This is a genomic window from Agriterribacter humi (assembly GCF_009192765.1).
In the GTDB taxonomy this organism is placed as follows: domain Bacteria; phylum Bacteroidota; class Bacteroidia; order Chitinophagales; family Chitinophagaceae; genus Agriterribacter; species Agriterribacter humi.
Genome location: NZ_VOHQ01000003.1, coordinates 461374 through 519044, shown reverse-complemented (window position 1 = coordinate 519044; position 57671 = coordinate 461374). Strand labels below are relative to the sequence as shown.

Here is a 57671-nt window from a genome sequence, read left to right as displayed (position 1 = left end):
AAGGACCCGCGCCTGAAAGTAAGGTGAACAACCATAGTACCGAGAGTATAACCACTCCCCTCACCCATTTTGTTTTTGCATTGCGTTGCAATGGTTTCAGCAGTACAATCAGCAATCCATAGATCATTGCCAGGTGCATGCCCGATATAGCAATAACATGTATTACCCCGGTGTTGGCATATGACTGTACCAGGTCGCGGTCCAGGTCATCGCGATAACCAATTAGCAATGCCTCTGCAACCCCGGCTTCACGCTTACCCGGAATATACTTTTTCAATATTTCTAATAGTCTCTTACGCGACTGCTGCATCTGGTTTGTATATACAGACAGGGTTTGCGCCTTGCTTACCGTAAATTCATTTTCTGTAAGATATACCTGGTGTGTAATACCGTGAAAAAGACAGTACCGGCTATAATCGAAGGCGCCGGGATTGCCGGTGTTTTTTATAGCCTGCAATCTTTTTTCAAAAACAATGGTTGACCCGTGATCCAATCGCGATAAAAGACTGCTGTCTTTTTTAAAATAAATAATGATGCTGCCTTTGGTTTGAACCACGCTATCATTGCGTATAAGCGCATACACCGTAGCATCGGCTTTGTAGGATTTATTCTTTTCAATTAAAGGTTCAGATAAAACAGCAACCACAGCCGTGCTGTCGCTATACAAATGGCCAAACCAGTTTTGTTGATGCGTAATATTTTTAAAATGCGTGATGACTGCCCCAAACAGCACAACCACAATCATAAGCGCAATACCGTAAACCCATTTGTGCAGGTATAAAAAATAGCCACGAAACAATTGTGCAAGCAGAAAAAAAAGAACAGCAATACCTGCGATAATACTCATGTTCTTTATAGAAAGGGGGAGATACCATTGCAGCATTATCCCAAACATCAGCGGGATGAGCAGGCGTATAAACGGTGCATGTTTCCATACAGGAACCACAGGTAGCAACATGATTAAAAGTTAAGAAAGAAGCGGGGAATAACAAAATTCCCGGAGCAGTATATTTTTCACTTACAATATACCATCTGTAAAAGGCAGTCCATATAATCTGTGGCCATATGCCACAGCAGGCCAATAGCGACTAACCGGGCAGGTCTAAAAAATAACAATAGAATATAAATAACAATAGCCGGATAACTATGCAGCAAATGAAAACCTATACTGCACCTCCAGGCCGCATATACAGGGGTAGCCAATACATGATCCGCATCTACCATCATCGTCAGTAACAAAATACCATAAGCCTTTACCCAATGCTGCCTGTACAGTAACAGGGCAATAAAAACAGGAACAATAAAATGAAATGAATAGTGAATGATCTGCTGCATCAAAAACCCTTTCTTTTAAAAGGTAATAAACTAATCTGTTGCAATATATGTTTTCCGCTTTTAGGAGGTCAGGAAAATCAGTAGTATATAAACAGCTTGTTAAATTGTAGAAAAAATTACTCCATATCCTTCCTTTTCAGATTCCTACAACCCAATGTTCCAAAGGGAATTGCATTACGGCACGATATTTTATTACTGTTAATGAAACTGATTTACTAATAATAAAATTACAGATTATGCAAAAGAAAGGATTAGGCCTGCTTATTGCAGCAGCGGCAGCTTATGGTTATTACCGGTTTTCTAAAATGACCCCGGAACAAAAAAAAGCATGGAAAGAAAAAGGCATGAAATTCATAGATGAAAATTTTAGTCTGGGAAACCTGTTCGGGAAGAAAGCCCCTGCACCTGAAAACAATTTTCAGTCATAAGCACTTTCAATATTGACTAAACATAAAGGATACCCGCTTCATATCCTTTATGTTTATCAGTACGCTTCGTATTCTACTCCCTATTATGCGCTTATTCCCTGAATTCCAGGATATCTCCCGGCTGGCATTCGAGTACTTCGCATATTTTTTCCAGCGTTGAAAAACGCATGGCTTTGGCTTTTCCTGTTTTCAATATGGAAAGATTGGAAAGCGTTATATCTACTTTCTCCGCCAGTTCCGACAACGACATTTTGCGTTTGGCCAACATCACATCCAGGTTAACGATTATTGCCATAGCTTAAACGGTTAATGCATTTTCTTCCTGCAAAACAATTCCTTTCCGGTATACAGTAGCAATGATCCAGATGATCAGTCCTGTTATAATACCACTTCCTGTATTGGTAATTAACCCCAAATGAGGTGTTGTAACCGACTGGCGTAAAAAACTGTTAAACAAAAAATAGTCTGTTAATTTTAGGAGGTCAGCAACGATGAATAATGCGGCCAATATCTTCAGCCGTTTTGTAATGCTATACTTAAACGGGTCATCAAGATTGGTTTCGCTGAAAATCTTTTTAAAATTCCACAAAACAGCGATCCCCATTCCCATGAAGATCAGTTTTATGAATATGGTATAATAACCAATTGCGGAGTTGGGTTCAATCTCAACACTGTACCTGTTGGCCATGGTGCGGTACCGCACCAAACTATCAGCAGCATACAGGTATGGCTGTTCTGCCTGCCCTTCTCCAAAAGCCGTCATTTCATATACATAATTTTTTCCGCTTAGTTTTCTATCCTTATCATTTCCCACAATATTGAATATGGAAACACATAACAAAAAGCCGGTAAAAACAATCAGCACCCACATCAAAATATTAGTAGCTATTCTCAGGAATGATAAAACAAACTTCGGTTTCATTGCTTTAAATTTTATACTGCAAGAGTAATACTTATTTTATTAATAAACAAACTATTTTTATTGTTTATCAATAAATAATATTCGTATAATGATAAATAAAATAAGCATCCCGCAATAACTGCTCCATGGAAACTGAGATACTGTTTATATGCGTTGCCGGATTACAATTCATCACTCATTACATTTGCGCTGCATGGATGTATCTTACCTGGCAATTTTTATTTTAGTAACAGCAGGCATGCTTTTTAGTGTGCTGAAAAAAAAATTAACAGTTGCAGCGGCGCTCACAGGAGGTTTGCTGGCGGTTATTGTTTTTATAGGAGGAGGCTTTACAGGCATAGGGTTGTTAGCAGCCTTTTTTACTTTGGGTGTTAGCGCTACCGGATGGAAGTTCAATACAAAACTGAAGGAAGGAATTGCAGAAGATACACAGGGAAAAAGAAATGCAGCGCAGGTTTTCGCTAATGCAGGCGTAGCTGCTATCCTGGCTTTACTGGCAAAATACAATCCGGGGGCGGCCGAAGTGTTACTTCTGATGCTCGCTGCAAGTTTTTCTGCCGCCACTGCCGATACGCTGTCATCGGAATTAGGAAATGTTTACGGCAGAAGATACTATCACATTCTTTCTTTTAAAAAAATGCAACGTGGGGCAAATGGCGCGGTGAGCCTGCAGGGAACTGTTGCCGGAATTATAGGAAGTGCTGTTATTGCGGTGATATATATTTTAGGAACCGGCTGGAACGGGCAGCATTTCCTGGTTATAATTTTGGCCGGCACAGCGGGTAACATAGCAGATTCTATATTAGGGCTTACTTTAGAAAACAAAGGACTGCTTACCAATAATGCAGTTAACTTTTTAAATACGGCTGCCGGAGCGGCAGTGGCGGGGGTATTGTATGTGCTGTAAGCGCTTTCCTTCAGGCAAACTTTTATTATCCGGAGGGCTTTTTACACCCGGGCAATTGAGTGGAGGCGAGACTCAGGCGAATTCGGATAAGCTTGCTCGTTGCGGTTGAAATTATGGGCTTCCATCGCCGGGGCTTCATAGCAGCCACATAGCATTTTCATGAAAACCCCGGCGAGATACAAAATTTTGGCAACTGCTATAGCAGTTTTCTTCAGCAGGAAGCCACTATACCGCACTTCGTCAACTGGTTGCTGTTATTTTTTAATTACCAAATAATTGGCTGCCACTTATTGTGGGAAGAAACAGATATTTGCTAAATGAAAAAAAGTATTCAAATTCTGCTTCTGTTAGCTATTGCCATTTTCTTTAAAAACTCCATTTCCGCTCAAACTTTAGCTCAACTGGAAAAGAAAAGGGTGGGACTTCCGAACGGCTGGTCATTGACGCCCGTTGGAAAAAATATTCCGGTTGGCGACCTTCCCCTTAACCTTGTAGTAAGTAACAATAAAAAATGGCTGGCAATTACCAACAATGGGCAAAGTACACAGACCATTGACCTTATTGATATCAAATCGGGCAAAAGGGTGGATAGCATCATTATTGCCAAATCCTGGTATGGCCTTGCCTTCAGTAAAAATGATCGGTTTATATATGCATCCGGGGGACACGATAACCGCGTTAATAAATATTCGATCGTCAACAACAAATTGCGTCTGGTGGACTCATTAATATTAGGTGACAAATGGCCGGAAAGGATCGGCACAGCCGGGCTCGACATAGATGAAACCATTCACAATAAATTATTTGTGGTGACTAAAGAAGACAACAGTCTATACGTTTTTGACCTGGCCACAAAAAAAATAGTGAATAAGATTGCTTTAGGTTTTGAAGCCTATACCTGTAAACTATCTTCCAGCAAGAAGAAACTTTATATCAGTTCATGGGGCGGAGGCAAAGTGTTGGTTTATGATATTGCGCAGCAAAAAATAGCCGCAGAGATTGCTGTTGGCAGCCACCCCAATGAAATGATCCTCAGCAAAAACGGATTATATCTGTATGTAGCCAATGCGAATGATAATTCCGTTTCTGTGATGAATACCAAAACCAACCAGGTAATTGAAACATTAAACGCCGCTTTATTTCCCGGTGCACCCAGTGGCTCTACCAGCAATGGCCTGGCTTTGAACGGCGATGAAAAAACACTGTATATTGCCAATGCCGATAATAACTGCCTTGCTGTTTTTGACGTTTCCGTTCCAACCAAAAGTAAATCCAAAGGATTTATACCTGTTGGCTGGTATCCCACCAATGTGAAAGTTGTGGGCAGGAAGATCTATGTCACCAATGGTAAAGGCCTGTCTTCTTTTGCCAATCCGGATGGACCTAATCCTGCTGTTAATAAGCAGGTGGTGCTAAGACACGAAGGAGACAGTACAAAACCGGCAAAAGTTCAATACATCGCCGGACTGTTTCATGGCACATTAAGTATTATTGATGAATCTGCATCGGATCAGCTCAGCGTTTATTCACAGGCAGTTTATAAAAACACGCCCTATTCAAAAGAGAAAGAATTAAATGCGGAGGGCGAACCCGGCAATCCTGTTCCCATGAAAGTTGGAGACACTTCACCCATCAAACATGTCTTTTATATCATTAAAGAAAACAGGACTTACGACCAGGTATTAGGTGATGTGAAAGAAGGTAACGGCGATACCAGCTTAGTGTTATTCGGAGAAAGAATCACGCCTAACCAGCATAAACTGGTAAAGGATTATGTATTGCTGGATAACTTTTACGTAGATGCGGAAGTAAGCGCTGACGGACACAACTGGAGCATGGGCGCTTATGCCAATGACTATCTTGAAAAAACCTGGCCCTCCAGCTATGGTGGCCGCGGCGGCACCTACGGTGGCGAAGGTGAACGAAAGATCGCCAATAACAGGGATGGGTTTATATGGGACCACAGTGCAAGGCACAATGTAAGCTTCAGGTCTTATGGCGAATTTGTTTCCAAAGGTGTTCCTACCCTGGATGTATTAAAAGGCCATATAGCCGATTATACCGGTTACGATTTGAGTGTAAGAGATACTACCCGCTTTTATCAATGGAAAAAAGACTTTGATTCATTGGTGGCCGTAAATGCTTTACCGCAATTAACTACCCTGCGTTTTGGCAATGACCATACCGAAGGAATGAGGGCAGGAAAAGCAACACCCTTTGCACATGCAGCCGACAATGATTTAGCGGTTGGAATGTTTATTGATTACCTGAGCAAAAGCCCTGTGTGGAAAGAAAGCGTTGTATTTATTTTAGAAGATGATGCGCAAAATGGCCCCGACCATGTAGATGCTCACCGCAGCCCAGCCTATGTAGTCGGACCCTTTGTAAAACGAAATCATGTGGATCATACCATGTACTCAACATCCGGCATGTTAAGAACGATTGAATTAATACTCGGTATGCCGCCAATGACCCAGTATGATGCCGCTGCCACTCCGATGTGGAGATGTTTTACCAATATGCCCGATTACACGCCTTTTGATCATCTTCCTTCTAATATAGATTTGAATGACAAAAATCCTGCGCATACACCCTTAGCTATCTTCTCAGAAAAATTTGACTGGTCGAAAGAAGATGCTGTACCTGATCTTACTTTTAATGAAATACTATGGCAGGGGATAAAAGGCAAACCCGCACCCTCGCCGGTAAGAGCTGCATTTTTAAAACGTAATCACAAAGAAGACAGAGGAGAAAAGGGTGAAGACGATTAATGAAAACAGTTCTCATGCAATTTACCATCCCGGACAAGCAGACCGGGGTGGTTTTATTTTCTCCATGCTGTCCGCCTTTACATAAAGGATAGAAAATAATAAGTGCAAGTAATGATGAAAAGTTTAATCATTTTTTTTGCTTTATGGCTGACCGCACACTTCGGTGCCGGAGCCCAAACAGCAATGGAGCAAAAAGAAGACACGATCACACGGCTGCTTGATGAAGTAGTATTAACAGCGCAACGAAATAAACAGCAAAATTTATTAGTGCCCTATTCTGTTAGTAGCCTTTCGAAAAAAAAATTACAGGAATTTACTCCGCGTACTTCACCTGAGGCATTAATGGGAATGAACGGCGTATTTGTGCAAAAAACAAATCATGGCGGCGGGTCTCCTTTTGTAAGAGGGCTGACCGGTAACCAGACGCTGCTCCTTGTAGATGGCATCCGGTTGAACAATTCTACTTTTCGTTATGGCCCCAATCAGTATCTTAATACGATTGATGTTTATACCATTAATCGTATCGAAGTCGCAAAAGGAACAGGCTCTGTTCAATACGGAACCGATGCAATAGGCGGTGTTGTACAGATGTTTACAAAAGACCCTGTCTTTACAGATAGCAAACCGGTTTTCCAGGGCAAGGCTATTGCCAAATATATGACGGATGATATGGAGAAAACCATCCGGGCTGAGGCCAACTATTCAGGTAAAAAATTTGCTTTCGTGGGTGGTATTTCTCATCGCAGGTTTGGTGATTTGGTGGGTGGCGATACAACAGGAAAACAAATACCCTCGGGGTATAATGAATGGGCGTTTGATGCCAAAGCAAAAATGCTGCTTAGTGAAAACACCCAGCTTACACTGGCTAACCAGTTTTTGCAACAACAAAATGTTCCGGTCTATCATAAGTTAAAACTGGAAAATTTTGCAGTGAATGAAATGGATCCGCAGCAGAGATTATTGAATTATGCAAGAATAAACACAAAGAATAAATCGGCGCTGTTTAGTGAAACAGAAATAACGCTTTCCTGGCAGCAAACGCTTGAAGGAAGGAACAGCCGGAAAAACGGCAGTACTGTTTTACGAAAAGAAAAAGATATTACCAACACGATTGGATTTACAGCCGATGTGTTTTCAAAACCAGGTAAATATTGGACAGCAAATTCCGGTATTGAATTGTATTATGATAAAGTGGGAAGCACAAGAAAAGATATCAACACACCGGATGCAACAATGACTTTTTTGCGTGGTTTATATCCTGATGATTCGCGGTATGGAAATTATTCTATTTACTCCATGCATCATATAACGTTTAAAAGATGGATCGTTGATGCAGGAATACGGTTTAATACTTTTTCAATCCGCATCAGCGATACTACACTGGGCAATGTAACAATTTCGCCTTCAGCATGGGTGGGCAATGCCGCTGTTTTATACCGCCTGGGTCAAAATCAGCATATTTATACATCTTTCAGCAGTGGTTACCGGGCGCCGAATGTTGATGATATGGGTACCCTGGGCATTGTTGATTTTCGTTACGAAATCCCAACGACTCATCTTAGCCCGGAAAAATCACAACATACAGAGCTGGGTTATAAGTTTAAGACAAAATATTTTAGCGGAACATTTGCGGCTTATTATATGCATCTTGATAATTTGATAACAAGAGAGAAAGCAGAAGGGCAGTTAATAGATGGTTACCAGGTATATCAAAAAGAAAATACAGAAGCAGCTTATATTAAGGGATTGGAAACGGAGATGAATTGGAATGTAACAAGAAAGTTGAACTTAACCGGAAGTGTTGCGTATACATACGGCCAAAGTTTAAGTAAAAAAGAGCCCTTGCGCCGTATTCCGCCCTTTAACGGAAGATTGATGAGTATGTACAAAAAGAATAAATGGTTTGCCGCGGCGGAATTTCAGTTTGCTTCTCATCAAAGAAGGTTAGCACAGGGCGATAAGGAAGATAATCGCATCCCGGTTGGTGGCACACCAGGATGGGAATCGCTTAATTTTTTTGGCGGCTATAATTTATCCATGATTCGGATAAATGCAGAGATACAAAATATTTTTAATGAAGATTATCGTACGCATGGCTCCGGCATAAATGCCGCAGGAAGAAATGCATGGATATCGGTAAATGTAATTTTTTAAAAAAATGCAACATCAAATTGAACAGGCAGTAATGATTATGCGGAACTGGTAAGTAAATTAAAAAGAGCATGAAAGATATTCCCAGGGAAAGAAAAGATATTAGGTATTGCAAAACGTTTAAAAGAAAGATTTTCTTCGAAACTCCGGCCCCCAAGGGGCTGGAACAGACAACAGCTCCTAATAATTATTGCCGGAACAGCGGGTAATGTAGCAGATTCTATACTGGGTGATTACTTTAGAAAACCAAGGGCTCCTGAATAATAATGCGTTGAACTTTTTAAATACGCGGCTGGAGCGGTGGTGACGGGGGTATTGTATAAGTTGTAGATGCTTTCGGTCAAAGCAAACCTTAATTAAAATCTTTTAAGAAACTACACAAGATTATATCTGCGGAAATTCATTTGGCACACAAGCATCTGCAAAGAACTTACCAAATTCTTCTAATCTTCTTGTATTATGAATTAGAGATCCAGTCTGATTTCCTAAGAGGTCTATAACTGCCTCTTGATCTCCTATTTCATATGTACCTGCTAAATTTAAACTATGCAGATGATTCATGTATAGTAAAAAATGCATAGGAAAATACAATTTATCGGAAGGGAATTCTTCGTAGATTTTGCGATGATTGTTCCACCTATTTGTCTTAGCATCTATATCAATTTGTTGAGTCATTTTATAATCTTGTTTCTTAAGGAAAAATAATATTAAAGCCTCATCATGACTTAGTTGTTTAATGATATTGGGAAAGGCTGGATGGGCTAAATCTTGCTTTGTCCTATCAATAGAATTAGAGAGCAAGTTTACAAACAATTCGCTTAATAAGGAGTTTTCACTGCATAAGCTTAACCCTTCGAGTACTGGAATAACAATTTGTGGGTGTCCTTCGACCAAGTTTATATCCTCTACTTTCGAAGCAACCTTAATAAGGTAGCGTTCCCACCGGTCATGTTGAGCAGCCAAGTATTCGAAAGGAGCAAGTAAAAACCTGGAAGTTTTCGTCACACTTTCAATTGCCTTTCCAATTTGTATCATTGCCGGACGAAAAGCATCATCATATACCTTTTCAACTGGAATTATATCTTTTGGATTCATTATTAAAGGTTTCAAGATATTATTTATAGCAAATAAAATTTCCTTCTCTTTACCCCCTAATCAAACCCCGGCACCTTCATGCATTCTCCACCTTTCAACGCCGACTGGTGGGCAACTATACCCGGCGCTGTATAGGCCAGCGCTTCGTGTATGTTCACTTCGGGACTGCGGTTGCTGATTAATGCATCAATAAATTCATGGGTAATAAAAGTGTGCGAACCATCGTGCCCGCTGTTGTGGCGCAGGGGTTGGGGCAGCATATCCGTTTGCCACCATTGGGGTTGCTTGTATGCTTTTACCGTTGCTTCTTTATGCTGAAATCCGGCATCATCACGCCCCATCGTTTCTGCCGCCTGAACCATTGTGTGCTCCTGCCCTTCCTGCAGCGCAGAGAAAAAGCTCATCTTATCGCCGCGCCACTCACCGCGTTCCACACCCCTTAAAGCACCCCGCCAGTTTACTTCCACCCGGAACGGATTGCCCTTGCTGGTTTTAAAGAATGCCGTTTCATTCCAGAATGGATTGTTGTAAGGATTGTCTTTGAGCAAAGGGCTGCCATCACCCCAACCCATCCCACTCACTTCAGTAAGACGCTCGCCGGTTACCGCAATTAAAAAAGCGGTACAATGGGTAGGATAATGCATTGGGGGAAATCCATGCCGCCAGGTTTGTGCACCATCTTCCCAAAACAGCACTTCCAGTCCCGGGTGATTGTATTCCGCCGCGGCACTGAAAATATTACCAAACTTTCCTTCGCGGTACATTTTTTTTACGGAGATGGTATTCTGACGATAAACAGTGGTTTCCGCCATCATATAGGTAAGTCCTGTGCGTTTTACTGCATCGCGCAGCGCGGCGCATTCTTCCAGCGTCATAGCCGCGGGCACGGCGCACAATACATGTTTACCGGCATCTAATGCTGCCAGCACATGACGGGCATGGTCGGGTGCACCTGTGGCGATGAATACCGCATCAATTTTTTTATCCTGCAAAAGTTTCTCCAGCGATTCATAGGTCTTTTTGCAATGGTATGTTTTTACCAGCACATCCCTGCGGTCGGCACGCAAATCACTCACTGCTTCAACAATACAGTTGGGATGTTCATGAAAATAAAAGCTGGCGCCGAACCTGCCGCCTATAATGCCTATCCGGATCTTTCGGTCACTAAAGGGTTCTCCTGCAAATGCAAAACGGGGATTTAAAGCCATTCCTGCTCCTGAAAGTGCGGCCAGACGGAGGAAATGGCGGCGGGGCAATATCGAATTGTTTTTATGGGTTGATTTGGGCATAAGGGTGATTTTACGATCGTATATTTTATTTCAGAAACCCATCCACATTTTCTTTCGTCACCAACTGAAATGGAATGAATATTTCTTTCTTTTCTACCGGTTCTTTTTTGATGAGTTGTATAGCCATATCAATGGCGCCTGCGCCCTGTCCTTTCGCATCCTGGTAAACAGTAGCATCTAATCTGCCGTCTTTCACCGCCTGCAACGCATCGGCAATGGCATCAATGCTCACCACTACCACTTTATCCTTTAGTTTGGCCTGCTCCAATGCCTGCAATGCGCCCATGCCCATTTCGTCGTTGTGTGCAAATACAGCATTAATTTTATCGCCATAGCTTTGTATCCAGTTTTCCATTAAACTCATTCCCTTGGCCCTGTCCCAATCTGCTGTTTGTTGCGCGAGAATTTTTATACCGGGATATTTACTGAGAATGGTTTTTGCACCGGCAGACCTTTTGATCTGTGCCGCCTGTCCCATATAGCCTTCTATGATCACCACATTTCCTTTCCCGTTCAGCAGCTTAGCGATTTGCTCCATGGCTATTTCACCGGCTTCTTCATCGCGGGAGCCTGCAAATCCATCGGGTGCAGCGGCTGTTTCTGAATTTACATTAATGATGGGTATGCCGGCTGCTTTGGCTTTTTCAATAGCGGGCGAACTGGCTTCTACTTCGCAGGGATTGAGAATAATGGCGTCTACCTTTTGCGAGATAAATGTTTCTATCTGCTGCACCTGTTTGTCGGCCGTACGTTGCGCGTCATTTACAATCAGCTCAACATTTTTTTCTTTGGCGCGTGCTTCCATAGCATCTTTTACATTCACTACAAATTCAGACTGCAGGCTGAGCATGGAAGCGCCTATAACAAAACTTTTTTCGCCATTCTTGCTACCACCCCGGTTACACCCTGCCAATGCCATTCCCGCAAGGGCCATAACAAATAATACTGTACCTGGTTTATGCATTGTATAATTTTTTGGATGGGTAAGATATGCATTTTTTACGGCCTCCAAAACCGTAAAAATGGAAATAATAAATGAAATGCATTCCTGATGAAGAACAGGAGTTGAGGACTTTATTATTTTCCTACACCTGTCAGGAATAATATTTGCGAATAAATACACCTGCTATTGATGAGATCAAACTATGATGCATGCCGAAGGAATCATATACTTCTTTTGCCCATTGCTTTACAATTTCCTTACAATCTTCTGAATTGTACGCATTGAGCAGGTCCGAAGTGGTTATGCGCCCTCTTTGCTGCAGGGGCGGCGGCATTAAAAATGCGGTTTTATTTTTCTTATACTGATTAATAATATTACTCAACAAAGGCGTTTTAGCATAATCCCATGCTATATTTTTTTCAAAAATGAGGAACAGTCTTGCCAGGTGGATATGATTGTTCCATGGTCCGTGTAATTCACAATGCTGCAAAGCCATAGCATCAACACTCAGGAAACGGGTCAGGTAACATGACGGGTCATTAAAATCAAGTATTGCAGCTATATGATGAAGATTGCTATGGCATTCAAAAACACCGCGGGCCACAGGAGCGCCACAAAACTGGCAGGGGCCTTCTCCCTGCAAAACAATACCGTTTTTCTTCGCGTAATCTTCCAGGTTTTGCATAGCCTGATGTGCATTCAGTTTACCGATCCTGTTTTTAAACGCTGTGCAGCCTTTCTACTGCGTATTCTTCCTGTCGAGCAGCACAGCACCAATAATAATAATGCCCTTAATGATCTGCTGATAGTAGGATGTTACATTCAATAAATCCAGCCCGTTATTGATTACACCTATGATCAATACGCCGATCACCGTTCCGGCAATACTTCCCCTTCCACCCAATAAACTGGTGCCGCCAATTACTACCGCTGCTATGGCATCTAACTCATACGCGATGCCCGCATTGGGCTGACCCGTGGTTATGCGCGAAGCAAGTACAATACCAGCCAGCCCTGCCAGCCCGCTGCACATAATATATGCAAACAGTTTTACCCCGCTTACCCGTATGCCGGAAGCTCTTGCGGCATTTTCATTACCACCAACTGCATAAATATAACGGCCGATGCGGGTATAATTTAAAATTACAGCCGAAACAATGATCACCAGTACAAACAGTAATATCGGCACAGGAATATGCAGCAGGTCGCCGCCACCAATATAATTAAAAGCGGGTGAAAGATTCGTAACCGGCCTGCCATCGCTCCATACCAATGCCAGTCCCCTTGCTATCGTCATCATACCCAGTGTAACAATAAACGGGGCCACCTTTCCCAGCGTAATGGTTAACCCGTTGATGGCGCCGATAATAACCCCGGTGAGTATGCCCAGCATAACCGGAACAACGAGGGCATAGGTGCCGGGATGGGCAAAACTGGCGGCAACTACTCCTGTTGCCGCCAGCACCGAACCCAGGGAAAGATCAATACCCCCGGCAATAATAACGAACGTAACACCAATGGCCAGTATACCGTTAATGGATACCTGCCGTAATACGATGATTATATTTTGCGCCGTAAAAAAATAGGGCGTGGCAATAGACAGCATGATGCATATCACAATAAAGGCTATGAAAATGCCGTACTTAGAAAGGTAGCCGGATGATGATTTTATTTTCGCCAGGTTCATTTTTGAATGGTTAAAAGAAATTGGGTCTATGGATATAATCTCCAATTCATTTTAGTGTCGCTTTTTTTAAACTTTTACTTTTCTGCCGGCCTCACATCATGGCATATTGCATAATTTTTTCCTGCGTGGCTTCGGCGCCGGTAAATTCTGCTTTTATGCAGCCGTTATGCACCACGATTATTCTGTCGCTCATGCCCAGTATTTCCGGCAGTTCGGATGAGATCATGATGATCGCTTTTCCTTTCGCTGCCAGTCCATTCATTAGCCGGTATATCTCTGCCTTAGCGCCAATGTCAATACCTCTTGTGGGTTCATCGAGAATAATAATATCCGGGTCATTGAGCAATACTTTTGCCAGCACAATTTTTTGCTGGTTACCACCACTTAAAAAATTAACCACCTTGTTGGCCGATGGTGTTTTGATAGCAAACCGCTGAATTTGCAACTCTGCAATGCTACGCTCCTTTTGCATTTCAATAAACGGACCCTTGCAGCAACTTTTTAATGCAGCCAGTGTAATATTATGTTTCACCGTACCAGACAGTACAAGCCCGGTGCTTTTCCTGTCTTCTGTAATCAATCCTATTCCATAACGTATAGCGTCCTTTGGTGAACGAATGGTCACCGGTTTGCCCTTTACAGCAATCGTTCCCTTATATATTCTATCCAGGCCAAATATCGCGTTTACAATTTCTGTTCGTCCTGCCCCCATCAGCCCCGCTATTCCAAGGATCTCACTACTGCGTACAGAAAAACCAATATCACTGAATTTCGCGCCGGTTAAACCCTTAACCGACAAAGCTACCTCACCCGGAACAATATTTCTCTTTTCAAAAATGGTATTCAATTCCCTTCCTACTATCAGCGAGATCAAACCTTCTTTGCTTATTGAATCCACCGGGTGCGTGGCAATATATTTACCATCACGCATAACCGATATGGTATCCGCGATCCGCAATATCTCATCCATTTTATGCGATATGTAGATAATAGCGATACCCTGCTGTTTCAAATCACGGATCATATCAAACAGCACGGCGGTTTCCCTGTCGGATATTGCTGAAGTGGGCTCATCCATAATAATAAGCTCAGCCTTATTGGACAACGCTTTGGCAATCTCAACCATCTGCATTTCCGCGATGCTGAGGTTTTTCATGCGGCGGGTAACATTTATTTGCAGCCCTAATTGATCAACAAGCAATTGTGCATCCTTATTTCTCTTTTTACGGTTGATCCACCCGGGAATAGCCGTGGTAGGCTCTTTTCCCATAAAAATATTTTCCGCCACGCTCAGCTCCGGGAAAGGCAGCAGTTCCTGGTGAATCATGGAAAAACCTGCCTTAAGGGCGTCATGCACCGAGTTAAAAGCTATGGGTTGTCCCTTATAGATAATTTGTCCTGAATCGGGCGTATATATCCCGATCAGGATTTTCATTAAAGTAGATTTTCCTGCACCGTTTTCCCCCATTACTGCATGCACTTTTCCTTTTTCAACATGCAGTTGCACATTATCCAGCGCCTTAACACCGGGAAAAGATTTTGATATATTTTCTGCACGCAGCAGGTATGCGGGATTCATTATTGTAAACTGCTTAATTTATTTCTTCACAATATAATATCCTTCATCTGAAATGATCTGCTTATTATCTTTCAAATGAAAAAGATTCATGATGATCCGGATATCCGGCTTATTAAAAAGACAGAGATGATGCCAGCCATATATTTCACCGGGAGCAGGGTTTTCCAATTCATAGCGTCCCTTAAAATAATACAGGAAAACAATATTGGAAGTAAACTGTCCATGCCAGTCGTTGTGCAGCGAATCCTTTGCGGAAGAACGATGGATATTTATAGTAATTCCCGGTACAGGCGACAGGAAATTAGTCCAGCCATACGATACGGTGAAAGTAACGTCATCAGGTTGTTCGTTTGCCGGAGTAATATGGGCATACTTACCGAAAAAGCGGGATAACCGCGCCAGGGCAAATATTCTTATAACAATAACAAATAAGTACAATGCAAAAAGAAAGCATAAAAGGGAATACAAAAAAACAGGGATGGTATACATTAGATAAAAATAATTTTAGAATTTTACTTTCGCGCTGGGCAAAAATCTTTGCAAATCCTCCATCATTTCCTTTGACCCAATAAACAAAGGACTGCGCTGGTGAATATGTTCAGGTTGTATATCCAGTATGCGTTGCTTACCATCCGTTGCGTTACCACCAGCCACTTCCGTTATAAAAGCCATAGGATTGCATTCGTAGCACAGCCTGAGTTTTCCATTGGGCTTACCCGTTACCTGCGGATAAAAAAATATTCCGCCCTTTAATAAGTTACGGTGAATATCGGCCACCATACAACCATAATATCGGTTGGAATAGGGACCGTTCTTATTTGCCGTAGTGGATATACAAAAATCCACATAGTTTTTCAGCTTCTGATCCACCTGGTTATAATAACGGTTATCGAACGAATAAAAAAGACCATGCGGAGGCATTTTCAAATTGGGGTGACTAAGGTAAAATTCGCCGATAGCGGTATCTAACGTAAATCCATTCACCCCTCTGCGGGTGGCATATACCAGTATAGTGGATGAACCGTAAATTACATAGCCGGCCGCGACCTGCTTGATACCGGGCTGCAGGAAATCTTCCAGCTTCGCCGGTTTGCCTAAATCGGAAACACGACGGTAAACACTGAATATACTCCCTATGGAAATATTAATATCTATATTACCCGAACCATCTATCGGATCCATGAGCAGCACATATTTCGACTGGTTGCTTTTGGCATCATCAAACACAACCATCTCCTCATTCTCTTCAGAAACAATACCGGCGCAATTGATGCCCGATCGCAATACATTGATAAAAACATTATTGGCATACACATCCAATTTCTGCACCACTTCTCCCTGGATATTGATACTTCCTTCTGCACCTAATATATCTGCCAGCGCCGCTTTATTTACTTCAAGGTTTACCCGCTTGGCGGCCAGTCCAATGCCGCGCAGCAAACCCGATAATTCTCCCGTTGCATGAGGGAATAAGCGAAGCTGCTGAATAGTGAATTCATCAAGTGTGATCAGGTTATGGTATCTGGGCATGATTTTTAAATTAATATTAATAATACAACAGCTACCTCTGCATTTTTATTTCAATGCAGGAGGAGTTGTGATCAATTCAATAAATCTTTTCTTAACGCCTTCTGCCTGCTCAGCATTTACTTTTAAATAGCGATGCTTCCCGGTTGGGTTGGGAGTAAACGCAGTGAACTCATCAGCCAGAACTTTAATAGTACCAGGTTCGCTAACACTAAAATAATCCTTTGCACCTTCCGCGGCGTACAATACGGCAGTAAGATCCCAGGTTTGGCGGTCGTAAGGCATTTTTGCATAACTTTCATAAGCGATCACCATGGGATGATGGGCTGCCCATTTAAAATCATTGAGTATACTTGTTGCCGGGTACCTGATTTGTTCGCCCACTTCAAAAGGACTGACCACTATTTCGGTTGGCCATTCCTGAAAAAGCTCCCGGGCGGCAGGAACATCTTTAATCACGTTGTATTCCTTCATTTTCTTTCCTTCAAAATTGCCCGCCATTACCGATAAAAATTTCACTTTTTTTGCCACAAGCGCTTTTCCGTTCAAACCCGTATAACTATCCGGGGGCGAATTGAGCAGCTTGGCGAGGTTAGTTGAAAAACCGACAGAAACAATAACCACGGAATGATCAGCAGCCTCCGATAATACCCGGCGGTAAAGATTTACTGATTCGGGATAAGCAGCAGTATCTTTTGTTGTTCTTTTGAAAGCTGGCTGATAAACGGCTACCGCCTGGGTATAATTAACTGCATCATGTTCTGAGTTTGCGCCATTTACTACTTTTCCAACCGGTATCTTCGGGTAGCCATACCAGGTATTCATGATATCAAGATATATAGCAGATGTGGTATTGTTTTTATTGGAACTCACTGCAAGCAACTTAACCATTTTTTTATCGGCATATTTATACAGCATATCCAGCGCCAGGGCATCATCAATATCATTGCCCATATCTGTTTCAAAGATGACAGGTAAAGGCTTATTGATAGCAGTTGCTTTTTTCAGGTTACTGCAACCTATGAAAATAATATATGTGATCAGTAAAAAAGATAGGCTGAACCTTTTATCAGTCATTTTAATCTTTTAATATGTGTGATGAAGAATAATGGTTATATAAAATATGCTTGCCTTATCACCCCGGTTGAAGTTTATCCGTGTTACGGTTAACTGTGTTCATCTATTTTTCCCGACTGTATCTGTAAAATAACTTGGCCAGGCAATATCATAACACATATGGTCACTGCTTTGTGTATCAGTTATGAATCAGGTTTTTAATGTGCTCAAGATATTTTTCTGCCAATACCTGCCTGTCAAAATTTTTTTTCGCATACTGATAACCATTCTCTCCCTGTTGATTCAACAGTTCAGGATGCGCCAGGTAATTCCTGATGACCCTGTTAAATTCAGCGCTATTTTCAGGTTCCACATAAGTGCCTGCCTGCGCCTTTTCAACCAATTCCCTTGACACGCCATCAATTGCCATAAGGATAGGAATTTTACATGAAAAATAATCAAAGGTCTTATTAGAATATACAGTTTTAAAAGTATCTACTCTTTTCAGAACAGAAGCTCCCATTTCAGAGGCCAAAATATATTTAAATACATCCTGCTTAGGTACTGCATCTATAAATCGCACATTAGCTATATTTTGATCGTACGCCATTTTTTTAAGCCGTTCTTTTTCCATTCCCTGTCCTATTAACAGAAATAATACATTTGTATCCTTAAGCAGTTTCGCGGTTTCCAAAATTTGTTCCAGGTGATTGGCCACGCCATGGGCGCCTACATAAGTAATTACAAAGTGGTTACTTAACCCATTTTGGAAACGAAAATTACTACGATCAAAATCTTTCATTACCTCTTCGCTAAGACTAAAATCCGCAGCGTTAGGTATCATCAGCAGCTTGCTTTCTGCAATATTTTTTTTATCTCTTAAAGTAGTATAAAACGCGGGTGTCAACACATTAATCAACGCAGCCTTTTTATAGATAAACTTTTCAAACGCATAAGCAATTTTAATAACAAATTTATTGGTCAGTATTCCTGTATCAATAGCAGATTCCGGCCACAGATCCCGGATCTCAAAAATCATTGGAATACGTTTGATTTTAGAAATAAGATAGCCACTGGCACCTACAAATAATGGAGGAGAGGTAACTACAATCACATCATATTTACCCTTTGCTTTAAAAAGGCCCGCCCATAATGAAGAGAACATAAAAGAGAAATAGCCCCACAACCTCCCGGCAAAGCCCTTGTTATATGATTCTGAAACATGGGTACGATGTACGGTTACTTTGCCCTGCTGTTTTACGACAAAGTGTTTTCCTTTATACTCAGGTCTTTTCTCACTCCCATTGGCATGCACCATACCGGCAACAACTGTAACCTCATGCCCGGCATCGCTCCAGTTTTTTGTCATTTCATTCCATCTTGAGCCTCCGGAATCACCTTCTTCAAGAAAATATTGATGCAATAAAAGTATTTTCATGACTTATTATATTTCATTCGCTTATCCCTAACATTTCAATGTTATAAATTTAAAGGTGCGAACTTTTATTGTGTTTATCCCGTAAAAATTAAAAACAATACGATTATATTTATTAATCTAATGATTAGTATCCAGTATTACTGAATATAACACTTTACAGATCATCCGGTTTAATCATGCGGAATTTTCAATGGCAGATCCATCCATGCCAGGCCAATGTTCCTGAACATGTGGCTCTTGCTTTGCCCTTCGGCAGCATCATATAGCAGTGCCAGGCGATTGCCCACCTTAATAACAGCAGGCATGCCTATGGCGCCTTTGGCCCAAACTGAGTTCGTACTATCTAATACTACAGCTTTATGTTTTGTATTCCATTTATTGACATCCTTCGACCAGTATACCCATATGGCATCTGTATATTCAAGTTCTTTTTCATCAATACCTATATGATTGGTAAACAAGAACCATGTTTTAGCGAACCGGTCATAAAACAGGGAAGAATTTTCAACCTGCTCTGTTAAAGGAAATACAGGCACGCTATCTATCCGCCAGGAGCCGTTCAGATCTTTGGTTCTTGCTATACCCAACGTTCTTTTAGTACCTGCACTGTCCTGTGCGGCTCCACTAAAGAACATAAGATATTCTTTTTTATCCTTTACTATAAAACCCGGACTGGAAGTAACCGAATAATAACTGTTTTCCTTTGGAGGCAAAGGGGTAACATCATATTGTTTAATCCATGGGCCGCGTAAAGATTTAGACTGCGCTTTCATGGTGAGGTAGGGAAAAGCAGGAATGCGATAAGGAGGCGGAGTTGTATTAGGTGTTCCCAGGTAAAACATATGCCATACATCTTTTTCTTTTATTGCCCATGGTGTGGATGCACTTTTATAATCAGTTTTTGTTGAATCGCCCAGGGTAAGAATGGTTCCCTTCTTCGTCCAGGTGCGCAGATCTCTACTTTCCGCCAGGCAGGAGATCCATCCGTCTTTACCTGCTCCATCATAAAACAGGTAATAAGTATCTCCTTCTTTGTTAACTACGGCTTCCCTTGCGCCATAGGTATCGCAACTGTCTTTTCCATCGCCATAACGCATCACAATACCTTCGTCCCTGCATTCCATGCGTAAGGAAGCAGCGGGCCTGCCATCGCTGTATTTAATTTTTTGCGCTGCTGCGTTCGCCGATAAAATAGTTAACAGCATACAGCAGCTTCCGTAATAAATAATTGTATTTCTTTTCATATGCAACATGGTTATTGGGCATTCATTTTTGCAGGGCAATATATTTAACATGCAGCATATCTCCATCCTTTGCCGTATGGTCACTGTCTGGTACAATCTTTAACCCGGTAAGCACTCCTTTGTAGTTTGGCGACTGATGTAAGGAAATGTGCCAGGTATGCATTTTACCATCACCCGAAACCATAAATTCTATACTGTTCTTCTCTTCAAATTTCCCGTTAAAACTGCGCCAGTATACTTTTGCTTTTTTAACATCAGCATGGTAAGCCGCTTCAAACACCAACACAGGCGCATCGGCCGCTTTCCAGAAAGTATACGGACCAATCATCGTGGCCTGCTTATTCAGCTTAACAAATAATCCATCCTCAATTGGCCATCCCGCATCGGTAGTATTTTCATATGTCCAGTGCCGGCGATCATTGTTAAAATGCCAGGCGGGTAGTTGCAAAGGATTATTTTTATATACATAGCTCCTGATCTCTTTTAGCGATCCAACAATAAGCGTGTAGTTATAGGTATAGGTAATATTATGATCCAGCACTTCTGTATTTACGGGTGAGATATAGCCCGTGCCCGCATCTTTGCTACTGCCTTTAAAACTGGAATCGCCGTAATAACCGCCGGAAAAATTTTGTACTGCTGCGTTCCAGATACCAAGCCCATAATCATTTTCATCAACATTAGCCGCCCAGTTTTCTGTTGCCTGCCAGTGCGCCCATTGTATGGAAGGAGCGCCGGGAAAATTATGATTGGCAATAACGCTTAGGGTATCATGCGTAAAAGGTTTATCGCCTTTGTAACTAACCAGCCTGTGCCACGGTGCATTGGTATATACGGCAGGCAGCTCCTGTCCTCTTGCTTTATACTGTGTAGTATCTGAACGGTTATTCACTATCCTGCTTTTCACTTCAACAGCATTAGCTTTTAATTGTATCCACGATTCAAAAACACATTCACCCGGTACACTATCCAGCGGCCAATGCATAGGGATGCATTTTACATACAAGGTTTTGCCAGTATTTTTATACTCCAGCACTTTTGAACGGTTGCCGGCTACATCACCCGATTGTATAGGGTTCCAGCCAATAAAAGTCCATGACGCATGAGCTTTTTTATTGCCAGGCTCATAAGGAACGGGACCACTGTAAAAAGACATCTGCACCTGCCGGCCCCAATCAAAATTATTGATCAGGTTGATCTGTTTCTTCGTATCAGCGATATAGGTGATAGCGCCGCCAAGGCTCAGATCAATACCCACTTTGATATAGGCATTCTGAATATAGCTCATTTTACTAATACTGTCTGCATCATTCGCCTGCGCTGTTGCATCAACTGTTATCCAACCATGCAGCAGCGCATAAAATGCTATTGTAATTTTTTTCATTGTTCAGTTTATTCAGATCACGTGTTTATTGTTTATCCCAATTCTCCCGCACCATTCATTTGTTATTTTAAGTTGAATTTTATCTGAAGTTAAAAATAAAAGCCTGGTGAGATCAATTTGAATGATCTTTCACCGCACTTAGGTTAACGCGAAACAGCGCCATCGGGGAAACAATAGTTAAGAGGGTTAGCTTTACTTTTTAAAACCCAGCTTCTGCGCGCTTTTTTGCGCTTTCAATGCAAGCTCAGTAGCAAGGAAGCAATGTTCCTGTGGAATAGCAATTTCAGTGCGGTTGACGATATCATTTACAAACAATTCACCGAAAGGAAGCGGATCTTTGTTACAGTTAATATAGCGGGTTTCTTTTTGGTTTACAATAAAAAGATGATTGCCGCCTTCACGCCCGCCAATATCAATATTCTTACGAATTTCAATGTATCCTTCTGTACCAAGAATGGTGAGCCTTGCATCTCCCCATGTGTTTAATCCATCGGGTGTAAACCAATCCACGCGGATATATCCTGTTCCATTGTTCCCTCTTAACATCACATCACCAAAGTCTTCAAATTCCGGGTATTGGGGATAATGCACATTGCCAACCTGCGCAGAAACGATGTCCGCTTTGGTGGAACCTGTGAAAAATAAAAACTGGTCAAACTGGTGTGAGCCGATATCGGTAATGATGCCGCCAAAATATTTTTTATCAAAAAACCATTCCGGTCTTGATGCGGGATTCATACGATGTGGGCCCATACCAATCGTTTGAATAACGTTCCCTATAATGCCGGCCTTTACCAGCTCACCCGCTTTTACCGTTGCCCGGTTCTCTAATCGCTCGCTATACATGATCGTATACATTCGTTTGGTTTCCTTTTGTACACGACGCACCGCTTCAAGCTGCTCCAGCGTGGTAATGCCGGGCTTATCAACAAGATAGTCTTTCCCATGCTGCATCACTTCAACGCCTAACGGGGCACGTTCCACCGGGATGCCGGAGCTCAGGATGAGTTGTATAGCATTGTCTTCGAGTATTTCTTTTTTACTACGGACAGGCTTTGCCTGTGGATATTTTTTCGCAAAAGCAGATGCCAGGTCAGGTTCTTTGGCATAAAAAGAAACCAGTTCCCCGCCCCCTCTTGTTACGGCATCAACCATACCGTATATATGAGAGTGGTTGATATTGATCACCGAAAATTTAATTTTGGGCTCGTTATGCATCAAAGCAATTGATTTTTTGGACAATGATGAGAACAGGGCTATGCCTGCGGCAGCTTTAGAGCCATTCGTTATAAACCGGCGTCGGTTAAGAATAGATTGTTTCATGGACTTCTTTTTTATGACAAGCGTTGAAGATTAAATTTAGCTTATTCCCAATGTTCTTTCAAAATACTATTGTAATCTCTTTCATTGTTCAATTTATTCAGATCACCTCTTTATTGTTCATACCAATTCTCCTGCGCAGTTCATTGTTACCTTAAGTTGATTATACCTGTAAGTTAAAAAAAAGCCCGGTGAGATCAGTTTGAATGATCTTTCACCGGACTTACAGTTAACGGCCCCAAAACGAACTTTAGTGTTTAATATTTTTGCCTTTTGAAACCGGCTATGTTGATTAAAAATTTGGTGTCAATGCTGACTCATCAGCAGGCAACCCATAATAAGGATCCAGGATAGTGAATGCATTATTAGGCGGAACAGCACCATCGGGGTAATAATAATCCAGTGGGTTTGCTTTTACCCTGTTGCCGTAAGGAACAATTACAGACTGTATCCTGTCTGTTCTAACCAGGTCGAACCAACGTTTATTTTCAAACGCCAACTCTACTCTCCTTTCCTGGTAAATCGCATCGCGCATATCAGTTTGTGAAGTGGCAGTGGTACTTCCCAGTCCTGCGCGATCACGCACCTCGTTCAAATAAGGCGCTGCATCGAGCGGTTTGTTCTGCTCATTGAGCGCCTCAGCCAAAAACAATAATACTTCCGCATACCTGTAAACCGGCCAGTTAGTGCCTGTATTGCCATGCAAGGCATGGGGTTTAGCAAATTTTTTAATGTAAGGATATACTTTATTGGTTCTTAAACTCTGACTCAATGTAACATAAGCGATGGAAGCGTCCTTTCTTTCATCGCCAGGTTCATAAGCCGCAATAATATCAGGAGTAGGGATATTATTTCCTTCTCCCGAAAGAGATTGAGGATTAGAAGTTCCGGTAATGGGCGCCAATTCTGTTGAAGTCATTGGCCGGGGCAAAAAGTTATAGATGAAACTGCCATTATACCCTGCGGACCCTTCCATAAACTGAATTTCAAAAACAGATTCCTTGTTGTTTTTATTACCCGTAGAAGTAGAAAAAACATCTTCGTAGCCTGAAGTGATTAGCGAATATTCCGCACTGGTTACTACATCCCTGGCAACTGTTTCTGCATCACTCCATCTTTTTTGCCACAGGTACAAATCGGCAAGCAATGTTTTTGCCGTACCCGATGTAACCCTGCCCGGTTCCTGAACTGATTTTGGCGGCAGCAGTTGCGCCGCTTCTTTTGCATCGCTTTCAACCTGGGCATATAATTCATCAGCAGTAGCCAATGGTAAAGCTGCTTCCTGGCGATTGGTAACCGGTGTTAAATGCAATGGCGCCTTTCCAAAATACCGCACCAGTTCAAAGTAGGCAAAAGCTCTTAAAAAAAGTGCCTGTCCTTTTAAGTTATTCTTTGAAGTAGCATCAAACTCTATATCATCAATAGTTGCCAGAATTTGATTTGTACGGGCTATGATCTGGTAATCCTGGCGATACTGATTAAGTACATGCCCGTTGGTTGTTACACCATTGCTCATTGGCAAAGCAAAATCTGCAACGTTTTCCGTTGCATCTACTGCTCCAAACAGGATATTGCGCGGATAGTAGGTATTGTCGGAGTGCATTTCACCCAAAACCCAGGACCTGTCATTAAATATAGTCCTCAATGGTGCATAAGCGCCATTAACCGCCTGTTGAAAATCGGCTTCTTTAGTAAAAAAAGTAGCCGAGCTCAATGCTGTTTCCGGTGGTACATCTAAAAACTTTTTACAACCAGTTGTAGCAATAACTAACAGTGCGATTATTGTGATTTTTGTTTTCATTCTTACAAAATAAAATGTTAGAAAATAATTTGGCAGCAACTAAAAATTCAGGTTAATCCCTAAAGTAAATGTACGCGGAACCGGGTAGTTAGAAAGATCCACCCCCTGACTCAGGTTTCCACCATCACCGGCGCCATTGCCCTGTGCACTGGTTTCAGGATTTGGACCGCCCCAGTAATTGGTAAAAGTATATAACTGCTGAATTGCCGCATACAACCTTGCAGACCTGATGGTTTTGCTCCTCTTAAAATCAAGGTTATAACCAAGTGTAACGTTCCTGATGGTAAAATAGGATGCATTGGCAATAAAGCGGCTGTTCATCCAGTCTCTTTCTACTCCGGTAACAGTACCTCCGCCAACGGTAGTACCATAAAAACCTTTACCGGGATTGTCAACCGATCTGAAACGATACTTTACTTCCTCCACCATGTTGAACACACCATCTAAGTTGGCTGTACTATACAAATGACGTACAAGGAGTTGATTTCCTTTTGAGCCTGATCCCACAATTGAAAGATCAAAGTTGCCGTATTGCAAAGTATTGGTTATACCGTAAATGAAATTGGGGAAAGGATTACCAATAATAGTCCGGTCATCTTCGTTGCCGCCATAAGTAATCACACCATCTCCGTTTACATCTTTAATTTTAATGCTGCCCACGGTGGAACGTCCGGGAATTTGAGGAGATTTATCCAGATCATCCTGGTTCATATACACGCCCTGGGCTATAAGTCCGTAAAATTGCCCGAATGGTTTACCTACCTGGGTAATGTGGAAGCTACCATATACCCTGTCTATGCCATCAGCCAACGCAATCACCTTGTTGCGGTTAAATGAAATATTAGCGTTGGTAGTCCATTTCAGTTTGCCAACGGTATTCCTGGTGGTTACCGCAAATTCGTGACCCCAGAATTTAATTTCACCAATGTTGTCGTTGAAATTACTAAATCCCGCTTCCTGGGGCACCTGCACACTATACAATAAGTTGGTTGTATTTTTCGTGTAAAAATCATAAATGAACTGCACCCTGTCGTTAAATAAAGACAAGTCCAATCCAAGATCAAATTGTTTGGTTGTTTCCCAGCCCAGATTGTTGTTTGCCAAAGAAGTTACCACTGCACCTGTTGCTACATTATTGCCAAAAACGGCATTTACGGTATTGTTAACAAGGGCATACTGTGTGTAATTACCTATATTGTTGTTTCCAATTACACCATAACTGGCCCTGATTTTGGCAAAAGATACATGCCGCAGGTTTTGCATGAAGTTTTCATCAGAAATAATCCAGCCTACGGAAGCGGAAGGGAAAGTACCCCAACGATTGGCGGATCCAAAGCGGGAAGATCCATCACTACGAACAGCGGCGGTTAACAGGTATTTACCTTTAAAATCATAAGTAAGTCGTGCTAAATAAGAGGTTAGTGCCCATTCCTGCACGCCATTATTAGTGCCACCCCTGTTTATATTAAGTGCACCCTGGATGGTGGGCAGCCTGTCATCGGTATAGGTATCTGCCTGGATACGGGTATTTTCCTGGCGGAAGTGCTGGTTGGTATAGCCTGCCAGTAATTCAAAATTATGGTCATTGAAACTCCTTGTGTATGTAGCCAGGTTTTCGTTCAGCCAGGTAGTATTTTCAACATTCTGCCTGATGGAAACGGCCGTAGTGGGTACAGGCACGTTCATGGCGCTGGTTGCTGTAGATGGATTGAAGAAAAAGAACTTGGAAGCCAGGTATTCAACATTGAAGGTTGATTTCAGGGTCAATCCTTTAATGGGCTGATACTGCGCATATACATTTCCCAGCAGGTTAATGTCTTTTGTTTCATTCGTTAATTGCTCCGCTGCTCTTACCCAGTTGGGATAATCGAAGATATTGCCTGTATTTCCGGGAAACTTATTATATAGCGTAAGTTCGCCATTCGCATCGTAAATAGGCATTACGGGCCAGGTATGCAGAGCGTTAAATAAAATACCTGTACCACGGTCTCCATCGGTTCTGGGCGTGTTATCATAAACGTAGGAAGGTGCAATATTAAAGCCGAGTTTTACTTTATCGGACAGCGCATAATCCGTGTTCATGCGGAGTGAATATCTTTTATAGGAGTTATTGAGCACAACGCCTTCCTGGTTATATACTCCCGCTACCAATGCCGTACTGGTTTTTTCAGTATTGGATGTTACAGTAAGATTATAGCTCTGCAAAGGCGCCTTTCTCAGCAAAGCGCCATACCAGTCGTTATTTTTGCCTTCGTATTGTGAAGGATTTTGAAACTCCACGGGTACAGCCTGCCCTGCATCTTCATAATATTCTTTTTTAAATTGCGCAAATTCAACTGCATCCATCATCTTTATCCTTCCTCTTTCAGGGACTTGTTGCAAACCCACAAACGTATTGAAACTCACATTTGTTCTTCCTTTCTGTGCTTTTTTAGTGGTGATCAAAACGACACCGTTAGCTGCTCTTGAGCCATATAAGGAGGTGGAAGCAGCATCTTTCAATACAGAAATAGTTTCTATCTCGTCCGGGTTAATCGCGCCAATGTTGCCTGTAATCGGAAATCCGTCAATTACATATAAAGGATCGCTTCCTGCAGAAACCGATAATTGTCCGCGAATTCTAACCGACATTCCCTGCCCGGGCTTGCCTGTTGTTTGATTAATTTGCACGCCTGCCAGCTTACCTTGCAGTTTTTGTGTCATTTGCGAAACAGGTATGTCTTTAAATTCCTCTGCGCGTATATTCTGCACGGCTCCTGTTACCTGTCTCCTGATCTGGTTACCATAACCAACCACTACAACCTCTTCCAGGCCTTTCGTAGAAGCAGCCAAACTTATATTAATAGTGCTCCTGCTATTAATATCCACTTCCTTGCCCTCGTAACCTACAAAAGAAAAAACAAGTGTTTTCCCTGCTCCGGCATTTATGGAAAACCTCCCATCGTTATTTGTTTGTGTGCTGATATTGGTTCCCTTAACGGAAACCGTTACGCCCGGCAAACCTGCAGAAGAGCCTGCATCTGTTACCGTTCCGGTAATGGTTTGCTGTTGGGAAAATACCTGTAATGAAAACAATGTAACAACCAGCAGGGTTGTAAAACATTTGATGTAAGTAATGGTTTTTTTTTGCATAACACTTTTTTGAATTGAGGTGAATTACAATTTTTTTTGTAGGGGGGATCTAAATTATACGGGATAGATTGGGCAATACTTCCCTGCAGCAAAATCTCCACAGATTTTACGGGTCAATATTTTTACATTGAGTAAAAAAGGATTAATATTTCAGAACAAACTGCTCCGGGGTATTCAATGTAAACAGACAGGTATCCTGTTTTAAGAAGTGTTCAAACCATTTTCCAATGGTATTTGTTTTTGCATAGCAATCAATTTTGGGGGTTATCAAACTGAATGGGTAAACCCACTCATTATAATCTAGTCGAAAATATTAACATTCTTTTATACAACTGTCCCGTACCTCCACGTACTGTCTTGTAGCATACTGAAGGATGCAAGGAATCATTGAGTGCATATCATATTTTCCACAGCATGACCCTCTTCTTTATTTTGGTTAATGATTATAATAGCGATCAGAGTAGCCAGGACTTTCATATCATTGCTTCGTTATTACAAATTCGTACGTTCCGGAGCCCAGCGCTAATTTCGTATACCCGTTCTCGTTATCAATAACAGTAATATGCGTACCGGAATTAAGCGCCTTTCCTTTATATGAAATAGCGTTGATAGTTGCCGGTACATATACCTGCGCAGTTGTATTTACCGGAATACTTACCCGTTGTATAAGTTGTTTACTTTCATTTTTCCATGATGCGCTGATCTTTCCATAAATGGAATGGTAATTTGCACTTACATAATGAATGCCCGAATCCGCAATCTCAGGCCTGATAATAAAAGTCTTAAATCCTGCATCAAGCGGTTGTATTCCTGCCATGTTTTGAAACATCCATTCGCAAACCGCGCCAAATGCGTAATGATTGAAAGAATTCATGCCCGCATTGTTTTCAAAACCTTTGTCTTTTGTAAAACTGTTCCAGCGTTCCCAAATGGTGGTGGCTCCATTCACTACTTCAAAACCAAGGGAAGGATAGGCGGTATCCTGAATTAAAGCATATGCCATATCACTGTTGCCCGTAGCTGAAAGTGCAGGCAGCAATGGTTTAAACCCGAGGAAACCTGTCGAAAGCTGGTTGTTGTTACCCCGTACCAGTGCTGACAGGTATTGACCGGCTTTCATTAAGTTTCCAGGTGAAAGCATTTTTAAATAAACAGCATTCGCATATGCTGTTTGCGTATGTCCTGAAAAACCCAACTGCCCGTCTACATAACCTTTCCCATCTCCATAGGCAGCAGCATTGGTTTTTAATTTCCCATCAGCATCCATATAGTGTGAAGCAAACGCTTTTTTAATTTTTTGAGATACATCTTTAAAATGATCAGCGTCTTTTTTATTACCAGTCGCATCTGCCATTTCGGCCATCAGCAAAGCGCAGTAATTATAATACATGGTAGCGAGCATATCGGGCGGTGTTTTTTTGCCTACCGACAGCCAGTCGCCAAAACCACCTTTGGGATTAAAATCTTCGAAACTTCCTTCAGTAAAATAATGGCTGCCTTTACTCCCTGTTTCAAGAAATGCCATATACTTTATCATATAGGGCCACGACTGTTCAATGATCCTGGTATCGCCATACATTTTATAAATATTGTAAGGGCATACGATACCTGCTTCGGCCCATCCGGGCGAAAAAGTATCTGTTGCCCGTATGGCGGCTTTGCCATTGGCGTCCACAGGCAGCGGTGCATACACAGGATAGGCGCCCGATGGCCACTGGGCATCGTTCAGGTCAGTGATCCATTTGGTATGAAACGCAGCGATATCACTGTTGAATGCAGCGGAACGGATATAGACCTGGGCGTCTCCTGTCCAGCCTAAGCGCTCATCACGTTGGGGACAATCGGTAGGGATATCAAAATAGTTAGATCGCTGTGTCCACACAATGTTTTTATACAACTGGTTCAGCATAGCATTATCTGTTTCAAAATTTCCCACTACAGGCGTTGCGGAACTCATTACAATCCCGGTAATATCTTTTACAGTAAGTTTTGCTCTTACACCTGCCATTTCCACATATTGAAATCCGTGATAGGTAAAGCGTGGCATCCAGGTTTCTCCGTTTGCATCTCCTTTTAGAATATAGGTATCGGTAGCACGTGCCTTCCTCAGGTTTTCCGTCATCACATTTCCATCCAAATGCAGCATTTCGCCATACTTAATAATAATGGTATCACCTTTGTTGCCTTTAACCGTAAGCCTCACCACGCCCGAAAAATTTTGTCCCATGTCCACTACATATTTTCCGGAGTTTTCTTTTACACTTACAGGAGTAATTTCTTTAATAATTTTAACCGGGTTACCGGGATATAACTGCAATGGCAAAGCAGCTTTCGCCGGGTAGGTTTTCACCTGCTTCCACCCCGCGTCATTGAAGCCTGTTCTTTTCCAACCTTCAGGTTCCAGATTAGCGTTATAGGTTTCCCCATTTAATATATCTGCTTCAAGGATAGCACCGGCAGATGCTTTCCATGAATCATCGGTACTGATCACTTCTTTTTTACCATTCGTATACTCAATTTCTACCTGCGCCTTAAGCAGGGGCACTTTCCCGTAAAAGCTATGCGTAACGGGACTGCCTACCAGTAAGGCATACCCCAGATATCCCGCATACCATCCCGTGGAGAGCACAGCGCCAAAAGCATTGTTACCATTTTTCAGTTCCCTAGTTACATCGTAAGCGCTGTAGTAAACTCTTTTATTATAATCTGTCCAGCCGGGAGCAAAATAATCATCGCCAATTCGCTTGCCATTAATATAAAACTCATATAGGCCCAAAGCGGTAACATACAAATTTGCTTTTTTTATTGTACTGCTTACTGCAGCTTCTTTACGCAAATAAGGAGAAGGTGGAAGATGATATTTTTTATTTACTGATAAATCGTTTAGATCATAACCGATCCAATCTGCCTTCCAGTCGCTTTGCTGCAGGAGGCCTGTGCTAAAGTATGCGGGATCACTCCATGGACCCGGTTTACCATTTTTATCCCAGCTGCGTACTTTCCAGTAATAGTCTTTGTTATATTCAAGTCGTTTTCCTGCGTATGCAACCTGGTTGGTAGCATCGGAAGCGATCTTCCCTGAGTTCCATACATTAGCCTTCTCATTGTTTAATAAAGCAACAGAACCAGCTACCAGAATTTGCCGGGCTGTTTGCTTCTGGTTAAGAACAGCAGAGTGCAATTCCCAGCTAAACCTGGGTCGCTCTGCATCAACAAATGCATTGGTTTTATACTCTACCCGCAGGTACAGGGGTTTCAGATCAGATTGCGCCTGAACAGTAAACACAAAGAGGCAACAAAAGAAAGATAGCTTTACAACCGCTTGAAAAGCTCTTGATAATGATGTTATCATCGTTAGGCTTTAGTATGATGAATTTATTTAGAACGTAATTTTAAAATCAATTATCAGCCTGCGCAACTATGTGCAATGCCCTTTTACTGCATCACTTTTATGCCTTTAGGCGCATCTACTGTAGTAACTACTTTTCCATTTGCCTGTTTCACATGTTTTACTTTCAGCAAACCATAGGGTGTGGGAAAACTTCCTTCCGCAAACCGGAGATCGCCCAGGTGTGGTTTTATTTCTATTACCTTACAACCTGGCGCCATTACCTTAATGCCCAGCACGTGTTCGGTTAGCCACGGTGTTGGGCCACTTGCCCAGCCATGACTTAAGCTATGCCTGAAGCCGATATAACAATAGGCGCCGTAGTCGCCATGAATATCTTTTTGTCCGGGTTTTGGCAATTCATCAATACGGGATGCATTGGGCAACCAATCTAAGTTAAAGTCCTCCCAGAACGAGGTTGCGCCAAGATTCAGCATAGCGCCCCAATATTCCCTGATGGCGTCTAAAGCGCCCTGGTAATCTCCCGCTTTTGCTTTAGCCTGCAACATATAGTATCCATAAAAAGTAGAAAAATTGTGCGCGCCGTTTACCGCCAGCACGTCCTTATTGGCTTTTGCAGCCGGCATCAAATCCGTAAGCGCCATAAGCGCTGCCCCTTGTTTGGAACGATTATGATCGGGAACATATTTTTTTAAACGGGCAACAGCAGCTTCGCAATTTTTTTCCGTTACCGGTTCGTTTAAGATTTTGCACAGTTCTGCCCCGGCTGTTAATGACCATACCATCATGGCCTGTAAACCTGCATCCACGCCTTTTTTATTTTCGCTCGAAGGCCAGTCTAAAAACCGGGTACCATCCAATTGTTCTTTGCCATCTTTATCAATTTTTGTAATGATGTAAGCCAGCAGCTTTACCAGGTAATCTTTTTGCTGCTGCAGGTATTTTAAATCGCCGTTATGATAATACCAGTCGCGGTGAATAATGATCCACCACATAGAATAGGTGCTGATACTATTCATCCAACCGGGCAGCGGGGTTATATCGCGCGAAAGATCAAGACTCTTGGGCACTACTTCGTTATTGCCAAAAACTGCGCTGATGGTAGAGGTTTCGGGATGCATATCGCCAACCCAAACCAGCCTGTCGCGTTTGATGCCATCCCACAAATAATCCTGCATATTCAGGTGCACGGTATAAGCGCCTGTCATCCATATTTTATTCAGCAAAGTATCGCTGCTGTTGAATGATCCGAGGTAAGGAATATCCCTGAATACAAAAATGGCACGCACTTCTTTTAACTGCAATTCTACATTTTCATCGAGCAGGTCAATGCGTACAAAACGAAATCCTGTATTGCCCACTTCCAGTTTACCCAACCAGGGAACTTCCACGATCATATCGCGCATAGCATGATCATTTGTGGCATTTTGTTTGGGCTCAATATCGCTCATTGCTTCGCTGGCCGATTCTCCAAAACGAACCCTCAGTTTAACGGGTTTATTACCCGGATACATGCCGGTTACTATTTGCAACCCGCCGTGCAATTCTCTTCCAAAGTCAAACAATAAGGCGGGTTTTATTTTTGCATCACTTTTAAGCACACACATGTCTTTATTGGCAAGATCGGCCTGGCCATTCCCGGGTTTCAACAGTCGCTGTTCATTTTTAATATTTGCGGATGCATTTTCTGTTTGCCATAAAATTTTAACCGGCGACAGATACCGGGTTACAGTTTCGGTGGATTGTGCCTGCCGGGTTTGGTTAAATACAGGAGGCAACTGTGCATATGTTGTTCCGCAAGCTATAGCGCAAAGGAGCAATGCGGATAAAAATCTTTTTTTCATTTGTAAGTGTTTCATCAGTTTTCTGATGTGCGGGAATAACAATAGCAGTCGTTCCCTTCAGCGCTGAAGGTAATTGCGATACAGCATAATTTCATCCTGTACCTTCCTGAAAAAGATTATATATTCAGAAGTTTGCGGGTAGACGTATTCAAATCATTTTGCTGAATCAGAGCGCATTCCGCTTCAAGGTTTCAAGGCGTTTTCTAAAATACGCCATTTGCTTTTTATATTTTCCATTTCCTGCGAGGTTGGTGGTTTCGTACGGGTCGCGGGAAAGATCATACAGTTCTTCGTAATGATGCTCTGTATAAATAATGTATTTCATGGATTTGCTGATCACCGCTTCGGATTGCGGCAAGGCTGGTGTTCCGGCGAATGTATGCTTGTAGAAAAAATCTTTTCTTTCAGGAATCTTATTATCTGTTAATGCAAAAAGATCCTGTCCCTGCATTCGTCCGGGTGTAGCTACCCCGGCCAGTGATAACAGGGTAGGTGCAATATCAATATTCAGTGCCATTTGCCTGGCTATTTTCCCATTTTGAGCCGGCGCACGCCGCGGATCAAATATAATAAGCGGTACACGAACAGATTCTTCATACGGATACCATTTTCCCTCTAAACCATGTTCTCCTAATGAAAAACCGTTGTCACTCATATATACAATAACAGTATTACCGGCTATTCCCAATTGCTGCAATTTTTCCATCATCTTACCCATCGCCTCATCTACACCGGTGATCATGCGGTAGTAGTTTTTTACCGTTTGCTGATACAGCTCAGGCGTGGAGAAAAGTGGTTTCCACCTTATCCTTGCAATATTTTTATCCGTTCTGAAAAAATCCGGAAAATTGTTCCAATATGCCGGATCGGCCGTGAGTGGTTCAGGAATATTATCATTTACATACAACGTTTTAAATTTTTCCTGCACGGGATATGTGGGAGGACTTCCATCTAATTCGTGCGGCGCTTTAAAACTTACCGACAAACAGAATGGGGTTTGCGTGCCATGCTGTCCGAGAAATTGTAAGATGGCATTGCTTATGCTATCTGTATTGTGTACCTTTTCGCTTTTAGTATTGGAAAGATGATACTGGTGATCCATCTCTTTTGAACAAGCCCAGTAATCAAAAAGAGCAGGAGAAGGATCTTTCGTTCCTATACCGAATTTGCCAATAAAGCCTGTTGTATAACCAGCTTTTCGTAGCAATAAAGGATAGGTTTGCTGTAAAGCCTCATCGGTGAAAGGAGTGGCGAAATCCTCTATCTTATGCCGGAGCATGTATTGCCCGCTAAGGATACTGGCTCGGCTTACACAACAAATGGAAGTTGTTACATACGCATTGCTGAACAGAATTCCTTTGCGGGCTATCTTATCTATATTGGGTGTATGGATAATTGTATTGCCTGTAGCGCCTAAGGCATCAAGGCGCTGATCATCAGTAAGAATAAAAATAATATTGGGACGGGAAGTTGATGCAACATCTGTATTTCTTTGTGCTTTACCTGCAAGGCAGATAAACAGAAACAATAACAGGTATAACTATGAACATTGGTCATAAAACGATATGCAAGAAAAAAGATAACGATATGCACATATACTTACCACGATATCTTATTATGATCGGAAGACAGTTGAAACTTTAGCCCAGCTGCCTTCCGGTAAATATTCGGCTCCAAACAGATATATCAATATATCAGGAAGCAACCGTAGCTTCATATTGCTTCTTTAAAAACTTCACACCATCAATGGCTATGCCCTCCCTCGAAGGTTCCATCTCTCTCCAGATGCATGCAGCCCTGGCGATGATTTCAATGGCGGGAGTAAAGGATTCAATTACTACATCACCATCATAACCCACCTGCTTTAAGGCGTCGAATATTCCTGTCCAGTTAATGTGATCATTGCCGGGTGTGCCCCTGTCGCTGCCGCAGGCGTGAAAATGCCCCAGCTTATTACCCGCTTTCAATATCGCCTTTGCCGAATCTTTTTCTTCAATGTTCATATGAAAGGAATCCAAATGCACAAACAGTGAACCTTCATTAACATCATTCACCATTTTCAATGCCTGGTCGCAGGTATTGATGAAATCCGTTTCAAAGCGGTTAAGCGGCTCAATAGCCAGCTTTACATTGAGCTTGCCTGCATGTGCCGCCAGCCCACGCAAATGTTTTACAACGGTATCCCATTGCTTTTTATAGTCATCAGGCGCCACTAGCTCTGCCCTGCCTACTGCAGAATATAAAGGACCAATTAACGTAGGATGACCCAATGCCGGAGACAGGTCAATTACCGCTTTCAAATAGTCCAGCGACCCTTTCTGTTCTTCGGCAGTACCCCGCAGATCACGTCCTCCGCCCATAGCGGCGCAAATGGAACCGCAAACCAGCCCGTTATCATCCAATGCCTTTTTCACAGTAACCGGATCAATATGTGATGCATCTTCCAGGGCAATTTCAACGGAATCAAATCCCCATTTTTTAAACTGGGGAAATAATGAAATGCTTTCTGTGGTAAAAGGAGAGGTAAATAAAAACGTGTTGATACCAAATCTCATGAATCAAATATTTAATTAGTGAATGTTAGTTGTAAATATAAGAAGGACAGACTGCTTTGCAAGTACACATTTCAATTTTTTTCATACAATAAAAAATGAAAGTATTTACGCCTCGTATTAATTCTTACAGGAGAGTGAAATCTGCTTTTTCTTCTTTTTTTTCTTTTTTGCTCGTCCAAAAAAGAAAAAAAAAAGGCGCCCGAAAACGATTACACCCCGTTTTCGGTATGGTTCCCTGATTAAAGCTTTTGTACTACTGTGGTTTCTGCAGCAGGACGTTATTGCTGGCCTTAATTCGGATAACCTGATAAAACTACAGCCTTGAAATGCATCTGCCTTTGGACCTCTTTACTTTTTCTGCAAAAAAACATGCACGCCTTTTTTGTTTGACACGATAATATCGGGCAGTTTGTCGCCATTAATATCTTCTACAACAAGATTCAAACCCGAACCGGAATCATTGTCCACTTCATGTTTTACCCAGGCAGGCATTTTACCCGGTTTATATTCAAACCAGTACAATACGGCAGGCTCATGTGCGCCGGGATCTCCGCCATTGTGCGCAAAATACCGTTTACCGGTAACCAGGTCCGGATGACCATCACCATTAACATCCGCCAACGCCAAACTGTGGCTTTGTGAAAAGCTGGAGTCAATGTGATGATGCTTAAACGTGATGTTGCCACCTGCATCTTTTTGCTGCTCATGCCACCATATACCGTAATTGTGGGCGGAAGAGCTCAAAATATCTGCTAACCGGTCTCTATTTAAATCCATCACATACATTTGCGCGCAATCTTCACTCAGTTCTGCCGGGTGAAATGTCCAATTGGGTTGTTTGGCATCTGAAGGGCCTTCCCACCATCCTTTGCTGATCAGCACATCTTTTTTTCCATCTCCGTTTATATCATCATAACCCAAGCCATGCGTATACATATGCGTGCCGGGTATCCCTTCCTTACCATCTATCACCGTAAGTGCCCAGGCGGTGTCACCCTTTTTTTGTGGCGATTGCAGCCAGATGATCTGTTTCTTTTCAGGATCATTGCACAATATATCTTTCCTGCCATCTCCGTCTACGTCAACAAACAACGGGGCCTCATTACCTACCGATGCATGAATAATATGCATGGGCCAGTGGCCTGGTTTGTTTTGTGGATTTTCATGCCATACAGCGGTTTTACCCGGCCAGTCAATCCGCACCTGGTCAATCCATCCGTCCTGGTTTACATCCATGCTGAAATTCAAAAACGAATTACTGTAACCCACTCCCACCACATATTTTTCCGGTTCTGCTATTTCATGTTTCTTCCAGTCCGGTGCTTCAAACCAGAAAGCGCCGGCTATCACATCTGTTTTGCCATCCTTGTTCACGTCTCCGATTGCTGCACCTTCGCTAACGAAATCTTTGGTTAACACCTGCTTGCTGAATGCAACCGCCCGGGATTTTTTTTGCTTGCCCTGCGCAGTACAGCCAGCAGCCATTAAGCCCAATACTAAACCGCTTAATAATATTTTACGCACCTCTGCTATCATAATTTCTATTTTAAACATTTATAAATTTACGAAACATACAGATACCCATTCCCTATTCACCATTCACACGTTTCTCCTATCACCTTTCATCTCGTGAAACGATAAACTTGAAACGAAACCCCACTATTGACAATTCTTCACTTCTCACATCTCACCATTGCCTATTGACCATCCACTCTTCACATCTCCTCACTTCTCTCTTCTCACCATTGACCATTCACTCACTTCACACTCAACAAATATTTCAACAGCGCATAAAAATCTTCTTCTTTAATGGTATTCCTGAACTGATCGGGCATTAAAGTGTATTGCGATGGTTTATTTTCTTTAATATCATTTTTAGCTACAGAAAATTCTTTGCCCGATGGGTCGGCATACACCATTACTTCACCTTCCGTTCTCCGGTATAATCCACTCAGCAGCTTTCCATTCTTCAAGGTAATGTTATAGGTACGAAAAGCCTGCGATATATTCCGGTTGGGATCAAGGATTTTTTCAGTAAGCGCCTTAAGACCCCAGTTGCCTATTCCATCTAACTGCGGCCCTACCAAACCTCCTTCACTCTTTACCTGGTGGCACATACTGCAGTTCTGGATAAAAATATTTTTTCCGGCTTCGGCAGTGGCAGTAGAAATACCAACGCCGGCTATCCGGGCTTCAATCAATTTTTGTCTTTCTTCCGCATCGGTTTTATTACTGCCCCAAAGCGCATCCAATTGCTTTTGCTGAGCCGGTGTAATATTGGCAGCCAGCCTTTCACGCACGGATGGCTCTGTTAACACAGCCGGGTTAAACTGCTTTGCTTTAAAGGCATCTAATATGTAATTGATGCCCTCCTGTGAAGCAGAGAGATTGGAAACAACAGCCGTTTGTACTGAAAAGCTGCTCCCGGTCAATCCCCTCTGCAATGTGTTGTAAACAGCGGCGGAAGGAACCTGTGCCAGTGCCGCGGCCATTTTTTGCCGAAGTGCGGGCAATGCTGTTTTATCATTGAACAGCTTCCCGATCAATGCTGTATTATTACCGGGAGCAATATTCATGAGCGCATTGGCCGCTGCTGCACGAACTTTATAATTCAACCATTCGGATGCCACTATTTTTTGCAAAGCAGGCTGTAGTGCAGCTACTTTATATTCGCCGGCAATTTCGGCCGCCTGTATGCGACGTTCATTAATTTCATCTGTTCCCTGGTCAGGAATGGGCACAACCGCCGGTTCCAGCTTGCCTATACCAATGGAACCCGTTTTTGTACTGTCAACAACTTCTATATAGCCCAATTTTCCCTGCCAATCCGAAAGATCAAAAGGCACTTTTTCTTTGATGAGATCTTTAAATTCCATGGTTTCCTTCTGCTCCATCCTGTATTCAGCTACCACTTCATTATTACCCTGCAGGCGTATGCGAACAACATTTTTTGATGTACCCTTTTTGGTATCACTATTGTGTATATCGTTATCAAAAACATTCATATGCAGGGTGGCAGGCAATGTAAACGGAACCGAATATAGTACTGCCATTGGATTATAACCATGCGCCTCGCTGAAGATGATACGGAAGGCCGGAGCCACATTTGTTAAAAACTCATCAGACACCCTCCATGGATCCGCAGGTTCACCGGTGCTGTCGAGCGGGCGGCTTTTCCAGATATCACCGGCTTCGGAAATGTTTTCAAGAAAATATTTGGTTAGCCCGATACCCCATTGCTGCATCTGCTGCGAAGGCCTCGCTCCCTTTTGTGCTATACCCTGTCGTATAGTATTGTACAGCATAAACTGCACATCCTTATCTTTTTCAAAACGCTGCCTGATCAGCGCAATGGCATCATCTACCCTGGAAGAAGGAAGATAACGGCCGGCGTATTCAAAGCTGTGAATAAGCTGCTGCCGCGGCATTTCATGGTTTTTCATATAGTTCAAAACAAAATCTGCCGCCTCAGCCGAAGGTACATCCAGCATTACTTTGCACAGGATAGCCAACTGCTGCTCATCCCACTGCATGCCCAATGCTTTTTTTATTTCCTTATTATCTCTCAGGTTATTGCGAATGGCCAGCAGCGCTGTATACCTTAGATGCGAATCGTTTTCATCAGACTTACTATACAGGTTCAGCAACGGCGCAATATTTTCAGCATTGGTAAATTTGGTGAGCACACCGGCCGCAATACGCCGCACATGAGGGTTTTGATCAGTCATCGCCTCTACAGCCATATCATGGTACGAAGGGCTTAGGGTATTCATCTCTGTGAGTATCCTTAGCGCATGTACTTTTATTACCGGATCCTTGTGGTGCAGCGCTTCATTAAGCTGCTCACCGGGTAATGCATTTAAACGATTCAGTATCCATAATGCCTGTATATATGCTTTTTGTGATGATGCAGCAGTAAGTAGCTTCTTTACAGGTTCAACAGCTTTTTCTTTCCATACATCTGCAATACGGTTGGCAAGCGCAAAGCGGGTAGTTAACTGTGTACTTTGCAAACCAGTTAACAGTTCTTCCAGGCCGGCTTTCGACCAGTCTTTAACCTCCGCATCCTTATGCGCGTCACTGCCTTTGTATGTAATTTTCCATATACGCCCGCTTATCCTGTCCCTGCCCGGATGGTTTAAAGGCACTTCATAATGGCCTATAATACGGTTATAAAAATCGGCTATATACAATGCGCCATCCGGTCCTGTTTTTACATCAACCGGTCGAAACCAGGGATCGTTACTCACCAAGAAATCCTCCTCACGTTTAGCAATAGGCGTAGATCCGTTAAACGTCATGGTATTGCGGTTAACCTTGCAGGTTACCACATCACCCGAAAAAAAACTGTTCCTGTATGCTTCGGGAAATTGTTCGCCGGTATAATAGTCCAGCCCGGCAAGCGCAGTAGAGCCCAGCTCATAGCTGGTCATTTCAGGGGCAAACCCTATGCCGGCAGGGGCAATCTTGCCAAAATGGGGATAATCGCCACCGGGGATGAGCTGGTAGATGGGTTTGGTATGACAATCTAAAGAGTACAGGTAACCCCATTCATCGTAACTATAACCAAAGGGGTTCACCCTTCCAAAAGTAGTTTGCTCCACGCGGCTCCCATCGGGCTTAAACCGAAAGGTATTACCCGATGTCATAGTAATGGAATCGCCATCCGCCCCGGCTATGGTAGATGTGTTGGTAAAACCATGGGAAGAATGAATCCATCCATCGAACCCGCGGATGAAATTATTTACCATACCATGGGTATCTTTAAAACCAAAGGGGCCCAATAACACTTTTTGCTTATCGGCTTTGCCATCCTTATTGGTATCGGTAAACCGGTATACATTGGGAATGCTGTAAGCAATGGCGCCATCGCTTACGGGCAATATGCCGATAGGGATATTCAAGGTGTCTTCAAAATGACTGAATTTATCCGCCTTTCCATCCCCGTCTGTATCTTCCAGTATGCTGATGCGGTCTCCGCCTCTGCCGGAACCTGCCGCCATCGGGTATTCTGATGATTGTGTAACCCATAGCCTTCCCTGGTCGTCAAAAGCAATATTCATAGGTTTAGTGATATCGGGCTCAGAAGCAAAGAGTGTTATTTCAAAACCTTCCGGCAATATAAACCCGGCACGTTCCTGTTCAGGCGTTTGAAATGCTGTACTTCGAACATGTTCGGAAAATTTTTTCTCGTCGCGCTCACCTGGTTTTGTACCAGAAGACTGATCGCAGGACAAAAGACAACTATACAAAAGAAAAATGCAGGAGATGGTAAAAAGATATTGGCGCATATTGAATACAATCGTTTAAAAAATTATACCATGGATATTGAAAATATCATATTATAGAAATAAATGTAAAATAGGCAGTTTATTTTACATGAGCATCCTGCACTTACCTTTTATAAAGAGTAGTATGGCAGTCAGGTCTCAGCAATGAGCTACAGCATTTACTAATTAATACTCACTACTTATCACTTACCACTTTTCTACATATTCCCTTTCTTCATTTCGTCCACCGCAAAATTGGCCGCCCTTGCAGAAAAAGCCATATACGTGAGTGATGGATTTTGAGTAGAAGTTGAAGTCATGCAGGCGCCATCGGTTACAAATACATTTTTACATGCGTGCAACTGATGCCATTTATTAAGCATGGATGTTCCGGGATCATGCCCCATGCGAACACCACCCATTTCATGAATATCCAGGCCCGGCGCGCCGGGGCGTTTTCTGGTTTTTACGTCTTTAAATCCTGCGGCTGTAAACATTTCACTAACCTGCTCAAAATAATCATTCAGCATCTTTGCATCATTATCATCAAAGTCTACTGAAATTTTTAATAACGGAACGCCCCAGTCATCTTTTTTATCTGCATCCAGCTTTATAAAGCTTTGTTCTTTAGGAATGGTTTCGCCCATCATGTGCGAACCCACATGCCATGAACCGAGTTTCCGGTTCAGCAAATTATCTTTTAATGTTTCACCTATTGCAGATGTATCGCTGTAAAATCCACGTCCCGCGCTAAACCCTGCTGCATAGCCACGGAGGAAATCTGTTTCCTGTTTGTATACATTTCTAAAGCGGGGGATATAGCCACTTCCCGGACTACGCCCATCCGTTGTGAATTTATCTAACGGGCCTTCATACCTGCCGCTCACGTTACCACCATAGTGGTGAAAGGCTACATACTTTCCCAATACACCGCTATCGTTACCCAATCCGTTTGGAAAACGGCTTGATTTTGAATTGAGCAAAATAAGATTGGTATTGATGGCAGATGCATTTACAAAAATGATCCTGGAAAAATATTCTATCTCTTCCTTTGTATTGGTATCAATTACTTTAACACCGGTTGCCCTTCCTTTCTTTTCATCGTATATGATGGAATGCACTACAGAAAAAGGGCGCAGTGTTAGATTACCTGTTTTTTGCGCCCAGGGAATAGTAGAAGCATTGCTGCTGAAATATCCGCCAAACGGGCATCCGCGCTGGCACAGGGTTCGGTTCTGGCACTGCCCCCGGCCCTGTTCCAGGTGAACAGGCTGCGGTTGAGACAAATGTGCCAGCCGTGCACTGATCAAATGACGGTTTTTATATTTAAGCGCTACCTGTTCTTTAAAATAATCCTCTACTGCATTAAGTTGAAAAGCAGGAAGGAACTCACCATCAGGCAATTCTTTTAAGCCGTCTTTATTACCCGCTATGCCTGCAAATTTTTCCACATAGCTGTACCAGGGAGCAATGTCTTTATAACGAATCGGCCAATCCACCGCAAAGCCATCCCGTGCCGGGCCTTCAAAATCAAAATCACTCCAGCGCTGTGTATGACGGGCCCATAGTAACGATTTTCCGCCTACCTGGTAACCCCGTATCCAGTCGAATGGTTTTTCCTGTATGTAGGGATGTTCGTCATCCTTAACAAAAAAATGCATGGCATCTTCCCTGAAAGCATAACACTTGCTAACGATAGGCGACTTCTCCTTTATCGCCAGCGGCACTTCGTTCCTGTGCTCAAACTCGTAAGGAAGCATATTGGTGGTAGGGTAATCTTTGATATGCTTTACATCCCTGCCACGTTCGAGCAGCAATGTTTTCAATCCTTTTTCAGTAAGTTCTTTTGCCGACCAGCCACCACTGATCCCCGAGCCAATTACAATCGCATCGAATGTGCGTTCTTTAATGCTGTCTGTATTTAACTGAGGCATAATTTTTATTGCGTTTTATTAACCCTTACCTACGGGAAAATATCCGTTATATCTTCCCGGAACCATTTCATATTGCTTCAGGTCTGTCATTACATATTTTGAATTGATGAACCCCTGTATCACTCTTTGTTTGGTGATCTCAAAAAAAGTACGAAGCGCGGGATTATCGGTAGTATCCTTCAGGGTACTTTCAATAAACTGAATTCTGGTAATAGCGTCTAACTGGTTAAAGGGTTTGTTGTTTTTTTCCAGCGAGATTTTATTCAGAGAAGCAAGTCCTGCTTTAAAAGCTTTTTGATCTTCGGCATTATGACAATCATCTACCATTTTTAAAGTAAACAAGTGCAGGTTAAGGTCCCTGGCCCCGGGGGCATCAGCCGTTTTGGGGATCATTGCTTCGGCAACTTCCCCCAACAAGGCTTCTTCACCTACCAGTATGTCAAGGTTCTTAAGTTCAATGGACGATTTGCCGTTTCCTGCGCAGGATGGGAGAAGGTATATCCCTCCCGCAAAGATCATGAGGTTTTTTATGGCTGAACGTCGTTTCATTAAAGGCAATTTTTCTTTGATCATGAATGCTTATATCAATGATGCCGGCGTGGCATCCTATTACTATACGCTATCAATGCACCATTAATTACGGGTTAAGATAAAAAAATATTTACTAACGAAACCTATTTTTTAAATGTCCTGCTCAGTATTCCAGCTTAACATAGGCAGTGCCATTAAAGGAAGGGATACTTACTGTTTCCGTTTCTTCATTATATACACCCCCTGTTATTTTGATTGGTTTTTTACCATCGGGATGAGGTAAGCGAATATTTACCGACTTCAGGCCCCTGCCTGTTTTACATTCAACAGCAGCTTCTATATATCCTTTACTTACAGCGGAATTAACTTTCACATTTAAGGGCCCGTAATAGGAGGAAACATTTTTAAGTTCGATGATTTTACCATCCTCCATCCAGTTGCGGGGTATAGTACGCAACAGATGTAGCGTAGAGCCTTCCTCCATATACAGCATCCACCTCGTTTCCATTAAAAACCAGGCTTCTTCATGGGTTTTATGCACACTTACATGGTAAAAATGTTCCCAAAAGGTAAATGTTTCCCTGTCGGCAAGCGCAGCAAAAGCATTATAATAAGTTTGCAAAAAAGGTTTTACCATGCCGAGTTTTACCTGCATCCAGTTATGGCGGCTGTAATAGGGCTGACTAAATGCAACATTATGCTGGTAGAACATTTCACTGTGGTAATTCAGTAGTATGGCTGATGCGGGTTCGTTAACATCCAGCACTTCGCAAAACACGAGGTATAAGGGACCCAATAATGCATCGGCGGTAGTAAATGTGGCATGAGAGAAAAAGTTTTCCGGTTTAATGTACAAAGCCCTGGGGCCTGTCATTTCGGGCCAGGGCGCCACAGTAGGCAACCAGTTTCCGTTACCCATGGGAATCACGGGCGAATGCGCCATTGAATTAAAAAAAGATTCGCGTATATCTGCCCTCCAGGCTTCCGCTTCTTTTTTTATACGTTCTGCCTGCACATCGTCTGTACCAGCAAGCATTTCGGCAACACGTATACAACCAAGGTAAGCGTATCCATTAAGCATAAATTGGTGAAACTGGTCTTCAGGATCGGCTACTTTTCCATCAATCATACCATAACCTTTGCCGCGCAGATTTTCCTTTTTATTCCGGTTTCGCCATGCCAGCAAAAAATCGCATGATTTAAGCAATTGCGGTTTTATCTTTTCTACCCATGCTTTATCATTTGTATAGCGATAATATTCGCCCATACTCCATAATGCCGCGCCGGTTTCTACCATGTATCCGCCAAAATTCTGGATCATACCATCATCGTGCTGCTTATCAAGGAAATATTGTAAGGATCGTTTGGCTATATCATGCCAGCCCATTGAAGCATAGAACTGGATGATCGGAGCGCTTTCTGTACCAATGGGAGAATATACGCCAATAGAAGGAGCCAGTGTGCTATCTGGTTCTGTTCCGTAAGTGATCAAATCCAAATGAAGCAGTCCCGCCTGCAACATGTTTTCAATACGCTGCTCGGGTAAATGGATTTGTGCCCCGCTTTTAAGCTTCGCTTTCCAAAAGGATTTACAATCATTCCATTTTTCGTCAAACGATTGTTTCGACAGCGCTATGGCACGTGTATAGGAAACAGGTGTATGCGGAAGAAAAAATTCGAACACGGCTTTTTCGCCAGGCTTTAATAAAATAGCTATTTCTTCATTGGGCAATGGTTTCCCGTTTAGGGTTGAAATGCAAAAAACTTTATCCGGCGCATAGGTTGAAAGACCGGTTGCGCTATCATAAGTGTACGGATATTGCTCATACCATCCACTGCCCGGTCGTGCTGTTTTAAACCATGCATACACCGGAGCACTACCTTTGTTTTCTGCAACAGACCTGAAATAAAAAACCGTTTCCTCGCGCGTATCAAAGGCTTTTTGCAGTTTATGTTTTAATACTCCCTCCTGTTGCTTTGTAAACATATGTCCATGGCTGTAATTATCGGCAACAAGAAAGTCAGTACCGCGTGGGCCTTGTTCCGCAAGTGAAGATTTTTCCAGCGCAACAAATGAAATGGAATGGTATTGTACATCTTCATCCTTAGTAACAGAATGTAAAACAGGCAACACTCCATCATCCAGCCAGCGCTTTGTACTGAGTTCTACACCCTGGCCACGCCCTGTTACAAACAAATAGGCTGAAGCATTATTCTTTGTTTCGGGCAGGTTAACATTGCTGGCTGCATACTTAGGGGTAATGATGCTGGCTTCCCGCGGCATACCGGGCATACTTTCTGTAAGCTGAAAAATTCGGAAATCCCTGCTGATGCCTAGCCAGGTGGGCACATACTGCCGGCGAACAAAATGTTCTGCGGAAGCAAAGGAGGCTTCCGGTTCAAGCTGTATTTTTCCGAGTTTTGTGTGATGCTTCAGCGATGCAATATGATCTTTTATGGTTGTATAAGACCGGTTATCCTTACCCGGTAGTACCACCACGCCGTATATGGGGATGTATACCGGAAACGCTGTGCTTACATCTCTCGTAAAAAAAGAAAATGGCCGTTTCCCGGTTTGAACAGTAAGAAGCGTAGCGCCCGGGCCCGGATTATTTTGAATACTGTCCAGATTAATGGCAATACGCGCACTACCTGATGAAGCAAATTGAAAATGGGTTCCTTTTATTTTTCCTTTGCCTTTTAGTATGGTTATTTTCTCAACCCGTCCATTAAGCACTTCAATCGTTCCTGATGTTGGTGCTTTTTCCCATTCCACCTCAACAGTATCTTTCCACTGTATTTGTTGCTGCCCCAATGCCTGAGCAGAAACAGCAAACAATATGCACAGCGCAGCAATCATGGCAATAGAAGTTCTCTTACATAATTCATCCATGGCTAAATGGTTATTTACAAATCTAATATTCCAATCGTTATCAAACTATATATAAAACAGGTGTCCTTTCCGAAGGTTATGTATGTAACCGGAAAAATTAATTTTATCCTACACATTGGGCTCTTTGTAAAAAGCAGGAGCGAAGTGTAATCTATTGTGCCGTATACTGATAATTAAATCTGCCTCCCGGTGCGGCATCTCCGTTGATATACCAGTCTAAAGGGTTTTCTTCCTGCATGTTATCCGTCCATTTAAATTCAAAACGGAGTGGGCCAGCCAACTTACTAAAAAGCGAAAGCGGAATCGTAAGCATCATTTTGTTTCCGTTAATAACAGGCTTGATTGCTTTTTTATTAATGACTGTCCATTTACCATTGCTATAATGTTCCAGTACAGTACCCTTTACAACCCGGTAATCATAGCCCTTCCAGCCGGTTTTGGCATTCTTATCCCAATCAATATAGAGGCGCATCCAGTTGTTGCCCGATGGCTCTGTAATATCATGTACTGTTTCGGTGTAAAAAAATAAATGCTTATCATCCTTTGCCACTTTTATAATATGAAAGTCATTCCGGCCTGTATTGCTGGTGTAAATGGTTTCGGGTTTTGACTGTGCCCCGGGATGATTGCGGTGTTGTGTGTCACCGGTATAATCGGTATATACAAGCGCTACTTTTTTCCAATCCTGCATATTGCGAATTGTTATCAATCCCTTGTCTGCCAGATTTTTTTCAACGCCTTTATACCGTCGTATGTTATTAACCATTTGCATGTAATAATGATCTTTTAGTCCGGCGGTTAAAGAAGGTTCAATATCGCGACTGTATTCAGGACTTGCCTGGTCGCAAAACCAGGAATGCTTTGGATTACTATCCATGCTCTTCCAGCGGCCTGCAATCCATTCATTCCACCCGGTAACAAATACAAACGGAATGTCTTCCTTAAGCGCATAATCCCATTGTTCCTGGAAATTGTAACCATACCGTATATCGGTTTCCGGATTGCCATGCGTGTTGTTATGATAACTGCGTCCCCAGTTGTCCATGTTCCCATAGAATGCCGAACCTCCCATGCCGGCAGTGGGATTTGGGTGTTGCGCCACAGACACGTTGATAATTTCTTTTTCACCACGTTCATTGTAGTGTACTTCGGGCTTCCGGGTAAAACTAATCCAGGGCCAACCATTTGGTACTTTGGGCACCGTTGGCCATTGCGACTCCCTGAAAGTGAAAAAATTCTTATACGCTTTACCTTCCGTTTCTTTGGTTACTCCTATAATCAGGGGTTTATTATCTAAATAATACCAGCAATCCGGATGACGGTAAGGCGCTCCTTCTTTATAAAAATTCTCATAAATCTCCTGCATGGTTTCTCCCGAAGCTGTATTGGTGTAGAACACAATTTTAGGAGGATTTTTTCCCTGTGCCCGCACTGCATCCATTGCTTTCATCAATGCTTCAGACTGAAGCGGATAAGTAACCCGGTTGGTAGCATCTATCACCAGCATATCTACGCCTGCATCGGTAAGCAGTTGAACATTGCGCAGATGCACCCAGTAATCATCGCCACGGTAATATCCGTAAATAGGCTTACCCCAAAAATAATAAGTTCCTTTACCACCACCCCAATTGGGATCACCGGCATCATCAAAAACTTCCCGGTGGTTTGTATACAGTTCGTGCAAATCCCAGTTGTTGGGCGATGTTGGTGAACCTTTATCGCCCTGCCACAAAAAATAGAACAGTGCAACATGACGATTGGATTTTGGATTTCCTGCGGCATCATTTTGCACCAGCGTACGACCCAGCCCGTCGGTTGCAGCCAGCGTTTGTGAGATGGCTGATTCAGCAATGAAGCAACTCATACAAACAATAAGGATAAACTTTCTCATTTGAATTGACTACAATTTTAAAAGTTAACTAAAGGTGGTGTATTCAATTGTCGCTGCTGGTGGTGGAGACACCAGCCAGGGCAGTAGAAACGGATGCACTTACCTCCGGTGAGAAAAGTTCAAATTGTCGCCGGTCAACTTAAATAAAAAGAAGCCCTGGTGGTGGTACGTGAGACACGTACCACGGCGATTGCCCCGGCAGCAAACCATGCAGCGTTTTTATTTTGCTGTATAATGATAATTAAATCTTCCGGCAGGCGCTGTATCGCCATTGATCCAAAAATCCATGATATTGTTCTGCTCCTGCATATTATCGCTCCATTTAAAACCAAAATCAGGCTCGCCGGTAATGCCCAGCAAATCTTTTGGTACTTTAATTTCCAGTTTATTGCCATTCACTGCATAATCCACCTCACCGGCTTTTTGCCAGTTCCATGCTGCATACGTTTTTTCCACTATAGCTTTCTTACCCGGATTAATGCGGTTGATCACAAAATCATATCCTTCCCACCCGGTATTCTTATCCAGATCAATATCAATAAACAAACGCATCCATGCAGGGTCTGTTTTGGGCGTTAATGCCTTAGCGGATTCAACATAAAAATAAACATGATCATTATCCCTGGCCACTTTGGCAAGCACAATATCATTTCTTCCTGTATTGTTCGTATAATGCAAGCTGCCCCAACCCGCGCTGTTGCGGTGAATGGTACTGCCTTTGTGAGATGTGAAAGCCGGTGTTACTTTATTCCATTCTGCAAATCTTCCGTCAACGGCAATGGTTATAGGCGCAGATACAGGCTGCGTAGCTGGTACACCTTTAAACCTTCGGATATTGCTTACCATCTGGTAGTAATAATTATCGCCATGTCCGCCCTTCATGGGTTCAATATCGCGGCTGTTTTCCTGGTTAAATTCATCGGGAAATGCGTTGGTTTGCTCCTGCCAAACATCATACCTCCCCGCAATCCATTCATTCCATCCTGTAATAAAAATAAATTCAGGATCAATTTCCAGCGCCCGCTCCCACTGTTCCTGGAAGTTGTACCCATAGTTTACCGCTCCGGGCTCTGTAATGTGGCCTTTTGCATGTGTATAGCTACGGCCAAAAGCACCGGTAGCATTCAACGCAGTTAGCCCTCTTTCCTTAGTCCAGTTCTGCGCTGCCCCAACAGTTACCTGTTCGAAGCCGCCATCTTCTTTTTTTACAAAACCATGCTGCGGGTAAATTTCCAGCCATCCCCAATGGTCTGGTTTTTCGGGGCCTTTGTTGTATACCGGCTGACCCGTACGAAAGGTGAAGAATTGCTGCAATTCTTTTTTGAGTGCGGGATCATTCGCTCTGCCAGGTATGTCTTCGGCAAATTCGGGAGATCCCATTACAAAAGGCTTCCCTTTCCATTTAAACCAAAGGTCTTTGTATTTACCTGGCTTATACAGATCATTGTATATCTCCCTTAATATTTCTTTACCGCCAACGCCTACCCAAAAGGGCAGCATAAAAGCAATTTGAGGTGTTTTAACACCATCTTTCCGTGCCTGTGTAAATACTTCACACAATTTCATATACGATTCTTTCCAGGTAATATTACCATTGGTGCAATCAAAAATGATTACATCAACGCCTGCATCGGCAAGCATCTCTGCATGCTTACGCAACACCCATGCATCGGTATCAATATAATAACCAAACAAAGGCTCGCCCCAAAACCAGGGACTTTTGCCTTTGGGCCATATGGGATTATTGTAATCATGGATTGCTTTGGGATCGCGCGAAAGGTATTCGGTAACGTTATAAGGTGGATTGTTTTTGCTTTGTTGTGTATGCCATGTCCAGTAAAACAATCCTACAAACCTATCTTTCTTAGGTGCGCCTGCTTGTTCATAACCAGGTAAAGATCTGCCAACGGCATCTGTGGCTATAGCGCTAATGCCTGGCGACTGGGCCCTTGATTGTATACAAAAAGCAAGAAGCAATAAACCTGTGCAATATTTCATCTCTTAATTTTTAGTGTGACTGACCAATGATTTTGTTTGCTTTCCGAACTTATTTTTTCCAGATGCTCCGATAGTTGAACCGGCGGTTGGGTGCACTGTCGCCGTTAATGCTAAGCGAAATGGGCGTTTCGAGGTCTTCGGGATTGTCTGCCCAATGATAATCGAAAGTAAATCCATCACCTTTTAAGCCCAAAATGCTGCGCGGAACAGACAACTCCAGCACAGCGCCGTTATATCGATACGTTAGTTCGGCGATTTCTGTCCAGTGATTGCTTGCGGTATTGGCATCATAACGCATCAGGGTTGTGGTTTTATCGTCCTTAATTTTTTTATTGATAAGGAAATCATATCCATGCCATCCGGTAGCCGGGTTCTGATCCGCATCTATCAGCAGCAGCATCCAGTTATTGCCAATAGAAGGGGTAAGCGGCTGGTCTGTTTCGGCGTAAAAGAATACATTGTTTTTATCTACTGCTACTTTACAGGTTACAATATCGTTACGTCCCGAATTGTTGCTGTAATGCAGACCACCGTATCCTTTATGATCACGGTGAAAAACATCGCCTTTGGTATCGCGGTATTCTACCGATATTTTTTTCCAGTCATCAAAGTTTCCATCCACTTTCATCCTCGACAATCCTTTTAATTCCGGTATGGCACGCACACCTTTATACCTGCGGATGTTTTGTGCCATCTGCATGTAATAATTATCCGTATAGCCGCCTTTCATGGGCTGTATGGCACGGTTAAATTCGGCGTTGTACTGGTCAACAAAAAAATAGGGACTTTTGCGGCGCATGAAATCAAATGTTTTTCCATCTGCCGGCTGGTACTTGCCTGCAGTCCATTCGTTCCAGTCGTTGATATATAAAAACTGAGGATCGCTTTTCAATGCTTCTTCCCATCTTTCCTGGAAGTAAATACCATAGCCTTCCGGATTGCTTACCGTTTTCTTCAACCACGGTACGTAGGTAGGTTCAGGAAGATCATATTGGTTTAACGGCGGCTCTCCTTTTTCCCTGGACCAGGATTTGCCCACTAAGCTCGACGGATGCTGCGCAGGCGTAACGGCCGCTTCCTCTTTTTTTCCATTGTGTGTAGAGACAAGGCTGTCGGGATGCATAGCTTTCACTTTGTCGTTACCCAAATCATACCCAAAGCTCCAGTTATCTTCGGTGCCTACAAAACGCCTACCTGCCCATTTATAATATCCCCACCACATTGTGCGCAGGGTAAAATATTTTTTTACTTCTTTGGTATAGTCTTTATAAAATTTTTCAGTGTAATCAGGATTTCCGTAATGAGGGTTATTGCGGTTGGTTAATGCCGTGGAATCATAATGTAGATTGGGATTCTTTACGCCGTTTCCGTTTGCATCCACACTTGGGTCGCCATTATACAACATCAAAGGCTTATCGTCCCAGTGAAACCACAGGTCTTTGTATTTATTTTCTTTGTAAATTCTGTCGTATAAATCCTGGACTACTGTAATGACCGGTCCGTTAAATGCCCAAAAACAAAATTTAGGCACTTTATTTCCTTCTGCCTTCATTTTTTGCATTACCGAAAAAACAGCGTCCCACTCACTCCAGTACCGAACCGCATTGGTTACGTCCATGATCAGCACATCCACACCTGCATCGGCAAGCATAGACATGTCTTTGCGGATCACATATTCATCCTTACTCAAAAAATACCCGGCTTCCGGTTCGCCCCAGTGATATGATCCTTCTTTCCATAAAGGATGTTTGGCATCAAGCCGGGCAGATGGATCTTCGGCAAACACTTTGGTTACATCGGCACTATAAGGAGGCTTAAGATTGGCGAGATTATCACTATGCCAGGTGATATAAAAAATGCCCACAACACGGCGCTGATCATGCTTAACCGGCCCCACCGCATTAAACCCCGGCATGGTTCTGCCAATGCCATCGGTAGCCACCCAGGTGTCGGGATATATATCGCGGTAATCGTTTTCATCGGTGGTTTGAGTATATCCATGCAGTTTACTTAATAAGGCAACAAGCGCAATAAACAGTATTCTTCTTTTCATAATGTTAAACAGGTTTAATGCAACACCCGGGTTTTACATTAGCGGATGTTATAGTACTATATTAAAAACGAACAGGGTGCCATGCTGTATTCCACTTACCCCAGTCCGGACCATAAGCGTAAGACAGGTATTGTTTTTTCCGGGGATTAATGTGACCGCAAACAGCAGTAAAAAAATCATTCATACGGGTAAAAATATACCGCCCCTGAAAAGCCAGGAGCGGTAAGTTGAACCAACTGCCTGAGAAAATTACCATCGGAGATTTATAGCCTCGTTTATGAAAAATTTACAGTTAACTATTCAAAAAACATCATGTCTGTTTCAATAATGTTGTTCACTCAACATTTCACTTCTCACGTCTCTCTTCTCACCACTCACCTTTCACTTCTCACCTTTCACGTCTCACTATTCACCATTCACCACTCCCTACTCACCACACTAATCCAGCCATCCCGGATTCTGCCAGTTCACATCAGAAAGACCGATTATTTTATTTACTTCATCCTGGTCAATGGGGTACATCAGGTATTTATCTGACGAACAATCCCTGTCTTCAAATTTGAAGCGGTTGTATGTAAAGTCTGCCCCATTTTTCGTGATCTCAACACCTGTAACAAACTGATCTGTCTGGTTTAATATTTTCCAGCGGCGAACATCGAAGAAACGATGCTCTTCAAATGCCAATTCTATCCTTCGTTCATTACGGTATTTTTTATCAAAATCTTCCTTAGACATGCCTATCGGAAAAGCAGGCATTCCAACTCTTGCCCTTACTGCACTTACGGCTTCTCTTGCCGTCATGGACTGTCCGTTGGCTGTAACCGCTGCATCCGGCCCAACAGACTGGTTAGCGGCTTCTGCAAAATTTAAGTACAGCTCGGCCAAACGAAACAACCGTATAGCACCGTCGGCGTCATTGTTTTGTCCAGACTTATAATTATTAAACTTACGCTGGTAATAACCGGTTCGTGTATGCTTACGGTTTAGTGCTGATATCTCTTCTTCACCACCCACATATGTTTCTACTTTTTTCCCGGCGGGCTGATCCAGGTTCCGCACTGCACCATTGTAATAAATAGAAGCATAAAACCTGGGGTCGCGGCCGGCATAGGGATTTGTTTCATCGTATCCTGAAGCAGGATTGACAATGGGAATCAGGCGGCTGGCATCTGAATACCCGCTGATGGGCGCTTCGCCATTGGCCATTTCATAACTGTCTACCAGTTCCTGCGTAGGACATGGGCCTGCTTTTTCCATACCCGGGGTACTGGGCAGCCCGGCAAATTTCCATACCTGCATTTGACCACCACCCTGGTATATAGTTTCTTTATCCACAGCACGCTGATCGTTGGATGTTGTAAAAAAGTACAACGCGTAAGAGTTTTGTGCAATGCCGGAGGCAGGTACTTCATCAAAGAGTTTATATCCGTTTGCCAGGCACTGCTGCAAAGCTTCAGCCGTTACCTGGGCCGCATCTGCCCAACTGTAAGTGCCATCGGCCCATAAGGGGCTGGCGGCATACGTTATTGCCTGCGATTTAATAGCATATGCTACAGCACGGCTCATAATACCAAACTGGTTATCGTAAATGTTCCAGGAAAACCCATTTTGTGTATTGGGTACAGCCAGCGCCGAATCGCAATCGGCCATAATAAATTTCACCACCTCTCCAAACGTAGCACGGTTGTCTTTGCTAAAATCGTGCAGGATATCCAAAGGTTTATCAAAAATAGGTACACCACCATATCGCTTGATCAATTGCAGGTAATACAAAGCCCTTAAGGTATGCGCCTGCGCTGTCCATCCTGCTTTCACTTCCTCGCTGGCATATACCGTAGCGGTTCTTATGTTTTCAATAAATGTATTGCACTTGGTGATTCCCTGGAAAAGTTGTGCCCAGGGGCTTCCATCCGAAGAATACAGGGCATAGGTTTGGGAAGTAATATTACCGCCATACCACATGGTATATCTTGAACCGGAAGTAATGTCATCTGCATCCTGCGCTTCATCTGTAAACGAAGCCCTGTCCATATAAGGAGCAGGTAAATGCCCGTAACAGGAATTAAGATATCCACGCGTTCTGTTATAATCGCTGAATACCTGGTCAATGGTAATCCGGCCATCACTGGGCAGATCCAGTTTCTTGTTGCAGGAAAACAGAACAAGCAGGAATATGGAAGAAATAATGATTTTATAATAATGTTTCATTTGTTTATTTTTTATTTTTTTAGCCAAATGGAATTCGCCAAATAATCATCCTGGTTAGTGATAAGCATTATCAAGGCTCATTTCATGTGTAGATTTTTATTTTGATTTTAGCACATGTAATGAGCTATGAAAAATCCAGGTTAATAAATTGTCCTCCATCAAAAGGTTACACTAATGCCCACGTTGTATACTTTGTAAACAGGGAATGCGGAGTAACCGCCGCCTTCCGGTCCAAAATCATCCGACTTCATTTTATCCCATGTAACCAGGTTTTGCCCGCTCAGTACGAATCTTACTTTCTCTGCTGTAATGGCATTGGCCAAAGACGCGGGCAGCGTATAGGCCAACTCAAGGTTTTTGAGTCGCAGGTAAGCGCGGTTATAGATATAATAATCGCTTGCTTCATGATTAACTGTTTTAGCCAAAGAAAGCGCCGGTGAACTAATTTTTTCTCCGTTATCGTACCGCTCCTGCGTCCAGGCATTGGCATGCAAAGCTCCAAATACGCCATCGAAAGAAGTTTCCCAAATGCCTGTGCCACCAATCATTGTTGAATAATTGCTCACGCCCTGGAAAAGAAAATTTAACTCGAATGCCTTATAATTAAATCCTCCATGTATTCCATACACTACCCGCGGTAATGCTCCTGTGCCAACAGGCGCCTGGTCGCGGTCATCAATTTTACTGTCTCCGTTCAGATCTTTATATTTAAGATCGCCCAATCGTGGATTGCCAAAACCGTATTCCAGATTGCTGTTGTCTAATTCGGCCTGTGTATTAAAGAAGCCGTTACCATTGCTGTAATCAACCTGGTAACCAAACTGCTGTCCATAAGAATATCCTTCCTGCCATTTTATATAGGCGTAATCCGTTGTTTTGGTAGCCTCATTTACTTTCACAAGTGTATTCCTGGCATAACTCATCATACCACCCGCCGAAAAAGACAGGTCGCGGTTAACCACCTTATCATAACTGGCAACAATTTCATATCCCGTGTTTTTAAATGTTCCGGAATTGGTACTCGGATAAAAATTCAACGGAATGCCCTGGTAGCTGGGTATGGTAGATACCGCGCTTACAATCATGTTCTCCATCTTCTCGTTGAATACATCTACAGAAACAGAAATTGAATTGAACAAACCCAGGTCAATACCAAAGTTTTTCTTCGTAGAAATCTCCGCCTGGATATAAGGATTGCCTCTTTGATTTTCATTAATATAATACTGGAGATAGCCGATTGGGCCTCCCCCGCTTACGGTTACATTGTCGAGATATGCATAACGGTTAAGCCCACTTTGATCATTGGCCGTTTTGCCATACGAGGCTCTTAATTTAAGATTACTTAACCACGCTGTGTTCTGCAAAAAAGCTTCATTAGAGACTACCCATGCAGCCGATACAGCAGGTGTTGCAATATAACGCTGGCTGCGTTCATACTGCTCCGATCCTGAATATCCAATATCAAACTTTACCAAATACCTGTTATCATACCCATAAGTAGCTTCAACGCCCGAGCTCACCCGGTTATAAGGAAGCAACCACGGTGAACTCACATCGGCTTTTGTAAGATTTTGATAGAACATATAGGCCATGCCGCTAATATTGTGTTTGCCAAAATCGCGCTTATAATTCAAAGCGGTATTATAGGTAAGATGGTAATAATAAGAATGCGATTTACTATATGCAAGCGGTGTATTGGTTTCTCCGCCTTTTTTAATAAATGCCAGTGTATCGGCATTATCTGTTCTTACCCAGCGTTCATAATTTTGCGTGGTAGACAAGCTGCCTACGGAATTGGTTTGATAAGCAAATACACCACTCAGGTTTAATCCTTTGGTAAGAAAGCCCATATCAAGATCCAGCCCAAACTGCGAAGTTATATTGGTTACTGTATGTCTTCGGTAACCGGTACGGTTAAGCATGCCATATGTAGGAGAAGCTACTCTTTCTGTTGTGATAACCTTACCGCCATCATCAATCATTTCACCAGTGCCCTTATCAACTTCGGGCGGCGTAACCGGGCCATATACATTTGAAGGTATCTGGAAAATGCTGCTGTAAACAGCTTCATTGCTGGCGCCGGGCGTACGTTCTCTTTTAATATTACCACTCAGCCGTACAAAAGCTTTCAGGTATTTATTAATGGTCATATCTACATTGGACCTGTAGTTAAACCATACATTGTTTGCATTGGGGTTGTATTTGGATTGATCCGTTTTAAACTGCCCGCCCTGGTGCATGAAATTGATATTGGAGTAGAAAAGTATCTTATCGTTTCCACCCGATAAATTAACACTGGCACGCTGCATGGATGCCATGTCTTTCATGTACTGGTTGTACCAGTTGTTATTCGGATACAAATCTTTATTAGCACCCGAACGATAATTTTCAATTTGTTCAGGAGAATAAAAATAGTTCTGACCCTGCCCGTCATTAAACGCAGCCTGGTTTCTCATTTCCGCATAGCTTGCGGCATCGTAAAAAGCAGGCTTTGTTGTTACCTGCTGTACAGACTGGTCGAATCTTCCTTTGATCTGCAACTCCCCTTTTCTGCCACGTTTGGTTTTAATAACAATTAAACCGTTAGCACCCTGTATGCCATACAACGCCTGAGTAGACGCATCTTTAAGAAGGGTAACCGATTCAATTTCATTGGGAGATATATATTCCAGCGTTTGATTGCTGTTGTAGGCACATATAATTCCATCTATAATAACCAGCGGTCCGTTCAAACGGGCGGAGGAAAGACCTCTTACATATAAATTGGTATTGGCACGCGACAATTCTGAAAATGTTTCCTGCGTGGTAAGTCCCGCAAGCCGGCCGGCCAAAGTTTGTGTAAAGTTGGCAACAGGAGCGCTTTCGAGCTCCTCCCCGGTAATAGCAGATACAGCCCCGGAAACTTCCTTCCGCAATTGAGATGTATAGCCCAGTTCAATCACGTCATCTCTTCCATATATATCCTGCAGGAGTTTGATATTGATATTTTCTTTATCGCCAATTGCTATTTTTTGAGTAGTGTAGCGCCTGTTTGAAAAAACGAGTATATCGCTGTTATCATCCACAATGATATTGTATTCGCCATTTCTGTCGGTGGATGTCCCGTTTTTTCCATTTGAGGAATTGATCAATACAC

38 protein-coding genes (2 of these 38 only partly in view) are annotated in these 57671 nt (G+C 42.7%); 4 read left to right on the top strand and 34 right to left on the bottom strand.

Translation table 11 applies throughout. The features are described 5' to 3' along the window. Positions 1-958, bottom strand: the 5' end (the start) of a protein-coding gene (locus FRX45_RS08475; protein ID WP_152267965.1) for a ComEC/Rec2 family competence protein. 1136 nt of this gene lie to the left of the window's left edge; 958 of the gene's 2094 nt are visible here — the first part of the coding sequence; the start codon lies at positions 956-958; its stop codon lies off the left edge, out of view. 56 nt (positions 959-1014) lie between these two features. Next, complete coding sequence (locus FRX45_RS08470) at positions 1015-1335, bottom strand: DUF6122 family protein (protein ID WP_152267964.1); 321 nt, start codon at positions 1333-1335, stop codon at positions 1015-1017. A gap of 236 nt (positions 1336-1571) precedes the next feature. Between FRX45_RS08470 and FRX45_RS08465 the strand changes: the two genes are divergently transcribed. Further along, the gene (locus tag FRX45_RS08465) at positions 1572-1763 is read left to right on the top strand and encodes a hypothetical protein (RefSeq protein WP_152267963.1); all 192 of its coding nucleotides are present in this window, start codon (positions 1572-1574) and stop codon (positions 1761-1763) included. 91 nt (positions 1764-1854) lie between these two features. Here FRX45_RS08465 and FRX45_RS08460 read toward each other — a convergent pair whose 3' ends face one another. Together FRX45_RS08460 and FRX45_RS08455 are read right to left on the bottom strand one after the other, a co-directional pair. Beyond that, positions 1855-2058, bottom strand: a complete 204-nt coding sequence (locus FRX45_RS08460) for a helix-turn-helix domain-containing protein (RefSeq protein WP_152267962.1) — start codon at positions 2056-2058, stop codon at positions 1855-1857. Positions 2059-2061: 3 nt separating this feature from the next. Next, positions 2062-2685 carry a DUF2975 domain-containing protein gene (locus FRX45_RS08455; protein WP_152267961.1) on the bottom strand — a complete coding sequence of 208 codons (624 nt, stop codon included), beginning with the start codon at positions 2683-2685 and terminating at the stop codon, positions 2062-2064. 193 nt (positions 2686-2878) lie between these two features. Between FRX45_RS08455 and FRX45_RS08450 the strand changes: the two genes are divergently transcribed. The 3 genes from FRX45_RS08450 (at position 2879) to FRX45_RS08440 (ending at position 8517) form a co-directional block, all read left to right on the top strand. Beyond that, the gene (locus FRX45_RS08450; RefSeq protein WP_152267960.1) at positions 2879-3592 is read left to right on the top strand and encodes a DUF92 domain-containing protein; all 714 of its coding nucleotides are present in this window, start codon (positions 2879-2881) and stop codon (positions 3590-3592) included. Positions 3593-3909: 317 nt separating this feature from the next. Beyond that, positions 3910-6363: a bifunctional YncE family protein/alkaline phosphatase family protein gene (locus FRX45_RS08445; protein WP_152267959.1), complete on the top strand. Its 2454-nt coding sequence runs from the start codon at positions 3910-3912 to the stop codon at positions 6361-6363. Between the two features lie 111 nt (positions 6364-6474). After that, complete coding sequence (locus tag FRX45_RS08440) at positions 6475-8517, top strand: TonB-dependent receptor plug domain-containing protein (protein WP_152267958.1); 2043 nt, start codon at positions 6475-6477, stop codon at positions 8515-8517. A 381-nt stretch (positions 8518-8898) separates the two neighbouring features. Here the strand turns inward: FRX45_RS08440 and FRX45_RS08435 are convergent, their stop codons facing one another. The 30 genes from FRX45_RS08435 to FRX45_RS08290 form a co-directional block, all read right to left on the bottom strand. Further along, complete coding sequence (locus FRX45_RS08435; RefSeq protein WP_152267957.1) at positions 8899-9609, bottom strand: Abi-alpha family protein; 711 nt, start codon at positions 9607-9609, stop codon at positions 8899-8901. Positions 9610-9665: 56 nt separating this feature from the next. Beyond that, a complete protein-coding gene (locus FRX45_RS08430) occupies positions 9666-10898 on the bottom strand; it encodes a Gfo/Idh/MocA family protein (RefSeq protein ID WP_152267956.1) in 1233 nt (410 codons plus the stop codon). Between the two features lie 25 nt (positions 10899-10923). Next, positions 10924-11862, bottom strand: coding sequence for a sugar ABC transporter substrate-binding protein (locus FRX45_RS08425; protein ID WP_152267955.1), 939 nt, complete (start codon positions 11860-11862; stop codon positions 10924-10926). A gap of 130 nt (positions 11863-11992) precedes the next feature. Next, positions 11993-12526 carry a DUF5946 family protein gene (locus tag FRX45_RS08420; protein ID WP_152267954.1) on the bottom strand — a complete coding sequence of 178 codons (534 nt, stop codon included), beginning with the start codon at positions 12524-12526 and terminating at the stop codon, positions 11993-11995. A 54-nt stretch (positions 12527-12580) separates the two neighbouring features. Next, positions 12581-13528, bottom strand: coding sequence for an ABC transporter permease (locus FRX45_RS08415; RefSeq protein ID WP_152267953.1), 948 nt, complete (start codon positions 13526-13528; stop codon positions 12581-12583). Between the two features lie 91 nt (positions 13529-13619). Continuing rightward, positions 13620-15107 carry a sugar ABC transporter ATP-binding protein gene (locus FRX45_RS08410; RefSeq protein ID WP_193311630.1) on the bottom strand — a complete coding sequence of 496 codons (1488 nt, stop codon included), beginning with the start codon at positions 15105-15107 and terminating at the stop codon, positions 13620-13622. 18 nt (positions 15108-15125) lie between these two features. Continuing rightward, complete coding sequence (locus FRX45_RS08405; RefSeq protein ID WP_152267951.1) at positions 15126-15596, bottom strand: hypothetical protein; 471 nt, start codon at positions 15594-15596, stop codon at positions 15126-15128. 15 nt (positions 15597-15611) lie between these two features. Next, complete coding sequence (gene fbp / locus FRX45_RS08400; protein ID WP_152267950.1) at positions 15612-16637, bottom strand: class 1 fructose-bisphosphatase; 1026 nt, start codon at positions 16635-16637, stop codon at positions 15612-15614. Positions 16638-16682: 45 nt separating this feature from the next. Further along, on the bottom strand, positions 16683-17711 hold the full coding sequence (locus tag FRX45_RS08395) for a nucleoside hydrolase (RefSeq protein WP_152267949.1): 1029 nt from the start codon (positions 17709-17711) through the stop codon (positions 16683-16685). Positions 17712-17889: 178 nt separating this feature from the next. After that, on the bottom strand, positions 17890-19128 hold the full coding sequence (locus tag FRX45_RS08390; RefSeq protein ID WP_152267948.1) for a glycosyltransferase family 4 protein: 1239 nt from the start codon (positions 19126-19128) through the stop codon (positions 17890-17892). 170 nt (positions 19129-19298) lie between these two features. Continuing rightward, positions 19299-20372 carry a glycoside hydrolase family protein gene (locus FRX45_RS08385; RefSeq protein WP_152267947.1) on the bottom strand — a complete coding sequence of 358 codons (1074 nt, stop codon included), beginning with the start codon at positions 20370-20372 and terminating at the stop codon, positions 19299-19301. A gap of 22 nt (positions 20373-20394) precedes the next feature. Next, complete coding sequence (locus FRX45_RS08380; RefSeq protein WP_152267946.1) at positions 20395-21756, bottom strand: hypothetical protein; 1362 nt, start codon at positions 21754-21756, stop codon at positions 20395-20397. Positions 21757-21948: 192 nt separating this feature from the next. Beyond that, positions 21949-23079 carry a Gfo/Idh/MocA family protein gene (locus FRX45_RS08375; protein ID WP_152267945.1) on the bottom strand — a complete coding sequence of 377 codons (1131 nt, stop codon included), beginning with the start codon at positions 23077-23079 and terminating at the stop codon, positions 21949-21951. Between the two features lie 289 nt (positions 23080-23368). Beyond that, positions 23369-24877: a RagB/SusD family nutrient uptake outer membrane protein gene (locus FRX45_RS08370; protein ID WP_152267944.1), complete on the bottom strand. Its 1509-nt coding sequence runs from the start codon at positions 24875-24877 to the stop codon at positions 23369-23371. A gap of 39 nt (positions 24878-24916) precedes the next feature. Continuing rightward, positions 24917-28009, bottom strand: a complete 3093-nt coding sequence (locus FRX45_RS08365) for a SusC/RagA family TonB-linked outer membrane protein (RefSeq protein ID WP_152267943.1) — start codon at positions 28007-28009, stop codon at positions 24917-24919. A 478-nt stretch (positions 28010-28487) separates the two neighbouring features. After that, the gene (locus FRX45_RS08360) at positions 28488-31361 is read right to left on the bottom strand and encodes an alpha-L-rhamnosidase (protein WP_152267942.1); all 2874 of its coding nucleotides are present in this window, start codon (positions 31359-31361) and stop codon (positions 28488-28490) included. An 83-nt stretch (positions 31362-31444) separates the two neighbouring features. Next, positions 31445-33202: an alpha-L-rhamnosidase-related protein gene (locus FRX45_RS08355; protein WP_152267941.1), complete on the bottom strand. Its 1758-nt coding sequence runs from the start codon at positions 33200-33202 to the stop codon at positions 31445-31447. 166 nt (positions 33203-33368) lie between these two features. Next, positions 33369-34730 carry a sulfatase family protein gene (locus FRX45_RS08350; RefSeq protein WP_152267940.1) on the bottom strand — a complete coding sequence of 454 codons (1362 nt, stop codon included), beginning with the start codon at positions 34728-34730 and terminating at the stop codon, positions 33369-33371. Between the two features lie 166 nt (positions 34731-34896). Then, a complete protein-coding gene (locus FRX45_RS08345) occupies positions 34897-35757 on the bottom strand; it encodes a sugar phosphate isomerase/epimerase family protein (protein ID WP_152267939.1) in 861 nt (286 codons plus the stop codon). Positions 35758-36105: 348 nt separating this feature from the next. Then, positions 36106-37293, bottom strand: coding sequence for an FG-GAP repeat domain-containing protein (locus FRX45_RS08340; protein ID WP_152267938.1), 1188 nt, complete (start codon positions 37291-37293; stop codon positions 36106-36108). A gap of 221 nt (positions 37294-37514) precedes the next feature. After that, on the bottom strand, positions 37515-41048 hold the full coding sequence (locus FRX45_RS08335) for a PVC-type heme-binding CxxCH protein (RefSeq protein WP_152267937.1): 3534 nt from the start codon (positions 41046-41048) through the stop codon (positions 37515-37517). A 197-nt stretch (positions 41049-41245) separates the two neighbouring features. Then, positions 41246-42961 carry a GMC oxidoreductase gene (locus FRX45_RS08330; protein WP_152267936.1) on the bottom strand — a complete coding sequence of 572 codons (1716 nt, stop codon included), beginning with the start codon at positions 42959-42961 and terminating at the stop codon, positions 41246-41248. Positions 42962-42979: 18 nt separating this feature from the next. Then, positions 42980-43510, bottom strand: coding sequence for a gluconate 2-dehydrogenase subunit 3 family protein (locus FRX45_RS08325; protein ID WP_193311629.1), 531 nt, complete (start codon positions 43508-43510; stop codon positions 42980-42982). A gap of 145 nt (positions 43511-43655) precedes the next feature. After that, positions 43656-46385 (bottom strand): glucosidase family protein, encoded by a 2730-nt coding sequence (locus FRX45_RS08320; RefSeq protein WP_152267934.1) that lies wholly within the window; start codon positions 46383-46385, stop codon positions 43656-43658. Between the two features lie 151 nt (positions 46386-46536). Beyond that, on the bottom strand, positions 46537-48276 hold the full coding sequence (locus FRX45_RS08315; protein ID WP_152267933.1) for a hypothetical protein: 1740 nt from the start codon (positions 48274-48276) through the stop codon (positions 46537-46539). Between the two features lie 219 nt (positions 48277-48495). Beyond that, the gene (locus FRX45_RS08310; RefSeq protein WP_152267932.1) at positions 48496-50274 is read right to left on the bottom strand and encodes a glycoside hydrolase family 71/99 protein; all 1779 of its coding nucleotides are present in this window, start codon (positions 50272-50274) and stop codon (positions 48496-48498) included. 49 nt (positions 50275-50323) lie between these two features. After that, a complete protein-coding gene (locus tag FRX45_RS08305; protein WP_152267931.1) occupies positions 50324-52327 on the bottom strand; it encodes a glycoside hydrolase family 71/99 protein in 2004 nt (667 codons plus the stop codon). Positions 52328-52388: 61 nt separating this feature from the next. Continuing rightward, entirely contained in the window at positions 52389-52511 is a 123-nt protein-coding gene (locus FRX45_RS23695) for a hypothetical protein (protein WP_262884198.1), read from the bottom strand. 254 nt (positions 52512-52765) lie between these two features. After that, positions 52766-54535: a RagB/SusD family nutrient uptake outer membrane protein gene (locus tag FRX45_RS08295; protein WP_152267929.1), complete on the bottom strand. Its 1770-nt coding sequence runs from the start codon at positions 54533-54535 to the stop codon at positions 52766-52768. A gap of 158 nt (positions 54536-54693) precedes the next feature. Then, positions 54694-57671 carry the 3' portion of a SusC/RagA family TonB-linked outer membrane protein gene (locus tag FRX45_RS08290; RefSeq protein ID WP_152267928.1) on the bottom strand. 148 nt of this gene lie beyond the right edge of the window, so 2978 of the gene's 3126 nt are visible here — the last part of the coding sequence; the start codon falls outside the window, past its right edge; the stop codon is at positions 54694-54696.

Bases quoted from the DNA above. Each gene is read 5' to 3' on its own strand.
- FRX45_RS08470 (WP_152267964.1), bottom strand. From the start codon at position 1,335: ATGCAGCAGATCATTCACTATTCATTTCATTTTATTGTTCCTGTTTTT.
- FRX45_RS08465 (WP_152267963.1), top strand. From the start codon at position 1,572: ATGCAAAAGAAAGGATTAGGCCTGCTTATTGCAGCAGCGGCAGCTTAT.
- FRX45_RS08460 (WP_152267962.1), bottom strand. From the start codon at position 2,058: ATGGCAATAATCGTTAACCTGGATGTGATGTTGGCCAAACGCAAAATG.
- FRX45_RS08455 (WP_152267961.1), bottom strand. From the start codon at position 2,685: ATGAAACCGAAGTTTGTTTTATCATTCCTGAGAATAGCTACTAATATT.
- FRX45_RS08450 (WP_152267960.1), top strand. From the start codon at position 2,879: ATGGATGTATCTTACCTGGCAATTTTTATTTTAGTAACAGCAGGCATG.
- FRX45_RS08445 (WP_152267959.1), top strand. From the start codon at position 3,910: ATGAAAAAAAGTATTCAAATTCTGCTTCTGTTAGCTATTGCCATTTTC.
- FRX45_RS08440 (WP_152267958.1), top strand. From the start codon at position 6,475: ATGATGAAAAGTTTAATCATTTTTTTTGCTTTATGGCTGACCGCACAC.
- FRX45_RS08435 (WP_152267957.1), bottom strand. From the start codon at position 9,609: ATGAATCCAAAAGATATAATTCCAGTTGAAAAGGTATATGATGATGCT.
- FRX45_RS08430 (WP_152267956.1), bottom strand. From the start codon at position 10,898: ATGCCCAAATCAACCCATAAAAACAATTCGATATTGCCCCGCCGCCAT.
- FRX45_RS08425 (WP_152267955.1), bottom strand. From the start codon at position 11,862: ATGCATAAACCAGGTACAGTATTATTTGTTATGGCCCTTGCGGGAATG.
- FRX45_RS08420 (WP_152267954.1), bottom strand. From the start codon at position 12,526: ATGCAAAACCTGGAAGATTACGCGAAGAAAAACGGTATTGTTTTGCAG.
- FRX45_RS08415 (WP_152267953.1), bottom strand. From the start codon at position 13,528: ATGAACCTGGCGAAAATAAAATCATCATCCGGCTACCTTTCTAAGTAC.
- FRX45_RS08410 (WP_193311630.1), bottom strand. From the start codon at position 15,107: ATGAATCCCGCATACCTGCTGCGTGCAGAAAATATATCAAAATCTTTT.
- FRX45_RS08405 (WP_152267951.1), bottom strand. From the start codon at position 15,596: ATGTATACCATCCCTGTTTTTTTGTATTCCCTTTTATGCTTTCTTTTT.
- fbp (WP_152267950.1), bottom strand. From the start codon at position 16,637: ATGCCCAGATACCATAACCTGATCACACTTGATGAATTCACTATTCAG.
- FRX45_RS08395 (WP_152267949.1), bottom strand. From the start codon at position 17,711: ATGACTGATAAAAGGTTCAGCCTATCTTTTTTACTGATCACATATATT.
- FRX45_RS08390 (WP_152267948.1), bottom strand. From the start codon at position 19,128: ATGAAAATACTTTTATTGCATCAATATTTTCTTGAAGAAGGTGATTCC.
- FRX45_RS08385 (WP_152267947.1), bottom strand. From the start codon at position 20,372: ATGAAAAGAAATACAATTATTTATTACGGAAGCTGCTGTATGCTGTTA.
- FRX45_RS08380 (WP_152267946.1), bottom strand. From the start codon at position 21,756: ATGAAAAAAATTACAATAGCATTTTATGCGCTGCTGCATGGTTGGATA.
- FRX45_RS08375 (WP_152267945.1), bottom strand. From the start codon at position 23,079: ATGAAACAATCTATTCTTAACCGACGCCGGTTTATAACGAATGGCTCT.
- FRX45_RS08370 (WP_152267944.1), bottom strand. From the start codon at position 24,877: ATGAAAACAAAAATCACAATAATCGCACTGTTAGTTATTGCTACAACT.
- FRX45_RS08365 (WP_152267943.1), bottom strand. From the start codon at position 28,009: ATGCAAAAAAAAACCATTACTTACATCAAATGTTTTACAACCCTGCTG.
- FRX45_RS08360 (WP_152267942.1), bottom strand. From the start codon at position 31,361: ATGATAACATCATTATCAAGAGCTTTTCAAGCGGTTGTAAAGCTATCT.
- FRX45_RS08355 (WP_152267941.1), bottom strand. From the start codon at position 33,202: ATGAAAAAAAGATTTTTATCCGCATTGCTCCTTTGCGCTATAGCTTGC.
- FRX45_RS08345 (WP_152267939.1), bottom strand. From the start codon at position 35,757: ATGAGATTTGGTATCAACACGTTTTTATTTACCTCTCCTTTTACCACA.
- FRX45_RS08340 (WP_152267938.1), bottom strand. From the start codon at position 37,293: ATGATAGCAGAGGTGCGTAAAATATTATTAAGCGGTTTAGTATTGGGC.
- FRX45_RS08335 (WP_152267937.1), bottom strand. From the start codon at position 41,048: ATGCGCCAATATCTTTTTACCATCTCCTGCATTTTTCTTTTGTATAGT.
- FRX45_RS08330 (WP_152267936.1), bottom strand. From the start codon at position 42,961: ATGCCTCAGTTAAATACAGACAGCATTAAAGAACGCACATTCGATGCG.
- FRX45_RS08325 (WP_193311629.1), bottom strand. From the start codon at position 43,510: ATGAAACGACGTTCAGCCATAAAAAACCTCATGATCTTTGCGGGAGGG.
- FRX45_RS08320 (WP_152267934.1), bottom strand. From the start codon at position 46,385: ATGGATGAATTATGTAAGAGAACTTCTATTGCCATGATTGCTGCGCTG.
- FRX45_RS08315 (WP_152267933.1), bottom strand. From the start codon at position 48,276: ATGAGAAAGTTTATCCTTATTGTTTGTATGAGTTGCTTCATTGCTGAA.
- FRX45_RS08310 (WP_152267932.1), bottom strand. From the start codon at position 50,274: ATGAAATATTGCACAGGTTTATTGCTTCTTGCTTTTTGTATACAATCA.
- FRX45_RS08305 (WP_152267931.1), bottom strand. From the start codon at position 52,327: ATGAAAAGAAGAATACTGTTTATTGCGCTTGTTGCCTTATTAAGTAAA.
- FRX45_RS23695 (WP_262884198.1), bottom strand. From the start codon at position 52,511: ATGAATGATTTTTTTACTGCTGTTTGCGGTCACATTAATCCCCGGAAA.
- FRX45_RS08295 (WP_152267929.1), bottom strand. From the start codon at position 54,535: ATGAAACATTATTATAAAATCATTATTTCTTCCATATTCCTGCTTGTT.